Here is a 46578-nt window from a genome sequence, read left to right as displayed (position 1 = left end):
CTAATAATTAATTATCATTAAAATTCAGATTATTAGTTAATTTAAATTTTAATAATTTAAAAGGTTATTGTATTATAATAGGAGCTGTTGACAATTAAAAAAAGGAGTTTGTTGAATTTGATCTCCACAAATCAGAAAAATGGTTTTGGAAAGAGCCATGCAAAAATAATTTTAATCGGAGAACATTCGGTTGTATATGGCCAACCGGCAATTGCTTTGCCACTTTCAGCGGTAAAAACACAAGTAAGGATCACAGCGAATGGAACTAACGAGCAGACTATTGACTGCCGTTATTTTTCAGGCTCACTAACAAACTTACCGCCAAGTATGAAGGGCTTGCAGCATTTAATTGCTTATATTCTGACTAAAGTTATTCAACCAGTAGCTGGCTTTAAAATTACGATCCGCAGCCAACTACCAGAAGAACGGGGCATGGGATCATCAGCGGCAACAGCTGTTGCTACTATTCGAGCCTTGTTTGATTTTTTTAAACTGCCGTTAAGCCATCAGCAATTGCTACATTTAGCTAACATTGAAGAGGTTGACACTCATGGTAATCCTAGCGGTCTTGATGCGGCCACAGCTGCAAGTTCAACTCCAATCTGGATGATTAGAAATAAAGAGTTGCTGCCAATCCCAATTCATCTTAATGCTTGTTTATTGATCTGTGATAGTGGTGTCAAAGGAAAAACGAGTGCCGCAGTCGCGGAAGTCAAAGAACGTTTAAATCTTCAGCCGGTTTCCACCACCCAGGTATTAAATAACTTAGGAAAATTGACCGTTCTAGCTCGCAAACAATTAATCCAAAATGATGCAATTGCACTTGGAAAAACATTTAACCAGGCACAAGCTGATCTAAAATCACTTGGAGTCAGCAGTCCACGCTTAGATTCCTTAATTGCCCAAAGTTTAAAGCTCGGCTCATTGGGCAGTAAATTAACTGGCGGTGGTCGGGGCGGCTGCTTCATCTGTTTAATGCCGAATCGCGTCAGTGCCGAACGGGCTGCCATCAAACTTAAAAAAGCCGGCGTAACCGCTACTTGGATCCAGCCATTATCAGTTGAGGAGGAACTTGGATGACAATCCATCAAGCTAGTGCACGTGCTCATACAAACATTGCTTTGATCAAGTATTGGGGGAAAAAAGATCAACAGCTGATCTTGCCAATGAATGGCAGTCTTTCACTGACACTTGATCATTTCTATACTGACACAACTGTTGTTTTTGATTCGAGTTTAAAAGCTGATCAGTTCTGGCTTGATGATCAACGCCAAAGCGCAACTAAAATCAGTCGCTTTTTAGATTTAGTCCGCCAGCGCAGTGAGCAAAAAACTTTTGCAAAAGTAAAATCGTATAATCATGTGCCAAATGCAGCTGGTTTGGCATCCTCTGCTTCAGCCTTTGCAGCTTTAGCATTAGCTGCTAGTCAGGCTGCTGGCTTAAATTTATCACGTCAAGCCTTATCCCGTTTGGCGCGCCGGGGATCAGGTTCAGCTACCCGCTCGATTTATGGTGGCTTTGCTGAATGGCTGCCAGGAACAACCGATAAAGATTCTTATGCAATTCCTTTGCAAGAAAAAGTTGACTGGGATATCGAAATGATCGCTGTAATCATCAATCGCCAGCAAAAGAAAATTTCTAGTCGTCAAGGCATGGAACGGGTCGTAGAAACCTCGCCATATTACCCGGCCTGGGTCAAAAGTACTCAAGCAGATCTCCTCAAGGCTAAAAAAGCTATCCAAGCTCATGATCTAATCTTGCTTGGAGAACTGGCGGAATCAAATGCCTTGAGAATGCACGCGTTAAATTTAAGCGCCCGACCGCCATTTTCTTACTTTGAGCCCCAAAGCCTAGTTGCAATGCGTTTGGTTGAAAAGTTGCGCACTAGGGGGATTTGCTGTTATTATACATTAGATGCCGGTCCAAATGTTAAGGTGCTTTGCGCTCACAAGGACAGTCAAATCATCAAAGAAACACTTCAATCTGTCTTTGCTCCTGATCAGTTGATTGAAGCATTCCCAGGACCTGGTGTTCAATTAATTAATGAGAAATAAATATTTGTCGAAGGGACATGATTTTTTGATTACGGTCAAAGCTCCGGGGAAACTCTATATTGCTGGTGAATACGCTGTTGTTGAAGCCGGCTATCCCGCTATCTTGGTAGCATTGAACCAATTTGTGACAGTAACTGTCCAAGAAAGTTTTGACTATGGTTCAATTTATTCTAAACAATACCAAGAAAATTCGCTTTATTGGAAGCGGGAAGGAAACAACATGGTCTTTGATAACCGTGATAACCCGTTTCATTATATTTTGTCAGCAATTCGCCTAACAGAAAACTATGCTCAATCACTTGGCAAGCAAATGCGATGCTACCATCTTAGAATTGATAGTGATTTAGATAGCCCAGATGGAAAAAAATACGGTCTTGGCAGCTCAGCAGCAGTCACCGTTGCGACAATCAAGGCTTTATGTCAATTTTATCGTTTGTCCATGGATAAGAATCAATTATTCAAACTGGCTGCAATCGCTCATTTGGATATCCAGGGAAATGGTTCTTTGGGTGACATTGCAGCCAGTGTTTATGGTGGCTGGATCGCCTATCGTTCTTTTGATCGCCAGTGGTTGAAAATGGCGCGTCGTCAACATTCCTTAGCTGAACTAATTGACTTATCTTGGCCAGATTTGCAAATCGAATTGCTCACGCCACCCGCTTCACTGAAATTATTGATTGGTTGGACTGGCTCACCCGCATCGACCTCTCATTTGGTCGATGCGGTTGGTTTGAAAATGTCAAATCAACGCCAAGGCTACCAACATTTTTTAACTGAAAGCAAAGCCTGTATTAAACGAATGATCACCGGATTCCACCAGGGAAGTCTCACTCTGATTCAAAAAGAGATTCGCTATAATCGGAAAATATTGCGAGCTTTAAGTGATTTAAGCGGGGTGCAAATTGAAACCTCACTGCTGCATAAATTATGTGAAACTGCGGAAGCTAATCATGGAGCGTCTAAGACTTCTGGAGCTGGTGGTGGTGATTGTGGAATTGTATTGATTGATCGGCAAATTAATGCCAAAAATTTACTAGCAGCTTGGCAAAAAGCTGGAATCGAGCAGCTCGACCTCCACGTTCATCACGTACTTGATTGATTTTTAGAAAGGATTGGCGTCCGATGGATAAACAACATTCTCATCGTAAAGACGAACATGTTTTTTTAGCTGAAAAATTTTATCAGCCACAAGCTCAAAATGGATTAGCAGATATTCGTCTCCTGCCAACTAACTTACCGGAAATTTCCAAGGATGAAGTTTCGCTGACAACCACTTTGGCTGGGAAAAAAATCAGCGTTCCTTTCTTTATCAATGCCATGTCAGGTGGCAGTTTAGAAACCGCCAAATTAAATGCTCAATTAGCTGAAGTTGCGGCTACTACTGGCATCCCAATGGCAACCGGATCACAAAGTATTGCCATCAAATATCCTGAATTAGCATCAACTTTTTCAATCGTGCGCCAAAAAATTCCCCAAGGGATTGTGATTGGCAACTTAGGTGCCAGTCATGGTTTGGCCGCTGCTCAAAAAGCTGTCACGATGCTGCAAGCTGATATCTTGGAAATCCATTTGAATGCTGCCCAAGAACTGATTATGCCTGAGGGAGATCGTTCATTTTATTGGGAGAAAAATTTACAAGAAATTATCAAGTGGTTAAATGTACCGGTGATCGTCAAAGAGGTTGGCTTTGGTATTCGGCCGACAACTTTTAAACAATTGAAAAAGCTTGGAGTTCGCTATGTTGATTTGTCTGGCCGCGGCGGAACAAATTTTGCACAAATTGAAAATCAGCGTCGCCCAGCTAAAGATTTTGCCTTACTAAATGATTTTGGCTTAACAACAGCTGAAACTTTACTTGCAAGTCAAGCTTATGCTGCTGATTTCTCTTTTACCGCTTCTGGAGGAATCAGAACGGCACTGGACATTGTCAAGTGTCTCATCTTAGGTGCTGATAATGTTGGAATTTCCGGTCTTTTCTTGCATACAATGATCAAAAAGGGCGTTAGTGGCTCAATTGAACTGATTGAGCAGTTTAAATCCCAGTTGCGCTCATTAATGACTTTACTGGGTTGCCGAACAGTTGCTGATTTACGCCAGGTTCCTTATGTCCTATCAGTTGCCTTAGAGAACTTTCGCCAGCAAATTCAAACCAAACCATAATTTAAAAACTTAAAGAGCGACTAGGAAAAACTTTTTCCCAGTCGCTCTTTAAGTAACAAAAATTCCTAGTTAAAGCTGATTACGATTTTACCCGTAGTATGCTTAGTTTCACTTAATTCGTGCGCAGCTATCAAATTGCTCAATGAAAATGGCAAAACTTTGCCAATTTGAGATTTGACGACACCAGTTGACATTAGTTGAACAATTTTTTGCAACTGCTGACCATCAGGACGCAACCAAATTGATTTAAATTCAATTTGCTTTTGAACTGCTCGTTTAGCACTTTGTTCCGCCTCACCCGCAATTGAAATCAACTTACCACCGCTTGTTAACCAATCAAAGGCCATCAACTGATTGTGACCGCCTAAAGTATCAAAAACTAGGTCAAAATCTTTTAGCCGTGCAAGTTCAGCTGGTTGGTGATAATCAATAACTTGATCAGCCCCCAAACTTTTCAACAAATCAGCATGTCGCTGGCTAGCAGTTGTCCAAACTTCTGCACCGCAAACTTTTGCAAATTGAATTGCATAACTGCCAACACCGCCAGCACCAGCTTGAATTAAAACTTTTTGCCCTGCCGTTAATTTACCAGCTTCAAACAAAGCTTGCCAGGCTGTTAAACCTGCCAGTGGTAAGGCAGCAGCTTGATCAAAGGAAATATTTTGCGGTTTGCGAGCTAGTAAATCTTGATCGACGAGAGTGTACTCAGCATATGTTCCGCGCGGCGTTGTTGCAGGTCGTGCCAGGACTTCATCACCAACCTGCCAAGCTGTGACATGCTGACCAACTTCAGTAATAATGCCAGCTGCATCCCAACCAACAACAATTGGAAACTCCCAAGCAAACATTTTTTGCAAGTAACCTTGACGAGTCTTCCAATCAATTGGATTGATCGAAGTGGCTTTGAGCTTTACCACCACTTGATGGTCACCTGGTTGTGGTACTGGCAAATCAATCATTTGCAACTCCTGTGCTGATCCATAATGATTAAATCCAATTGCTTTCATTAAAACATCCTCCATTTATTAAAAGTAAGCATATTATTTAAGATAACATATTTCAATAATAATTACTAAAAATAATAACTTGCTTGATGAGCTTTTAGTTATCTCAATTCTAGTCAAAAAAGTTTGATTTTCCTCCTAAAAATTTTCGAATAATTACCGTTGACCATAACGCAAACGCAAACCCTTAGGAAAATAATTTTTCAAAACCTGATTGGCAACTTTGCCAAAACTAAAAGCTTTCTGCTGACAGGTCAGCAAGTACCAGCCATTTGGTTGCTTGTTTGAGGATAATTGCAATGGTTGACCTTGAACATATTGATTCCACTGATCAAGAGATAATTCAATCACCCGCTGGCAAAAAGCCGGATTTAAACTCAAAGCAAATCCATAAGCTGGCTCAAAACGTTTCTTTTTAAAGACCCCTAATTCTAAACCAGGACGAACAACTCGTAACCCCGTCAATTCTGGCCAATTATGATTTACATAATAAAGCTTATCATTTAAAACTCGCAAATCCACGGACTTGAATAATTGTCGGCCAAATTGCAATTGACAAAATTCCCGCCAATAGCCCTGCTCATTTGGACTTAAAGCACGGAAAATCTGATTCGATCTCTTCTTAGCCCTTTTTAATCTGCGCCCTGGCTGTGGTTGAGTATCTTGAAACTTGGCAATAAAATGTCCCTCTCCTTGAAAATGATGAGGAAACAGCCGCACTGCCCTAGTTAGTTCAGCTCGACCGTCAGCAAATTCAGGTCGACCGTTATCCATACCAGAATATTTTTTCAAAGGTAACAGCTTCAAAGTCGGATATTCAGCTAATAACCAAGCGGCAATCTGTTCATCTTCTTCGGGGGCAAAAGTACAAGTTGAATAAATCAACTGACCACCTGGTTTCAGTAATTGCCAAGCACTCTTTAAAATCTCGCGCTGTCGGTTAGCACATTCACGCGGATAGTCGACTGACCAATAAGTAATCGCAGCTGGATCCTTGCGAAACATTCCCTCACCTGAACAAGGAGCATCAACTAAAACTTTATCGAAAAAGCCTTTAAATTTCTTAATTAACTTAGCTGGCTGTTCGTTAAGAATTTGCACATTAGTTGCACCCGTTCGCTCAAGATTCTCTGCTAGAACTCTCGCCCGCTTGGCATCAATCTCATTGGCAACCAACAATCCTTGTCCCTGCAGCTTGCCAGCTAATTGCGTCGACTTGCCACCTGGAGCAGCGCAGAGGTCTAAGATACATTCGCCTGGCTGAACCGCGGCCGCTTCTGCGACGTACATGGCACTCGGCTCTTGACTGTAGAGATAACCAGTTTGATGTTCCAGTGAACGGCCAGTTATAGCTCCTAAATAACCGGTTGCCACATAGTTTAATGGCCGGCTTAAATCAGTTCTAACCTGTTTAAAATTAGGCTTGAGTGGATTTAAGCGAAACCCCTTTTGCACCTTCCCTGATTGTAAACTCGTTAAAAAAGCAGTTGCTTCTTCACCAAGCAGCTGCTGATATTTTTCAATAAACTTTACTGGTAAATTCAAGAGTGGTCCTCCTTGGTCAATGATTTTTTCAAACTAAAAATCAAATAGATGTTGCTCAATAAAAATCCAAACAATTCATAAATCAGTAAGCCCAAATAACTATTACTCTTGAACAAGACTAATCCGAACCAAGAGCCAAAAATCAACCCCAGTCCAGCCAATAAAGCAAAATTTTCCCACTCTTCAAAGATAAAAACCGAAAGTCCTTTTTGTAAGAAACGGGCCTGACGGTAACGGTGGGCGGCAAAAAAACGCCAAAATACTGCTGCCAAGATAAAGCTGATCATCACTAAAACTAAACCAAACAATTCAATCCCATGTGAAGCAATCCAAGTCTTTTGAGAAATAAAAATTTGCTTAGTATGCAGACGTTTGACTTGCACATTTCCTAAAATTGTTGTTAGTGTCTTAGCTTTTAAATTTCTTTTTCCATCAACAATCACCCGAAAATGGCTAACTAGCATTTTTTCCCTTTGTTGTAAACTAGGTATCATAAAAATCTGTTGGTCAAGGCTCGAACTAAATTTATCACCCATCACTCCTAAAACTGGGTAATAATGACCTTCATAATGCAAATAGCTTTGATCTTTAGGTTTATATAATTTTTTTTGCCAATCTTTGCCAACCACTGCCACTGGCAAGTCAGATTTTAAATCCTTAGTCGAAAAAAAACTACCTTTCAAGATGGGAGGGACCGCATAATCACCCTTCCCCCAAAAATAAGTAATTTTTTTATTACGGACTTGAAAATGAACCTGTAAATTTGTCAGTTTTGAGCTATTGCTAAGTTTGTTTTCAAACGCTGCAATTGTTAATTTATCTCTAAATTTAATTTGATAGGCATCTTGTGATAAATTATGGTTATTTAATTGAATAATCAAATCTCTTTCCTGAATTTTGAAAAAGATAAATACACTCAGAAAAGCCAGTAAAGCAGTATATACCATTAACCAGATGCGATTTTTCAAAGCCGATCTACCCGATTTCTATAATTTAATGAATTCCCAAAGCCATTTTGGCATATCTCGTCATTCGATCAATTGTCCATGCCGGTTCCCAAACAAATTTAACATCCACCTGTTTGATTTCTGGAATTGGCTGCAGGGCTCTTTCCACCATCTCTGCTAAAATATCTGTCAGTGGACAGCCAATTGTCGTCAAAGTCATCTTGATTTTGCATAAACCAGCTTGATCCAAATCAACTTCATAAACCAAGCCTAAGTTAACAATATCGATCCCTAATTCGGGATCAACCACATCTTCTAATTTATCAAGGATCTCATCTTTAATTTCTTCTGCCGTTCTTTTTTCAGCCATGATCCTTCTCTCCTTCAATTACTTAAAATATTTCTGAAATTTTTGAGCCATTTCAACGGTTGTTGCATAGGATACTTTATGTTTAGCATTTTGAGTTGTCGTAAAAGTGACCTTTGTTGCATAAGAATGATCTTTGATTCGTTCATAAAAATCCTTAGTTGGCTGATAAGGGACCATTTCATCAGCTGTACCATGCCAAAAATGAACTGGTCGACCAGCAATTTTTTGTGGTTCACGTGATAAATCAATAATTGCTAATTGCTCCAGCTGCGCATCAACATATTTTGGATCTAACTGATCCATTCCAGGCAACTTAGCAATCAGTTGACGTGCAAAAGCTACTGGGCACGGAGATCCCATTAAACAGACAGCTGCAGTAATTTGCGGATAGACCTTCAACAATGCACAAGTTGTAATGCCACCCATTGAGAGGCCACTTACACCAATTTGCTGCCGAGCAATTCCAACTTGGTCTTGATAAGCCTTAACTAAAATTGGAAATTCTTTGACTGAATTGGCAACGATTTGCCAAAATTCAAGAAAATGGCCGTCAGCTGGACCATTAACTTGTCTTTGCCCATGATAAAGGGCATCAGGCAAAATGACCCGAAAGTTTTTCTTAGCCAATTCATAGCCCTGGGTCAAAACTTTTTCCTTGCAACCAGTCCACCCATGATAAAAGAAAACTAACGGCAAGGATTCATTAGCAAGTTCAGCCCTGGTTAATTCCAAGAGAGGAATGCCCTTAACGGCTTTTTGCACAACATTAATCATCTTGTAACCTCCAATTTATGATGTTTACATTATACAACGAAAAACCAAGTAATCTCTAGTAAATAACTAGTTTTTGTGTTATCTTAAAATTCATAAGTTAACGTTTAAATTTAGTGAGGTAAATGTCATGCAACCCAAATTGATTGCTCTTGATCTTGATGGAACAACTCTTAATCCACAAGCTCAAATCACCAGCAAAACCAAAATCGTTCTCAAAAAAGCTCAGGCAGCCGGTCATCTAGTTACAATCGTGACGGGCCGACCATATCGACTATCAGCAAATTATTATGATGAATTAAAATTGAAGACTCCCATGATCAATTTCAATGGTGCACTTGGTCATATTCCACATTTCCATTGGAAAAAAGAATACCAAAAAACTTTTCCGCGCGAAATTATCAGTGAGTTACTTGATCAAAAACAAAAAATTGGCATCAAGGTAATTGCTGCAGAAGCAAAAGAGTCATTACTGATCGACCAACCGCAAAACTTAAAATCAAACTTTTTCCCAGCCCAGGTCAGTGAACAACAGATTTTAAAAAAATCTAGTTTAAAGTCTGATCCTGCCGCAGTGACTTTATTAGTTGAAAAGGCTCAAGAAACTAAAATTGCTCACTGGTTAAAAGCTAGTTTTGGTAGCTATGTTAATGTCGGCGTCTGGGGTGGTGATTCACCAATCATCGAATTAGAACCACATGGAATCGATAAAGCTTTTGGGCTAGCTTATTTAGCTAAGAATTTAGGTATCAAGCGACAAAATATTCTGGCCTTTGGCGACGAACATAATGATCAAGAAATGATTGAATATGCTGGTCTCGGGGTTGTAATGCAAAATGGCACCAGCGCTTTAAAAAAAGCTGCTGATGAGATTACCCCGCTTGACAATGCTCACGATGGCTTAGCAAATTTTTTACAGGAAAAACTCCAATTAGATTGATCAGTTGAAATATTTGGTTTGCCTGAGCGTGATAATAACTTGGGTTAATTTCCTTTTTAAAAAAAGCTCGCTGCTGGCTGATATTGGTGAAATGCAAAACCAATATCAGTTTTTTTATATATTAAAGGACCTGAAATTTAAGCATCTAAACCCAACTGATTTGGGACTTAATACGAGTTTAAAACTTAAATACGCTTATGAAGTAACATAGTAAGTTCAAGAATCATATAAAAAAAGCTCAGCTGAGTCTTATAATTATCAAAAATAGCAATCTCCAATGAATACAATTACAACCCTGAAGAAGATTTAAAAGCTGTTTCAAACAACTGTGAATCAGTGTTTTTTCTTGGAGCGAGCGAAGGAGTCAATCGCAAAATTAAAGCACTTAAACGTAGCTATTACGGATTCAAAAATATCAACCATTTTTATGCCAGAATTTTTTAATTGTAAAATAAAGAAGTCCACTATTCAGAGGACTTCATGGCTCGACCAAGATTGAGGGGAACGCTAAAAAATAATTTTAACCTTTTTACTTAACGACATCACAGTTGAGCATATCCGCATAAGTCTCTCTTCGAATTACTAATTTGGCTTGACCATTTTCACAAAAAACAACTGCTGGACGTGGATTGCGATTGTAATTGCTGGCCATCGTGTAACCATAAGCACCAGTCGAAGGGATCGCCAAAATATCTCCTGGATGCGTATTTGGCAAAGCAGCATCACGAACTAAAACATCTCCGGACTCACAATATTTCCCGACCACAGTCACAACCTGTTCATCCAAAGCTCGGGGTTTAGCAGCCAAAAAAGCTTCATATTTAGCCTGATAAAGCGCAGGGCGAATATTATCACCCATTCCACCGTCAACAGCTAAAAAGTGACAGACGCCTTCAACATCTTTCCGAGAGCCAATTGTATAAAGCGTCGTTGCTGCTTCTCCAGCTAAAGCGCGTCCTGGTTCAATCCAAATTTCAGGGAGTGGTAGCTTAACCGCCTGAATTCTTTTTTTCACTTCTTGAATAATTTTAGTTGTGAATTCTTCTGGTGGCAATGGCTGATCCTCATTGGTATAACGAGTCCCAAATCCACCGCCTAAATTTAAAATCTCCGCTTCAAAATTAAAACGGTCATGCCAATTTTTCAGGAGCTCAACCATTTTATCAGCAGCCATCAAAAAACCGTTGACTGCAAAAATTTGTGAACCGATATGACAATGTACGCCCCGGACCTTCATCCGTGGATTAGCCAGCAACTGCTGCAAAGCCTGATCAGCCTGACCGCTTAAAATGTCAAAACCAAACTTGGAATTTTGTTGACCCGTCGAAATATAACGGTGCGTCTCAGCTTCAATTCCTGGGGCAACTCGCAAAACAACTGGAATCTTTGTTTGCTTGCGAGTTAAAATCTCATCTAAAAAATCAATTTCCTGGAAATTATCGATCACAATACAACCAATTTGGGCATCAACTGCCATTTCCAGTTCCGCCGGTAATTTATTGTTGCCGTGAAATTCAATCATTTTAGCTGGCATGCCGCCCTTTAAAGCTGCATACAATTCACCACCCGACACAACATCACACCCTAATCCTTGACTAGCAACTAACCGATACATTGCTAAGGCCGAAAAAGCTTTACTGGCATACGTCACCCGAAAAGGAACCTTTGCAGTTTCAAAAGCCTGTTTGAAGTGTTTGATTTTAGCTTTGATTTGTTTTACATCATAAGCAATTAATGGCGTGCCAAATTGTTTGACTAATTTTAAAGAATCAACTCCACCAATTTCTAAATGACCTGATTGGTTAATTGCTACCGTATCTGCTAATTTTGTCAACTTCAAACATCCTTTCATTAATTAAAAAAACATTACTTAATAAAAAAAGACCAGGTAATTCTTCCCGGTCACATAACATAACTTGTCTATTTTTCATCACTCTTAAGTACTCCGCCAACACTATAGCGGTTCTTTTGCATCTCATTAAGAATAACGTGGACATGTTCAGCCGGCGCTCCTGTATTTTTAGAAACTGCTTTAGTAACATCTTCCACTAAGTGTTTAAGCTGATCCTGTGAACGGCCAGCAATTAAATCAATATGGACAATTGGCATTCCATTTCTCCTTTAACCTTAATAACAAATTTAAAATTCCATTTACTTTTCATTTCTAATTAAAAATCAGTTTTGACTTTTGATTCAAATGATTCATTGGACAAGTATATTAAACCAGATATAAGATTAGAAAGCAATTAAATTCTCAAAAAAATCCCAAATTTCTTTGGGATAAATGAATTTCTAATCGAATGTTAAAACTGCTATACTAAAAACAGCCGCAGAAACAATTTCACGCTACCAGTTGCTGAGTTTTAAACGACTCAAACAATTGCAGCAGTTTCTAATAACACCGCTGACGTAATCGTACCAGCCTTATCACCTGTCAGTTTCAATTGTTGATTTTTCGAATTAACATCAAGTTTCATTTTTTCATCAAGATAGGTTCGACTGTAATCTTTGATCAAAAAGGTCATAAAATTAGCAGATAATGGTAAATTATAATCATGCAGATCCAGACCATCTTCTGCAATCAATACTCGAAATCCAGACGTTAAAGCACAAGTTCCGACCCGTGAAAATTGACCTACACCATCATCAAAGTCTAACAGCAAATGTTGCTGTTTAGTTGGATCAAGCTGTGCCTTGATTTTGGCTTGTGCAGCTGGAGTAACAGTCAAATACATAAAATCAGCTCCTCTCTAGTTGGTTCAAATTAAGTGTGACATTAAAAGTAACTCTTGACAATTTTTTTGCTTATAACAGTGTTTTTGGAAGGTGATCGATTTGAATAAGACTTTTTTAACGGCTGGCGAGTTTTGTCTCCCACTAAAAGCTGGCTGGTTGCAATGTGACATTCGTCAGCAGCTTTTACCTGAAACTACGGATTTGATCATAACTGAATTAAATCCGCACAATTTGCAGATCTTACAGCAACCATTGCCAAGCCAGCTTCAGATCTGGTTAAGCTATGATTTGCTGAATTTATTGCAAAAAATGAAGCGTTTTGAACTATTCACTTATAACTGGAAAAACTTTAAGCTGCTGCCAAATGGCTATCCACAATTTTGGGGTACCACAACGATTACGGCCTACGCTAATGATGATTCTCGCTTTGGTTCATTAGCTCTCCTATTGGAACAAAACCAACAGCGAATTGGCTATTGTCGACATATAGCTTTTGCGGGCTCGCATAAAAAGCGGATTAAACGTTGGCAAAAGGCCTTTCGCCATGCTCAAATTAATTATTTGCTGCTCGATCAAACAATGACAGCTTTACCAACAGTTGATCACTTTACCAGTGAAGCTAGCCTCCTCCATCATTGGGAGAAATATTTGAATCATCACCCTCAGGCCATATTCTTAGCCTTAAGTCCTTGGAATCCCGAACGGATTGGCCGCTATGCTGCTTTATGTCAAGCTCATCAGCGTCAATTATTTCTCCAACCGGCTTTTGGTAAATTGCTTGACTGGTTTGCACCACGCAAGTACCAGTGGCAGCCAGCCAGTTCAGCTAAGCAACAAGATTCGCTGCCACCAGCTGAAGTTTGGCAAATCAGTGACTATCATTCAGCCACTGCCAAGCAAGTTTGGCTTGATCCTGCAATTGATCCAACTTTGTCAGTTAGTAATTGGCAAAATAACGGCTTACGAATGATTACTCCACCGTTGACGTCAACAATCATTGCAGCTTGGCAAAATGAACTGCAAGCTGAAATTGAATTCATTTAAGCAGCTCTTTTAACAATGAAGATTCTTTCAATTTAAACAAGTGACCAAAATTAATCGGCTGAGAAAAAACCTCTCAGCCGATTAACAATCTACTTTAAATATTTAGCAAAAAATGCACCAACTTTTTGCCGATATAAAGTCGGATGTTCATAATAAGACATTGCATGACTGGCATGCGGAACGACCCAGATTTTTTTGGGTCCAGCACTCGCGTGATAGTTTTGATAAACCATTTTGGTTGGAACAAAGGTGTCTTTAGCTCCATGAATGAAAAAGGTTGGCAAATGATTATGCTTTAACTGGTCGACTGCACTGGCATGACGAAAATCAAAACCAGTTTGCTGTTTTGCTACCAATGCAGCGGTTGTAATTAGTGGCTGTGAGGGCAAATTGAACTGTTGCTTTAGTTCATAGCTTAACTCGGCTTGAACACTCGAGTAGCCACAATCTTCGACAATTGCTTTAACCTGTGACGGCAACTTTTGCCCACTGGTCATCATAACTGTTGCGCCTCCCATGCTGACGCCGAATAAACCAATCTGTTGCTGATGGCCTTTCTTTTTGAGCAAGCGCTTGATCCATTTAACATAGTCCAAGCGATCTTCCCAACCAAAGCTAATATACTGGCCCTCACTTCCCACCGAGCCGCGGTCATCAGGTGCCAGCACATTATAGCCTAATTGATGGAACATCCGGATATAACTAGCCATATAAAGATGATTTTCCCGATAGCCATGAGCAACAATAATCGTCTTTTGACTTTTATGCGGAGCTGCCAAATAAATAGCATGCAGCTGCAAATGCTGATTAGCAGCTTGCTGATACCAGTTTTCCTGTAGCTGCTGACCTAACCAGCGCTGATCAATCTTTAATTGCTGTCTTTTTTTGGCCTTAAGACTAGTCAGCGGATTCAGTCGCGGCTGAGGTTCAAATGCGTAATTATATAAATAATAACTAGCTGCTCCAATTATTCCAACTAATAAAACCGCTAAAAAAACTAAACTCCAAATAAGACGACGAAATTTCTTTGACTTCAAAAAATCAACTACCTATCTGTTTTAATTATAAAATTGGTGACAACAGCCGCGAAAAATATTGTTTAAACTTCAACCAGCGTGACGCCGCTTTAAAATCAGCTAAAGTCAGCTTTCTTGAATGTTTAACATCTTCTGCGAAAGTTGCTTGCATTTGTTGACTGAATTCTCGATCGTATAAGAATGCATTTGATTCAAAATTCAATTTAAAACTGCGATAATCCATATTAGCTGAACCAACTGAAGCAATCTTTCCATCTGCAACCATCGTTTTAGAGTGTAAAAATCCCTTTTCATATTGATAGATTTCAACTCCATTTTCCAATAAGGCATGTGCGTAATACTGTGTTGCTCGATATACAAATGGATGATCTGGCATTGATGGAATCATAACTTTAACTTTTACTCCTGAAAAAGCTGCTAGACATAACGCCTCATACAATGAATCATCAGGAATCAAGTAAGGAGTTTGAATTAGGACTTCTTTATGAGCGTCACTAATCATTTTAATATAGCCTAACTTGATTTTTTCAACCTCGCTTTCAGGACCGCTGGAAACAATCTGAATGCTTGCTTGACCTTTAGGAGCACTCAAAGGAAAGTAGCTTTCTTGATAAGTCATTTTTTTCTCTTTGACAGTTGCATTCCAATCCATAAAAAATCGAGACTGCATCGCAATTACGGCATTACCTTCGATCCGAATATGGGTATCCCGCCAATAACCGAATTTAGGATCGCGACTTAAATATTGATCACCAACATTAAAGCCACCAATATATCCAATCTTGCCATCAATGATTACTAATTTGCGGTGATCACGATAATTTAACCGGAAGTTGGGAAAGGAACGATATGAACCAAAGAAAGGCTCCGCAAAGCCACCGAGTTCCTCTAACCGCTTAAAGAATTCATGAGTCGTTCCTCGCGATCCAAAGCTATCATAAATAACGCGAACCTTAACACCCTGGGCAGCTTTTTTCTCCAATAGTTCCCGCAATTGATTGCCAATTTGATCGTTATAAAAAGTATAATATTCGATATGCACATGATCCTTGGCTGCTTCAATATCTTGAAAAAGCTGTTGAAATTTCTGCTTTCCATCAGTTAACAGTTCAACCTGATTATGTTTGGTCAAAATCGCATGATCCGTCTCTAAGAAAAAGTGAACCATTTCGCGCGCTGAATGACTTAGCTCATCTTCTGGCAGAAGATCCTTTTCATGCCATTGCTCTTTTTGTAACTCAACCAGTTGATCAAGTCCCATTTGCTGCTGCGAGCGAATGTCATAAATGTCATCGCGTGATAATTTTTTGCCGACAAACAAATACATAATAAAACCAACAATTGGCAAAAGCAGCAAGACTAATAACCAAGCCCAAGTAGCAGCAATGTCCCTTTTTTCCTTAAATACCGTAATAATAGCTACGAAAATGTTTAAAATAAAGATGATTTTTACTAATAAGGCAATCAAATGCAATTAAAATCCCCCTTAAAAGAAACTCTTAATTGCTAGTTTACTCTTTTAGCTGAAAGTTGTCATTTTCTTAAATCAAGATTAGCTAATTGACTTTTGCCAAACCAGCGCTGATTGATTTTTTCCAGCGTGCCATTTTTAGCTAAAACCTGCAAACCATGATTGATCTTTTTCCTTAACGTGACGTCGTCTTTTCGCATTCCAACTGCGAAATCTTCATGAGGAAAACCAATCACTAATTTACGATAACTAGCCGCATCGGCCTGATGCTTGATATAGTAATCAGCATAAACACTATCAATCAACAATCCTTGAATTCTTCCATCGTTCAAATCCATAAAAGCGTTATTAAATGAATCATACTGAACCGTATGGGCAACATATTGCTTTAACAATTGTGGTGAATTTTCAAATGAATCATATCCAGAAGACCCACTTTGCAAGCCAAGCGTTTGGCCTTTCATTTTAGCTGCTGAAGTGATACCAGCTTTTTTCTTAGTAACTAAAATTTGCTGATTCTTCAGATATGTCCGGCTAAAAGCAACCGTTTTTTCCCGGGCAGCATTTTTGGTATAGCCATTCCAAATCAGATCGATCGTACCATTTCGTAATTCCGTTTCTTTCATTGACCAATCGATCGTTTGAAAATCGACCCTGATTCCGTATAATTTAAAAACAGCTTTGGCCAAGTCAATATCATAACCAACTAAGCGGCCGCTTTTTTGACGAAAGCCCATTGGAACAAAACTATCATCTAATCCAACAATTACTTTCTTACTTTTTTCAATTTTTGGCCAAGTATCAGTTGTATTAGCCCGCTGTTTAACATTCGTGCAACTGGTCAGCAAAAAAATGCTGCCTAATAGCACCAAACTGAACAAGATCCTGATAAATTTTTTTTCTTTCACTTTAGTCGCTCCTTGATTCAATCAAACAGTTCATTGTTTTTGCGGTTCAATTTTAAATGTCTGATCAGCAATTTGTTGCGCAAATTCCCAATCATGGGTAACTACGATCTGGGTCATGCCAGCGGCTTTCAATTGGAGAATGATTGCTTTAACTTTGTCGCGCAGACCTGGATCAAGGGCCGAAGTCGGTTCATCATAGCAAAGAATCTTTGGTTTCATCGCCAATGCCCGCGCAATTGCGACTCGTTGCTTTTGACCACCTGATAATTGATAAGGATAAAGATCAGCTTTATCAGCTAAAGAAAGTTTAGTTAACAACTCCCTGGCGGCTTCAACTGCTGTTTGATTCGACTCTTTCAGTGCTAATTTAGGTGCCAGGGTAATATTTTCCAAAACTGTTAAATGGGGAAAAAGTTGAAAATCTTGAAACACGACGCCAATAACAGCATCATTATTCCGGCTAGCAATTGGATCAAAGGGTTGACCATCAAGTAGCATCTGACCTTTGTCTAATCTTTCTAAGCCGCTGATACAACGCAAAAGGGTTGTTTTGCCACCACCAGATTGACCAACCACACATAAAATCTGACCATCTTGAATTTTGAGACTTAAATTTTTCCAAACGATCCGCTGATTAAATGATTTAGTAATGTTTTTTAATTCAAGCATCTTTTGGTTCCTCCTTATTTCCAATAACTATAATGCTGTTCACATTTGCGCAACACGAATGTTAAAACAGCCGTCATCAATAAGTAAATGATCCCAACCAGAACCAGTGGAACCAAAGTCACATCACGACTTGTTGCAACATTGCCGGCCCGTAGCAAATCGCCCAACCCGATTACATAAACCAGACTGGAATCTTTAACTAAATTTATTACTTCATTTCCAATTGATGGTAAAACGATTTTTACTACTTGCGGTGTCACAATCTTTCTGATCGTTTGCCAATAGGTCAAGCGTAAAACTTTAGCACTCTCATACTGTCCTGGATCAATCGATTGTAATCCCCCGCGAAAAATCTCAGCAAAATAAGCCGTGTAATTTAAAATAAACGCAAATAATGCTGCTGGATAACGCTCTAAGGTAAAACCAATCATTGGTAAACCATAAAAAACAAAAATTAACTGTAACAGCAAAGGTGTTCCTCGCATTAACCAAACATACAAGCGCAAAACAGCTTTAAAAGGTCGAAATCTAGACGTTAATCCCAAGCCAACGATCAAACCAAGTGGCAAGGCTCCAAGTAGTGTCCAAAAAAAGATCGATAAAGTCATTCGGGCTCCACTTAACAGTGATGGTAAAATCTGTAAAATATATTCCATTTCTTCACTCCCCTTAATCTAAAAAAAGCCCTCTTAGATCATCTGATCTAAGAGGGCGAAAATCGCGGTACCACCTCATCTACTCTGACAATTCACACTGTCAGACTTAGCGAGTTTTAAAACTCCAAGATAACGGTTAAACCGGATAAGTCTACTAAAAGTTCAATTTATCAGCCAGCAAATGTGGTTCATTTTAAAATTTTTCAGCTTTGCACCTACCAGCTGATCTCTATCAAGAATTTTAAAACTACTCTTTTGCTCATTGCCTTTAAAACCAATTATATTAAATTCATTATATTACTTTTTCCTAAACCATAAACCAATTTTTTTAAAAAAGTTTGATTTTTTTTCTTCCGTCAGCTCCATCAACGGAATCGTCTCACCTTCCAAGCGCCGAGCAATATCTCGATATCCCTGAGAAGCCTTATTATTTTCACGTAAAACAATTGGTTCTCCTTGATTGGAACTGCTGATAACCTGATCATTGTCGACCACGATTCCTAACAATTTGATTGATAAATGTTCGGTGATCTCATCAACTGTCATTGCCCGGCCATCATCCATTAAGTTAGGCCGTATCCGATTAATAATCAGTTGCGGTGACTCACTCAAATCATACTTTTCCAATAACCCGATTACACGATCTGCATCGCGAACCGCTGAAATTTCAGGTGTTGAAACGACAATCGCCATATCAGCTCCAGCAACCGCATTAATAAAGCCTTGTTCGATGCCCGCCGGACAATCAAGTAAAACATAATCAAAATCTGGTTTTAATTCATCAACCAGCGCTTTAACTTCTTCAGGTTTCAAAACACTTTTATCAGCATTTTGAGCAGCCGGAAGCAGGTAGAGTTTATCCTCAAATCGCTTATCTTTAATCAAAGCTTGGTGCAACTTAGCTCTACCTTCAACTACATCAACAATATCGTAAATAATTCGATTATCAAGCCCGAGAATAACATCCAGGTTTCTTAAACCGATATCTAAGTCAACTAAACAAACTTTCTTACCTAAAAGTGCCAAGGCAGTTCCTAAGTTAGCGCTAGTTGTGGTTTTACCGACTCCACCTTTACCAGAAGTAATCACGATTGCTTTTCCCATTGTTATTGTCCCCCCAATTTTGAAAACAGCTTGGGTCTGATTTGCTTAATTTGTGACCTCTTCGTATAATCCAAAACATGCAGGTCATTAACATAGGCTACTGTTTCCTGATCAGCAACTAATTTTTCTTGCGAAATAATTGCAATAGCATCTGAAATCCTAATTTGCTGTGACTGATGAAAGTCTCCAGCAATAATTGCTTCTGGATCATTAGGAAAACCAGCATGAACGATTCCCGCACTTTTCCCCATTAAAAAGACACTACCACTGACTTGCAAGATTCCACCTTGATGAAGATCACCAATAAATAAAACATCACCCATAATCACTTTTGTTTGACCATTGCGAATAACACTGCCATCAAGATGCAAACTTTTTTTATTAACCATTTCATAAGCTTCAAGCTTAGAAATAACATTTGCTGCAAACTTGTGAATCGAAAAAAGTGGATATTTTTCAACAATCGCTTCGATTGCCTTTTTTTCAGTTGCACTTAATAAACGATCACCAGTCAAAATGTCAAATGATACTGGTTGGTCAACTGCTGACAATTGCCCACTTTTTAAGCCAGCGAAAAGTTCCTGCAATTCTGTTAAAATGTTAGCAAAACTGCTAGTTGTTTTTAATGTGATCTCATACCCTTCATTATGCCCCTTTAACACCACATTCTGCATTATTAGACACTCCTATTCCCAGAAAATTCTTCAAAGAATTTCTTTAATGGCCAATATAGGATTACTAAAGCTGCTAAGTTATAAGCTAAAGTAGGTCCCAGAGTTTCACCGATAAATTCAGATAAGGAAACGCTGGTATAGGAAATAGCAAAAAAGATTCCATAAAACAACGTTGTAATAACTGTGATATCGATTAAACATATTAATAATACCACAATAAAGGACGGGGTTAAAAAACGATACATCAGGTTTGTCAAATAAACAATCAACGGTAAGATCATGAACATCGGACCGATAATTCCAGTGTAATAAATATCAAAAATCAAACCAGCAATTACTGCCCATAAATATGGATGATCAATTTCACCAAAACAAAGCGCCATCACAAGCCAAACAACAAATAATCGGCTTTCAATCATTGAGTTTGGGCGAAAAAACTCAGCGGCAAATAAATTGCTGAAAATCCCGTCAAGTAAAAGTGTCAGTAATAATCCAAGCGGAAAAAAGTACCGCATTTTTGAGATTCTCATACTTGTCACCCTCTAATCAATTCTTTTGGCAACCGATACAATCTGCAAATCAGATAGATCTGCTGCCGGTTTGATCAAGACTGTTGAAGATAAGCCATACTCATCCTTTTTAACTTTAACAACTTTGCCAACTAACAAACCTTCAGGAGAATTACCACCCAGTCCTGAAGTAACTACTTCGTCACCCTTGTTAATTTTTCTTTGGGATGTAATTTGTCCCATCGTTAACAAATTAGTTTTTTTACTATAGCCAGTGATCAGTCCATTGACTGCTCCAGATTTTGCTAAAACTTGAGTTGCAAATTGATCAGCACTGCTGTTATTGTTGCTGATCAATTCAACTTTACTAGTTGAAGCATTGACTTCCGTGACTCGGCCAATCAAACCATGTTGCGATACTACTGCTTGATTCTTCTTAATTCCGGCTAATGAACCTTTACTAATGATAATTTGGTTTTGCCAAGACGAAGGCGTTCTAGCTGTTACTGCAGCTGTCGTTAGTTTAAAATCAGTTAAGCTATTTTTTAAATTTAATTCACGCTTTAACTTTTTATTCTCACGTTTTAAGACCTGATTTTGAACTTCATGCGCTGCCAAACTATCAACTTTCTTTTTTAGAGTTTGGTTTTCACGATAAGTATTCAACAATTCTGACACTGAATTACCAGTATCTTTTAAGCCATTAATTGGAACTCCTACTACTCGATCAACTAAATTAACTGCACCATTCCCCACTTGTTGGATAAACGTCGGAGTTGATCGATTATTTCTGACAACAATCGAAAAAGCAATCAACGTAAAGCCAATAATAATTGTAACTAAAATGATTATTAATCGTTTGTTGAAAAAAAACCTTTGCATAGTCTCCTCCATTTGATGAAAACGCATCAAAAATTAAGAGGCTGGTGACGAACCCCAACCTCCCAATTAATCCTGCCAGCAAATACTGACATTATTTTTTCTTCATAACATTGATACTCTTCAAAGATTCCCCTGTCCCAACTGCTACACAATCTAACGGCTCAGATGCAATAAAGACTGGTACTTTGGTAGCATCAGAAATGACTTCTGGCAAATGCCGTAATTGGGCACCGCCACCAGTCAAAACAATACCATGATCAATGACGTCAGCTGCAATTTCTGGAGAAGTTTCCTCTAAAGTTTCTTTAATTGCACTGATAATTTCCTGAATAACTTCCTGAATTGCCTTAGCAACATCAACTGCGTCAATTTCAATCGTTTTAGGCAAGCCAGTTACCAAATCACGTCCGCGAATCGTTTGTTTGTCAATTTCCGAAGCTTTGCTAATTGAAGCTGAAGCCGCATCAATCTTTAATTGTTCAGCCGTCCTTTCACCAATTAATAAATTAAAATGTTGACGAACATATGAAGCAATTGATTCGTCCAGCTTGTCGCCAGCCATTCTGATTGACCGGCTTGAAACGATTCCACCTAATGAAATCGTCGCTACATCAGTTGTACCGCCACCAATATCGACTACCATACTGCCGGTTGGATCCATAACTGGTAAGCCAGCACCGATCGCAGCCGCAAATGGTTCTTCAATGACATAAGCATCCCGCGCTCCAGCTACTCGGGTTGCATCAATTACAGCTCTTTTTTCAACTTCAGTAACCCCACTTGGAACACAAACCATTACATATGGTTTACCCGCTCGATGACCAAGTGCTTTATCAATATAATATTTCATCATTGCGACAGTTGTATCATAATCTGCAATTACGCCATCTTTCATTGGCCGAATTGCAACAATGCTAGCAGGTGTTCTACCAATCATTGCACGTGCTTCTGATCCAACTGAAACGATTTCACCAGTTTTAGTATTTTTCGCTACAACTGAAGGTTCTCTTAATACAATTCCTTTTCCTTCAGCGTAAACGATTGTATTGGCTGTTCCTAAGTCAATTCCAATGTTCTTTGTTCCAAATCCGAACACTATTTTTCATCCCTTCACAAATTGCCTTTTCTATTATTTGGGCATTAATTACAATAAGCTAATTATATCATACCTTGATCAACAGCGTTCAGACAAATTAACTCTACTTTTAAAATACCTGATTTATTTTCAATGTAAACAAAAAAATTTATTCTTAAACATTATTTAAATCATCAACTAAAACATTAACTGCTTGTTGACCATTTTTTCCAGCTGCTATTAAAAATTTCACTTGCTGCCCCGGCTGTAAAGTTTTAAATCCAGTAGTTTGAATTGCCGAGAAATGAACAAAAATGGCAGCAGCTGGGTCATCATCAGGAGTAATAAAGCCATAGCCCCTTGCTTGATTAAAAGAATTAACCTTTCCAGTCAACATAATTTTTCATCCCCATTCACAGGTACTATCAAAAGTCTAACATACTGCTCTTAGTCTCACAAGTTATCCGATGAAAAGAAACGAGTCTCAAGAATGAACTTATTCAGTTATTTAATCTAATAAGCGTTCTTCTTGGAAGCTCAAGTATGTTAATGAACCAACAATCAAATGATCTAAGAGTTGAATTCCCATAAGGTCCCCGCATTTTTTTAAGCGGTTCGTTAAATTCAAATCATTAGTCGAAGGTGTTGGATCACCACTTGGATGATTATGAACAATTATTAAACGAGCAGCAGAATAACGTAAAGCAAAGTTAAAAATCTCACGGGGATGAACAGTCGCACCGTCTAGCGTCCCGCGAAAAATAACTTTTCTTCCTAAAACCTGATTTTTGGTATCTAAAACCAAAACCAGTAAGACTTCCTGTTGAAGCATCCCCAATTCTTCAATTAATTGTTGGCCTAAACACTGACTGCTAGTGACCCGTCCTAAAGTAAACTTAGGACGTTTTTCAATGCGGCTGGCCAATTCACACAAAACCTTGCCCTTCCAAGTAACAGTTTGATCTTTAAAAAGCAACTTCCATTCATGCTCAGAGAAGTATTTCAACTGACGCAAATCAAATTCCTGGTCACATATTTCATTGAGTTGCTGTAAAGAAATCGACAAGTTCAAAATTTTATTTAAAGTTAAATATAAGAGTTCTTGATCCGTTAAAGCTGCTGGTGAAAAGGTTTTAGCCTTATGCAAAATTTTAGGTAGCGATGTTGTTTCATTCATGAAAAATCCCCCTTTAAAATTTAAATACGCAAAATTTTAAAGGAAACGGGCTTTAAGCTTTAATATAAGCACAAACTGCTGATAAATCCGGTAAAATAGCACGCGCTAGCTTTTGAGTCTCATTAGTTGGCCGAAGCAAATCTGGCACCATAATTGCCGGCAGTTGCGCATGATGGGCAGCTTTAATTCCATTGACAGAATCCTCAAGAACCAAAACTTGTTTGCGAGCTGGTGATCCAGCTATTTCCCAAGCTTTTCGAAAAATATCTGGTGCTGGCTTAGAATTTTTTACATCTTCACCAGAAATTAGATGTGCAAAATTATTGTCCAAATTGGAACTATGTAAAAAAAGCTCAATTGCTTGGCGATCATTGCTAGAAGCTAGAACTTGCATAATTCCTTGATTTCGTAAATATTGTGACAGTTCACGAAATCCTTTTTTTAAGGGTAGACCATTTTGCTTAATCATTTTAAAAACATTTTGGTGACTCAATTCAATAAATTTCTCAATTAACTGACGATTGCCATAATCGCGAGTCATTTTATCAATCATTCTCTTAGTTCCTGAACCAATATATTGCCGGTAATAAGCAAATGAAAAATCCATTCCTAACTCTTTGGCAGCTAATTGATTACCCTTAAAATAGACCCTCTCCGAATCAAAAACTAAACCATCCATATCAAAGATCACTAATTTTAATTTCAATTTGCTTGTTTCCTTTCTAATCTGTAAAATAATGACGGACTTCCGAGATAAAATACAACGATCCACAAATCAATAATAGATCATCACTTGACATCAGCCTGATAGTTTTGACTAAAGCCACCCGCCAATCAGACTGAAAACTCATTTCCTTTTTGAAGGCCATGATTGATTGTAAATCGGCAAGCTGACGTGGTGCAACAAAGTTAGTTCCAATGATTTCAACGTTTGGAAGTTTTAATAATTCAGCCAACATGGGCTTAGGCTGCTTATCAGCCAGAATTGAAACAATTACATAAACTTTTTTTCTTTAAAATAAGTCTGTAAAGTTTGTCTAAGTTGAATAAACGCTGCCAAATTGTGAGCGCCATCTAAAACGATTAATGGCTCCTGATTAACTAACTCAAACCTGCCCGGCCATTTAGTTTGAGCTAAAGCCGCTTTGATCTCTTTAATCTGCCATTTTAAATGCAACTGCTTAGCCACAAGTAAAAAAGCGCTGAGACTTAAAGCAGCATTGGCTGGTTGAAAACTACCCAGCAATGACAACTGCAAGTTAGTTAATTTTTCATCAAAACCTTGATAGTTGATTATTTCTCCCCACTTTTGTGATGGGAAAGTTGCAATTGTGAAATCCTTGCCTAACTGATAAAGCGAAGAATCAGTCTGTTGAGCTTTTCGCTTAATAACAGTCAAAGCAGTGGCTGGCAGCTCACCAACCACAACTGGACGATGGGGCTTAATAATCCCTGCTTTGTGATCGGCAATTTCAGCCAATGTTTTGCCTAATAATTTAGCATGATCATGGGCAACCGTTGTAATCACTGAAACTAGCGGATCAATAACATTGGTTGAATCAAATTTGCCACCAATCCCGACTTCGATGATGGCAATGTCTGGTTCCTTGGCAGCAAAGTACAAAAACATTATTGCTGTTATAATTTCAAATTCAGTTGGTCCGCCTTCTTTAGCTGCCAGCTGCGCAACGATCGGTTGAATTTGTCTAACCAGCTCAACTAACTCTTGGTCACTGATCATTTGACCGTCAAAAGTAATTCGGTCATTAAATTTAATCATAAAGGGAGAAGTAAACGTCCCAACATGCAATCCCTGATTCAAAAACAGTTCTCGCAAAAAAGCAACCGTTGAGCCCTTGCCATTAGTCCCAGTTACATGGATCGAACGAAACTTTTGCTCTGGATGGCCTAATTTTTCTGTCAATAAACGCATCCGGTCCAGTTGTGGACTCTTTTTAAATTTTGTCCGACCATGAATGAAATTTAAAGCTTCTTGATAAGTCGTGACTTTTTTGATTTGCAATTCAACTCACCTTTCATCAATTCTCCTTACATTCTATCCTAAACAGTTATTAAAAAAAATAAGTCTGGATAATTTTCCCTGATAATCACAAAAAAAACAAGGGAATGTTTAAATTTTCCCTTGCCTACTTAACTGTTTATTTGGCTGATTGGTTATTTTAGCCAGCTTGTAAATCCTTGATTCGTTGCTTAGCCGCCGCTTCTTTAACTTGATATTCAGTCAATTTGGCTTTTTGCTCAGCAACAACTTTTTCTGGCGCTTTAGCAACAAAGTTTTGATTGGCTAATTTCTTCTTGGCCCGTTCAACTTCACTAGCAAATTTAGCTGCTTCTTTTTGCATTCGCTTGATTTCTTCATCAAGATCAATCAAATCTGCCAGTGGCAAATAAACTTCCGCTCCACTGATTACTGAGGTTAGCGATAGTTTTGGTGCTTTGACATCGGAAGCAATGGTTAATTTACGAGGATGACAGAAGCGATCAATATAATCTTGATTATCTTCAAAAATTTGTTTAGTTGTTGCAGACGTTGTTTTAATCAAGATTTCAATTGCACTCGATAATGGCGCATTAACTTCTGCACGACTATTGCGGACAACTTTAATCAACTCAATCAAATTTTGCATTTGCTTTTCAGCGGTTGGATCAGTATATTCTGGATGAACTACCGGATAAGCTGCTGTTACCAAAGATTTACCCGTATGCGGCATCGTCAGCCAAATCTTTTCTGTAACAAACGGCATAATCGGATGCAACAAGCGTAAAGTCTGATCAAGTACGTAACACAAGATATGTTGCGTCTTATTTTTTAGTGCCTGATCGTTGCCATTTAAATCTTGTTTTGACATTTCAATATACCAATCACAAAAATCATTCCAGATGAAATTGTATAGCGTCCGACCAGCCTCGCCAAATTCGAAACCGTCAAACAAACGAGTTACCTCACTAATCGTCTGATTCAAACGGCTAATGATCCATTTGTCAGCTAGCTTCCAAGTAGTTTTAGCAGGTAAGGTTGCTGTTGTATCATCAGCTAAATTCATAATTACAAAGCGACTGGCATTCCAAATTTTATTAATAAAGTTCCAAGCAGCATCCATCTTTTTATAACTGAAACGCACATCTTGACCAGGTGCCGAACCATTTGACAAGAACCAACGCAAAGCATCAGCACCATATTTATCAATGACATCCATGGGATCAATTCCATTGCCAAGTGATTTGCTCATCTTGCGCCCCTGTTCGTCGCGAATCAAGCCATGAATCAAAACATGTTTAAAGGGACGGCGACCAGTAAATTCCAAACTCTGGAAAATCATTCGAGAGACCCAGAAAAAGATGATATCATAACCGGTTACTAAAGTATCGGTTGGAAAATAGCGTTTATAATCCGCAGCATTTTCATTTGGCCAACCCATTGTAGAAAATGGCCATAAAGCACTCGAGAACCAGGTATCCAAAACATCTGGATCTTGTTTCCAGTTTTCAGGATCTTTGGGAGCTTCTTCGCCAACGTAAACTTCACCAGTTTTTTTATGATACCAAGCTGGAATTTGGTGTCCCCACCAAAGCTGCCGCGAAATTACCCAATCATGAACATTTTCCATCCATTGCGTGAAAGTTCCTTCAAAACGTGGTGGTACAAAATCTACCCGATCAGCCGTTTGTTGGTTTTTTAAGGCTGCTGCTGCCAATGGTTTCATTTTAACAAACCACTGGGTTGAAAGACGAGCTTCAACTTGAACGCCGGTTCGTTCTGAATGACCAACACTATGCACAATTGGCTCAATCCGCAATAAATATCCCTGATCTTTTAAGTCACTGACCATGACCTTACGTGCTGCAAAGCGATCAAGTCCTTGATACTTGCCAGCATTTTCATTCATTGTAGCATCTTCGTTCATTGTATTGATCCGCTCTAAGTTGTGACGATTACCAACCCCAAAATCGTTAGGATCATGGGCTGGGGTAATTTTAACCATTCCCGTTCCAAATTCTGGATCAACATAATCATCAGCAATAATTGGAATATGGCGCCCCTGCAATGGTAAAACCAGCATTTTGCCAACCAGCGACTGGTAACGCTGATCACTTGGATTGACCGCAACTGCCACATCACCCATCATCGTTTCCGGACGCGTGGTAGCAATTTCGATATAATGTTCACCCTGATACGTATCTTTTGGATCCAAAAATGGATATTTAACATGATAAAAGGCACCTTTAACGTCTTTATGAATCACTTCAATATCTGATAAGGCAGTCCGAGCTTTTGGATCCCAATTAATAATATACTCGCCTCGATAAATCAGGCCCTTTTTGTATAGTGCGACGAAAACACGGCGGACTGCTTGCGACAAACCATCATCTAAGGTAAAACGCTCACGATCATAGTCCAGCGAAAGACCTAACTTTGCCCATTGCTGATGAATAATATCAGCATATTCTTTTTTCCATTTCCAGACAGTCTCGACAAATTTATCACGGCCCAAATCATAACGCGAAATTCCCTGTTTGGCCAAGCGGGCTTCCACTTTAGCCTGGGTGGCGATTCCCGCATGATCCATTCCCGGGAGCCATAACGTATCATAACCCTGCATTCTTTTTTGCCGAATAATCATATCTTGCAAAGTTGTATCCCAAGCATGACCCAAATGCAACTTTCCAGTAACATTGGGTGGTGGAATAACCACCGAATAGGGTTTAGCTTGCTGATTACCACTTGGTCGGAAAAGTTTTTCAGCCAACCAACTTTGATAACGACCTGTTTCAACCTGTTTAGGATCATATTTAGTCGACATTTTGCTTTGACTTGTCATCTGATTTTCCCCCTTTGATTCTTTGAGCAATTTCGAGTGCAAAAAAAGCCGTCCTAAATAGGACGACTTAGCCGTGGTACCACCTAAATTGAGTCTTTGACTCCACTTGAAAAGTTAACGAAAACCAAGTTCCGGCCGGGCCTACTAACTTCAATCCGGCGGCTAACGAGCTACAATTAAATACTAACTAGAAAGCCTCACACTAAACGGCTTCTTCTCTGACTAGTTAGCGTATTTAAAACTCTCGATCATTGCCTTTAAACGTAATCATAGCCTGAAACGCCCAGCTCGTCAAGCTATTTTACAATAATTGACTGAAACTCGGATCTTCTTCAGCCAAAAAGGTCTCGCCAACTTTAATTTCACTGATTTTAATACCTGCCAGCGCCCGCTCAAGCAAGCCATTAACATCTAAATGGCTTTCATACTGCCGAGTTCGATCCAATCGCGGTTTAGTTTTAGGTGCTGGTGGAGCAAAAATTGTACAGCAATCTTCAAACGGCATGATCGACAAATCAAAAGTACCAATTTTTTGGGCAATATCAATAATTTCATTTTTATCTAAAGAAACGACTGGTCGCAAAACTGGCAAATTGGTTACGTCATTGATTGCAACCATGCTTTCAAGAGTCTGCGAAGCAACCTGACCAATCGATTCACCATTAAAGATTGCCAAATTCTGGCGTTTCTGTGCAACTAATGCTGCCAAACGCAACATAAAGCGCCGTTGCACGGTCATTAAATAACCTTCAGGCACGTCATGTTTGACTGTTTCTTGGATCTCGGTAAATGGTACCTCAATAAATTTGATACTACCACTAAAGACAGCCAGTTTAGCCGTCAATTCTTTTGCCTTGTTCAACGCTTGCTGACTAGTATACGGCGGACTGAAAAAATGGATCATTTCCAAATCGACACCGCGTTTCATAGCCAAATAGCCAGCAACCGGTGAATCAATCCCACCAGAAATCATTAATAAACCCTTGCCAGCCGTGCCAACCGGCAAACCACCAGCCCCCTCAATTTTCTGACTTGAAAGAAAAATTCCGTTTTTTCTGATTTCAACTCGCAAAATCAAATCAGGTTCTTTCATTTTAACTTTGATTCCAGGAAAACTATCCAAAATTACGCCACCTAAAAGATCGTTCATTTGATTAGTATCGTATTGGAAATCATGATCTGAACGGCGAGTATTGATCTTAAAAGTCATTCCTGGTTTAAATTGTTCCTTGACCATTGCAATGGCTGTTTCTTTGACGGCCTTTAAATCACGTTCAACTCTGATCGAAGGCGAAAAATTTTGAATTCCAAAAACTTTTTGCAAACGTTCGATCACTGGCTTAGCAGCCGTGCCATGCAGCTGAACATGCATCCGATCACGATGAGCTTTGACGATAACCGCTGGAAAATCATGCAAAATTGACCGCGTATTATAAGCCAAACGGTCAATGAAACTCCGGCGATTTTTTCCTTTGGTCGATAGTTCTCCATAACGAACCATGATTTCAGTATATTCCACAATGTACCTCCTAAGAATTGATTTTGGCAAACCGCTGATAAAGCTGGTCGAAAACTTCCATAAATTGTTTAGCTTGTTCCAAGGTATTATTTTCATCAAGACTGACCCGAACAGCAGAAGTCGCAACTTTTTCTGGAATTTTCATGGCATTCAAAGTCCCAGAGATCACGTGTTTTTTCGATGAGCAAGCACTAGTCGTTGAAATATAGATCTGGTGTTCTTCAAAAGCATGAACAATCGTTTCTCCACGTACTCCATCAATTGTAAAACACAAAATATGCGGAGCAAAATTTGGCCCTAATTGAGTAAACATCGTAACTTTCGAATATTTAATTAAATGTTCATATAAATATTGCTTAATAGCTGCTTGCTGCTTAACTTTAGCAGCTTCATTGTTGAGTAATAAGCGCAAAGCTTTGGCCATGGCTGCAATTGCTGGTAAATTTTCGGTACCACTGCGAAGATCCTTTTCTTGACCACCACCACTCATTAATGAAGCAATTTTGCGGCCGCGCCGTTTATACATGATGCCAATTCCACGGGGAGCATGAAATTTGTGACCAGAAAAAGTCACAAAATCGACGCGCTCATTCATAATCAATTGTTGAATTCCCTTGCCAATTCCTTGAACAGCATCAATGTGATAATGAATCTTTGGATATGCTTGCAAGATCTTAGCAATTTCCAAATGAGGTTGAATTGAACCAATTTCATTATTGACTGCCATAATTGAAACCAAGATCGTATCTGGCCGAATTGCTGCCGCAACATCAGCAGGATCAACCTGCCCAGCTTTATCAACCGGCAAATAGGTAACTTCAAAGCCAAGTTTTTCTAGTTGCGCCATCGAATTTAAAACGGCCGGATGTTCAATACTTGAAGTAATAATATGTTTACCATAAATATGCTTTTCAATGGCTGTCCCCTTAACGACCCAATTATCTCCTTCAGTGCCGCCACTCGTGAAGAAGATTTCATCGGCAGCAACTCCCAGTAGATTTGCTATTTGTTGTCGCGACTGTTCAAGCAGTCCAAAGGCTTTTTCGCCAAGAGCATGCAAAGACGAGGGATTACCCCAAATCTGTTGTGAAACCTGATCATAGGTTGCTAAAACAGCAGCCGAGACTTTGGTTGTTGCACTGTTATCAAAATAAATCATTTTATAAATTCCACCGTCCTTTAATTCTAATCAACTGCAATCTAATATAGCACACTTAAATGCTTTAGGAAAAAGCTGCGAAAATTATTTTCAGTTTTAGCCTTCATTAGTAAAATTAATCTCAAAAAAAACAGCCTATCGCTGCTTCTTAATTCTAAAATTAAAAATCTTAGCTTCAATGTTCTTTAACCGGATTTTGTGCATAGTACTGATTTTCTAATTTTTTATAAGCACCTGGTTCAACTCGATCAACCGCAGTGGCAATTTTTTCTAAACTGGCAGCATAATCAAACTTTTGATTAAAAAGCTGATCAGCTTGATTAGCAGCTTGAGCAACTTCAGGATAACGGATCTTATAACGATTAGCATACTGAAGCAGCACTTCCGCTAAAGCCGCACTATCAGAAATATCATTAGTCTTTTCAGTCAATTTGTCAAGATCCGCTTGAATATCTAACAAACTTTTGTTAATTTGATCCAGATCAATCTTAATCTGATTTAAGTCATTCAACAACTGTTCGATCTCATCACTAACGGTCAAGAAGAAATCAAGATACGTTTTAGGTAACCCCGGTAAGTTCTGTTTAGCAAGTTTTCGGTGCAGCTGATGAATTTCAAGATCGAACGTTTGAGCTGCTTGGCGTGCTTCTTGTTCTTCATGCCACAATCCTTGAATACTTTGATTAATTTCTGACTGTTTTTTCTCAATCTGTTGCAGACTAGCGATCTGCGTTTCCTGTTGTAACCAAACCTCTGAATAAACTGGCAACCCTTCACGAATTTGTTGCGAGGTTACTGAAAATTCGTTTTCAATTTTTTTAAGGTCTGTTCCTAAATGACGGCCAGCTTCCATCTCATGATGATTAAAAGAATAATTTTGGCTCAAGCGATCAAGCTCGATCATTAATTCATGCTGCTGCTGACGAGCATGCTGAATGAATTGACTCAGCTGCTGACGTGTCTTTTCCACCTGACGCCGTGCTTTGAACTCTTGCTCTAATTGATCATATAATTGGTCAATTTTCCCAGTAATCTCTTGATCGCGTTTAGTTGCAACCGAAACCTGCAAATCTTTTAAGTCAACCAAATTTTCCCCAATTTGAGCCTGAATCTCCTTAACTTTAACGGCTAAATCTTCTTTAAAACCATACTTTTGAGCTGTTAACTGTTGAAAGCTGCTCAAAATTTCTGCTAATTGGTCGGGATAAACATTCTTTTGACTTCGATACAATTTAGGTATTTGTTTTAATTGATTATCTAAAACATCCGTGTCTTTTTCTAAATGATTCAAGACTTGATCAGCTTGAATGTAATCACCCTGCTGCGCAAAATTAGCGTATTGATCAAAAGTATTCTCCAAATTTCCTAGATTTTCTTCTAATTTATCAATACTTGGTCCGTATGAAAAATTCTTAGCTAATAGCTTCTTTCGCAAATCTTGATACCGTTGTTCGAGTTCGTGTAGCTTTTGCCGATGAAGCTGATTGCTTTTCTTTAGTCCTGTAATTTCCGCCCGCGTCTTGTTTTCTAGTTTGGCGGCAGCCTGTGTTTTAAGCGTAATCACTTTTAATTCACGATAAACCTGAATAAAATGATATTGTTTGCAAACATCCTGCAATTCTAGTAATCTTTCTGAAATTTCTGGTAACCGATGATTGACCGAATAAAGATAACTTTGACGGGTCTCTTCAAATTGCTGACGAGTTTGACCGGATAAATGAATTTCTTTCATATTTGCAAGTTCATCATTAAGAGATGACTCAATGAATGAACTGATCTGTGCTTGCTGTTTTGAAATTTCATGAAGATATTTACGTTGCAAATAGAAAAAAGTAGCATAGCCAATCACTGCCACAATCACAATTACACTTAAAATCGGTGTTATCATCCGATCCACACTCCTATAAAGCCCTTATTTATTAATTGCTTGATTTATCGCGCCAATAAAGTTAAAATCTAATTTCAATTATAACATAAGAAAACGCTAAGATACACGAATAACCTAAAGGAGAATTGGGGCTTAATTCATGGGAGAAAATAATTTATTACTAAAACAATTAAGATCTTTAACACAAGGTGAAACAAATTTGACGGCTAATTTAGCCAATATCAGTGCATTTTTATATGATCAGTTGCCAGATTTAAGCTGGAGTGGATTTTATTTGTTCGATTCAGCTGAGCAAATGTTGATTTTAGGGCCTTTTCAAGGTAAGCCAGCTTGCACTCGAATTGGTATTGGCAAAGGCGTTTGTGGACAAGCCTTCCAAACAAAACAAACGCTTATCGTTGAAAACGTCCACCTTTTTCCTGGTCACATTGCCTGCGACACCGCTACAAATGCTGAAATCGTGGTTCCGCTAATTTCAAGTCAAGGAGCAAGCATCGGGGTCCTTGATCTTGATTCACGCAAGTTTGGACGCTTTAAAGCTAAAGATCAGCAATTCTTTGAACAAGTCGCACAAATTGTTGAAAATTGTTGGAATTAATATTTGACGTTAGGAATTAAATTTAGTATGATTAAATTTGTGTAAAATAATGCAGCAGTCTGCGGTAAGCTCGTCAACATTTTGTTGCCTAACATATGGTTCAATTAGTACCTCTTCGGCTGCAAGAGTGAAAATTGCAAAAGAAAATGCACGAATACTAAGCAGATATTCGCTTATTTTACTCCAAAAAAATTTATTGGAGGATTTTTTATGTCTCGTTATACAGGTCCAAGTTGGAAAGTCTCACGTCGTTTAGGTATCTCTTTAAGTGGTACCGGAAAAGAATTATCACGCCGGCCATATGCTCCGGGTGATCACGGTCAAAACAATCGCCGCAAATTATCTGAATATGGCTTGCAATTGCGTGAAAAACAAAAGCTGCGTTTAATGTATGGTTTGTCAGAACGTCAATTTGCTAATTTATTCGTTCGGGCTGGCAAGATTCGAGAAGGTCGTCATGGTGATAACTTTATGGTCTTGTTGGAACGCCGATTAGATAATATAGTTTACCGGCTTGGTTTGGCAACAACTCGGCGCCAAGCTCGCCAGTTAGTTAACCATGGTCATATAACCGTTAATGGCAAACGAGTTGATATTCCTTCTTTTGAAGTTGCTGTTGGCGATGTAATTTCCTTGCGTGAACGTTCTAAAGAATTACAAGTTGTTAAAGATGCTTTGGAAGCGGCAGTTGGCCGCCCACAATATCTGACATTTGATGACAATAAACTTGAAGGTACATTGACTCGTCTGCCTCAACGTGATGAACTTGAAGCCGATATCGATGAAGCCCTGATCGTTGAATACTACAACAAACTTTAATTCGTCAAAAAAACAGGCTGCTTGCTAGCCTGTTTTTTGATAACATTAATTTGTTAATCAGTTAACCGCTAAGTTTAAAGGAATGATAGCCATGCAACAAAATCCGCCAAGTTTATCATTTGAAGTCTTCCCACCTAAAAACTTAATTGCTAATCACCCGGCTTTTCAACAATTACTGCAACAACTTGCTGATTTCAATCCAGCTTTTATTAGTGTTGCTAATAGCAATCACTGGCTTAATTTTAAGACGTCTACTTTAGCAATTGCTGATACTATTCAAACCGATTTTCAACTACCAGCGATGATTCACCTGACTGCTCGCTATCTTTCTCAAGCACAAGTCTTACAACTTTTACCGGAATTAAAAGCCAATAAAGTCAAAAATATTTTAGTAGTCCGTGGCGATGCAACACCAGGATTGGCTGACCAAGGCGATTTCAACCATGCTAGCGATTTAATTAAATTCATCAAGAAACATGATCACAGCTTTCAAATCTTTGCTGCTTGCTATCCCGAAAAACATCCAGAAGCCCAAAGTTTAGCAACAGATATTGCTCATTTAAGGCAAAAAGTCGCCGCTGGCTGTGATTTTTTAATTAGCCAAACTTTTTTTTCGAATGAACTGTTTTACAATTTCCAGACGGCCTGCAGTCAAGCTGGCATCAAAATTCCAATTCTAGCTGGGATTATGCTGCTGGACAATCGTCAACAAATTATCCGCTTTTTGCAAAAGAGCAACTTAACTTTACCGCCAAAACTCCAAGCAATCCTGGCAACTTTTCGAGTAAATTCTGCTGGCTTCAAGCAAGCCGGTGTTCAATTCACAATTGACCAAATCAATGACTTACTTGACCACCAAGTTGCTGGGATCCATCTTTACACACTCAATCATTCAAAAATAACACGGCGAGTTTGTCAGGCAATCCACGCAAGATTCCTTAAATCAAAGTAATTCATTGTTAACTTAAGTTATCAAAATTTAAAAGAGTGAACAAAATAAATTTGTTCACTCTTTTAATTATTTTTTACTTGCAAACAATTGCTCTAAAAATTAACTTTCCCAGCGGGCGAGCTGGACCAAGCTTGACCTGCTGCAGCAAACTTAAATCAACAGTTTGATGAGCTGACAAAAAATAAAATTGATCAGCAGCTTGTGGTTTAAAGGGACGATAAATATTGGGAATGATGACATCCAGTACCCCACTTTTCATGCCTAACGTTACCGCTAATCGTTTGATAGCAGCTAAATACGATCGATCAACTTCTCGACTGACTTCCAAATACTCTTCACCAGTTTGGCTGCTGCTGTCATAACGCAATAATAACTGAGCACCTCTTGGCAAAATGTCAGTTAACTGATATCCTTGATCGCGAATCGTTTGCTGCTGTAACTTAGCAAATGGAAATGTCCGTTGCTGCTGTTTAAAAAGCAATTGTTTACGTTCAATCAATTGTTCCAATGTTGAACGTCCATCACCCACGATTTGTTGCGGTAAACGTTCAACAATCGTGATTGGCTTTTGCGCAACTAACAAAAATCGATAACAACTACCAGCTTGCAGCTGCTGCAGCAAGCAAGTCCGATCTTGCTGCAAAATCTTTTTGACAAAAGACCACAGCAACTCTTTTCGAAGCGGCAAACGAAAAGCTAAGGCTGAGCGCTGATATCTGCCTTTGATTGCTAAAGCCAAATCAGCAAACTGTGGATAAAGTCGTTCAAAATCTGCTTGATTTTTGATCTGCCATTGCATGGGAACCTGAAAACCAGCTGAAGCGGCCAACTGACTGGCAAGCATACGATCATGCCAGCAGCGCTGAGTTAAGTTGCCGGCTGTATCAACTAAAAAGCCGTCGCCGATCAACTGGCCTTCAATTCTAATCAAATGTTCGGTTGCAGACAAGATCTGATAGCTTTTACCTTCAGCCAAAGCTGCTGCCAAAACTTCCAGCGAATTACCATCAACCAATTCACGCTGCTGCCAACTGGCAGTTAGTTTCCCAAGTGATTTTTGAGCCAGTTGCCAAGTCTTAGCTTCGGTTTTAGAGCTCAGGCGCAACAGCCGACCGCTTTTGGTTTGAGTTCCATCTTTAAACATTTGCCGCCAGGTTTGACATTCAGCTAACAGCTGATCGGCAGTGGTAAATTTAGCCATTTTAATCAGCTCAGTCAACTGGTTCAACAGCTTAAGGGCTGTTTTTGTTTCAATGATCGCTGCAAAAGGATTAGCAGCTGCCTGCTGAGAAGTTCTTTGAAATGACTGCTTCAGTTGAAGCGTTAGCTGGTCGTTAACCAAACCTGGAGTTAACCAGAAATAAGCCGTCAGCAGCTGCAACAAATCTAAAATCGCACCGGTAATGCCAATCGGATTAAAGGGATCAAGCTCTAATGACTGCAGTTCGATTCCGCCAATTACTTTGCGGGGACCATTTTTAACTTTAAGCTCGACAATCAAAGGCCGAAATGGTATGTCTTGCCAATGTTGGTCTGTAAAATTCTGCAGCATAAATTGAAAATCTGCTGGCCACCCCTGAGCAAAATGGTATAGCCAAAAACTGCTTTTAACCATTTTCCCATCAGCTACAGACGTTGATCCAGTTAGATAAGGCAATAACCAAGCATGATTATTCAACTGTTGAATAATCTTTAAATAAACTTGTGCACGATAAGTCAAATAATCTAACCGCAAAGATTTAAATTTTTCTTGATAACTTTGCTGTAATAGGAATTCAGGCAATTGCCAACGCAACTTGATCCCCTGGTCGAACTGGCTGACAGTTGAGAAAGGATTCAAAAAAACCTGGCTGCCTAAATTCTTTTGCAGCAAAAGCGTAGTCAGCTTTAAGCGCTGCAAAACACCTCTTTTTGAAAGCCATCCCGGTGTCTTGAGTAAAACTCCCCCGTCAATTTTTTCGACTGGCTGTAAGTTCTCTCCTTTTGCTTGGGCTAAAAACTCCCCTAAATCTTCAGTTGATTGCAGTGGCTGCTTTTCAAGCTGGCGCTGTAACAAAATTTGCCAGCGTAGATTAGCAGTGGCAGCTAATAATTGATTTTTCTGTAGCCATGTTCCTAAATCATCAAATTGCATTCCAACAGCCTCCATTTATCAATCTCAAAACTATTATACCAAATTTATTTTGGCAAAAATCAAGATTACCTGACAAGTTGCAGTCTAATGCTATAATTAAACTGAGTTAATTTAGGGGTGAATCACTAAATGCTTACCAACTAACATCTAGTGAAAGTTCTATTATTTTAAACTAAATTATTAAAAAATTAGCAATTCTCTAGCTGATTTTCAGTTAAATCAACATACTCAAAAAACTAATTTAACCAATGAAGGAGCATAACTATGAATAAGCCACTTGCTTATCGAATGCGACCACGTTCAATTGATGAAGTAATCGGTCAACAGCATTTGGTCGGCCCGGGAAAAATTATTCGACGGATGGTCACTGCTAAAATGTTATCGTCAATGATTCTTTATGGACCGCCTGGTACCGGCAAAACCAGTATTGCTAGTGCCATTGCTGGTTCAACCAAATATGCTCTGCGAACGGTCAATGCCGCGACTGATTCAAAAAAAGACTTAGAGGCAGTCGCAGCCGAAGCCAAATTGAGTGGGACAGTAATCTTGCTGCTTGATGAAATCCATCGCTTAACGAAACCCAAGCAGGATTTTCTACTGCCACATTTAGAAAACGGGCGAATTATTTTAATTGGCGCCACGACAGAAAATCCTTACATTGCAATCAGCCCAGCTATCCGTAGTCGAACACAAATTTTCGAAGTCAAGCCATTGAATGAAGCTGAAATCAAATTGGCCATTGACCGGGCTTTGGCTGACAAAGAACGCGGCTTAGGCCAATCAAAAATTGAACTTGATCCCTCCGCTAAAAACTTTTTAGCTCAAGCAACTCATGGTGATCTAAGGAGCGTCTTGAATGCCTTAGAACTAGCTACCAAGTCCACGCCTACTAATCAGCAGGGCAAAATCTATTTAACTTTGCAAATTATTGAGGAGTGCTTACAGCATAAGGCTTTAGTCCAGGATAAAGATGGTGATGCACACTATGATGTGGTTTCAGCTTTTCAAAAGTCAATTCGTGGATCAGATACTGATGCTGCTTTGCATTACTTAGCCCGTTTGTTGGCTGCTGGCGATTTGATCAGTGCTAATCGCCGGTTGTTGACAATTGCTTACGAAGATATTGGCCTCGCAAATCCCAGTGCGGCTGCTCACACGGTTGCGGCAGTTACCGCTGCGGAAAAAATTGGTTTGCCTGAAGCTCGAATTCCACTGGCAGCCGCGGTTATTGAATTATGTTTATCACCGAAATCAAATGCAGCTATTTCAGCAATTGATCAGGCACTTACTGAGTTAAAGAAGGGCAATTATGGTGAAATTCCACCCTATTTAAAAGACGCCCATTATCAAGGAGCTAAGCAGTTAGGTCATGGCCTTGATTATAAATACCCGCATGATTTCGAGCATGACTGGGTAGCGCAACAGTATTTACCAAGTAAGTTAAAAAATCATTCATATTTTCGACCCAAGGGCAACAGTCGTTATGAGCTAGCTCTGAAGGAACGGTATCAACGCTTAAAAACTAGTCAGCAACAGCAACTTGCAGCACTTAAGAGCAAAATTGAAAAAAAAGATAATTCATGATAAAATTAATATAAATCTGGAATGTACGCGTTATCTCAACATGTAAGGTTGACCGAACACCTAACATTTTGGTTTCTGGAATAGTTTATTAATAACAGGCCTACCTTGATAGGAAGTTAGCGGTAAATCTACTAGATACCACCTGCTTTGACAGCGGGTTCAACTACAGAGATGATTAACGGCATTAAACGGATGCGGGCTGTAACGAAACTAATTGTTTTGTTGTCAGCCCTTTTGTTTAATAAAATCATAGTATGAAAGGCTGAACATGAATTCTTTAATTTATATTCTAACAATTATTTTAATTATTATTTTATTTATTCTGGGAGGTTATTTATTACGCCATCGAAAAATTAACCTTTTAACACAAAAAAAGGTCAATAATCAATATTCGATCAAACTTTTGAGCTGGATTGGCAGTCTTTTGATTATTTTAGCTGTCATAACTTTGGGAGTTTTGCTGGCCCAGGCAATGATCTTTCTAGTGGCAATGCTAATTATTGATGCTATCTTGGTCACACTGTTACCATTCATTATCCTAGTTTTCTTTCCAAAAAATAACTAGATTTTTAGTTTTGTAAATTTTGGCGAAATAACGTACAATAGAATTGGATAACAGAAAGGGTGATAATTATGCTACAACAATATAACAACATTTTAGTACCAATCGATGGTTCAAAAGAAGCCGAATTAGCTTTTAAAAAAGCCGTGGCAGTAACTCGCCGCAATGGTGATAGTGCTAAACTTCATTTGCTGCATGTTGTTGACACACGAGCTTTTCAAAATATTTCCAGCTTTGACACGGCAATGGTTGAACAGGTTACTGAAACTGCTAAAAAGACACTGGAAAAATATGTTGCAGAAGCTCAAAAAGCTGGTTTAAAAAACGTTGATTATTCAATCGAATATGGCGCTCCTAAAGTAATTATTGCTAAAGAAGTCCCGGCAGACAAAGATATTGACTTAATTATGATCGGGGCAACTGGGTTAAATGCTGTTGAACGTTTATTAATCGGTTCAGTTACTGAATACGTAACACGAACTGCAGCATGTGATGTTTTAGTAGTTAGGACTGACTTAGATAATAAACCCGTCCTAAATGAGAAAAAATCAAAGAAATAGTCATGAATTAGCTTAATTATTTCACTTAAAAAATCTTTAATTGACAAATAAATGGCCAGTTAACCAAAACCTGAGAGCAATTGATTAACTGGCCATATTTTTTAACTTTTTTTGGTGAAAAGACTAATCGTTAACTTTTTTGATTGAATTCGGCAGTTTTTCTTGACCTAACTCAACAAAATCATAATGCAATTTGGCATTGTCATTAAATTCTTCAATTGCTAATTTGATCAATTTATCAAGCAATTCACTATAACCAATGCCACTAACCTTCCACAATTGCGGATACAGCGAAATGTTCGTAAAGCCTGGTAAAGTATTAACTTCACCAAAATAAGGAACATCATTTTGATCGACTAAGAAATCCATTCGAGCTAAACCGCGATTATCCAAAACACGGAAAGCATCTAATGACATTTGAGTAATTTCAGCCGCCAACTTGTCCGGCAAATCAACTGGCAAATCAAAAACAACACCCGAAGCATCCACAAATTTATTATTATAATCATAGAACTTGTCACCAGCTGGCACTTCAATGCCACCAAGTTTAGAAGCTTTAGCCACCCGATTGCCCAAAACCGAGCACTCAATTTCCCGCGGATGATCAATAGCTTCTTCAATCATTACCTTATAATCATACTGGAATGCATCAGCAAGTGCCTGGTCAAAGTCAAGCTGATTGGCAACCTTATGAATACCAACCGATGATCCCTGCCGCGCAGGCTTAATAAATAAGATCTTACCTAATTTTTCACTGCAGCTTTGATAAGTAAATTCTGATTTGGTTTCAGGAGTTGCTACGACATATTTAGTATTCCGAATACCATGAAGGGTCAGCAACTGCTTAGTCAGATCTTTATCAAAAGAAACTCCCGAAGAAGTGATCCCACTGCCGACCCAAGGCTTATTTAATAATCTAAATAACCCTTGGACTGTTCCATCTTCACCCATATTGCCATGAATTACTGGTAAAAAGACATCAATATCTTTGACCTCAGAAATATTCTGAATATTAGCTAATGGATTAGAAAAATCAATTTTTGGCATAATTTCTGCTAATACTTGATCTTCCGGTTCCCCATTAAAAATTCGCATTGAGTCCTGATTACCTAACAAATAACCATTTTTGGCAAACATAAAAACTGAAACGTCGTATTTATTTTTATCTAAACCATCATAAACATTATGAGCAGATCTTTTTGAAACATCATGTTCAGATGAATTACCGCCAAAAAATAGCGCAATGTGCAATTTCTTTTTTTCCATTGTATATTCCATTCCTATCAAAATTTTCTTATTATACGGCTGGATTTATTATACTATAACAAATTACTTAATGTACAGTAAAATAGAATTTACCTTTTGCATCATACCATGAAACTAAGCTCTTTGTCAGTAATTAAGGTATATTTTATAAATTTACAAATTTTTTTCATTCCATCTTCCTTCCACATGTTAGAATTAATTTAAGGAGTTCTTTAATCAGCTAAGTTCATGAGGTGAGGTCAATGGCAAACAAGTTATTCGGTGTAATTTATTTAACACCTAAGCAAATCAAATTATCAATCATCGATTTAAAGACTTTAAAGTTGATTGAAAATGCCAATGGATATTTCTTTCAACCGACTGATGATCATTATCCGCAAAATGCTAGTTTGATTTCCGACAAACTAAAGGGATTTCAGCGCTTGCTAAAAGATTACGGCGTTAAAAATTATCGACTTTGGGGAAATCAGCAATCATTAGATGATGTAAGCGCGCGTTACTTAGGTGAACAAATTTTTGTCCGTAATAATATCCATGTTCATTGGTTAAATACCAGTCAACTAACTTATTACAAGGCAATCGGAATCATTACTCACATTGATAATTTTAAGCAATTAACTGATAACCAAACTTTTCTTTTAAGCTTAGGATCTGAAAAGGTTTCACTTTCCCAATTCAAATTAAAGAAATTCATTTCAACTTGGAATATTGATCTTGGCTCAGCTCATTTGGAAGATTTGGCTAGTATCATCGACTTGAATCCCAATGATCCAATTGAAGTTATCGATGACTATATCGGCAGTAAATTAGAGAACTTACGGCATAATCTTATGCGAAGCGATCAAGCAGCTAATTTGATCTTACAAGATGCCAGTGCTTTGAGCCACAAATTTATCTCCCCTGAAAAGGATACTGCTGTTTTGTCAATTGCTAAATTTCAACAATTGTATGATATGGTAATCCATTCCTCGGAACAATTTTTAATTGATTATTTTGACATTGACGAACACATTGTTAATCGACTAAAACCTTATTTTATCTTGATTGAAAAGATGACCCAGTTATTAGGCGTTAAAAAAATTATTTTAAGCAATATTACAGTTTCTGATGGCTTAGCAATTGAACAAGCCAAAAAAAATCGTTATTTGAAACAAGACTTAAATGAGATTATCATTACGTCAACTGAAAACATGGCTAATCGCTATTTGACGAGTCATTCACATCGAAAAGTTGTAACTGGTTTAGCGTTGCACATGTTTGACCAACTCAAACGGCTTCATCACTTAGGCAAACGCGAACGGTTACTGTTACAAATTGCTGCAACAGTTGATGATGTTGGAAATTATATCAATCAGCAAGGTCATTACCGACATTCAGCCTACATTCTGGAAGCCAACAAAATTATTGGCCTCTCTGATGAAGAAAATCAACTAATTGCTGAAGTTTCCCGTTATCATAGTAGCGAATCTCCAGCCATTGATGAACCGCATTTTCAACGTTTAGCACCAAATGTTCAGATGAAAGTTGCTAAACTTGCTGCTATTTTGCGTCTAGCGGATGCCTTAGATGATTCGCGGGAAGAAAAAATCCAAAAAATCTCAGTTTCTCTACAAACAGAACAACTAATTATCTATGCTTATGCCACGCAAAATATTTCCTTGGAAAAATGGTCTTTTAAAAATAAATCGACCCTTTTCACTGAAGTTTATGGAATCAAACCTGTTTTGAAGCAACGGAGGCGTTTAAATTGATTAAAAAATTTGATAAACATTCATATTTTAAAAATCGCGAACTCAGCTGGCTAGATTTTAATGGCCGAGTACTTGAAGAGGCCCGTGATCCAGAAAATCCATTATTAGAACGCGTAAATTTTTTAGGGATCACTCAAAGCAATGTCGATGAGTTTTTTATGGTCCGAGTAGCTTCGTTAAATAAGATGTATTCTGTTGGTATTAAAACAACTGACGCTTCAGGAATGACGCCCAAACAGCAAATTGATGCCATTAACTTACTAGAACAGCAGATGGTGGTCAAACGCTACAATACTTATAATCGCTCACTGCTGCCACAGCTAGAAAAAGAGAAGATCAAAATTGCTAAAATCAAAAATATCACTGATGAACAGCATCATTCCTTGCACCGCTATTTTAATGACGACCTCTATCCGGTCCTTACTCCACTGGCAGATGATTCATCGCGTCCATTTCCTTTTATCAGCAATAATTCATTAAACTTAGCTATCAGATTGCAAGAAAATAAAAATTCAAAAAATAAACCATTTGCAACGATTCGGATCCCTGAAACTTTTGGTCGCTTAATCAAGTTGCCACGTGAAGAGAATTGCTTTATTTTAGTTGAAGAAATTATCAAAGAGTTTATCGGAACCCTCTTTCCAGGTTTCCAAGTAATTGAATCGGCTACTTACCGGGTAATTCGCGATATGGACTTGGATGTAGCCGAAGAAGATACTTCTAACTTGTTGCGCGAAGTTCAAAAACAGTTAAAGAAGAGAGAGCATGGCAAAGTTATGCGCTTGGAAATTGAAGCCTCGATGAGTCACAATCTCAGTGATCGCCTGATTAAAAATCTTAACGTTGATCAAAGTGCGGTTTACCGGATCAATGGGCCGATTGATTTAACCTTTTTGAAAAAATTACCTGGTAAAGTTACCGGTCATGATGATTTACATTATCAGCCATTTCGAGCATTCGTTGATCCCCAATTAGCACCTGGGCAAAATATTTTTGCTGCTATTCGGCAACATGATTTTTTAATGCAGCATCCCTATGATTCATTTAGCTCAGTCGTTCATTTTATTGAACAAGCAGCTAGCGATCCAAGTGTCCTCGCCATCAAGATGACTCTCTATCGAGTTTCCGGTAATTCACCGATTATTAAGTATTTGGGTTTAGCAGCTCAAAAGGGTAAACAGGTTACCGTGTTAGTTGAAGTCAAAGCTCGCTTTGATGAGGAGAATAACGTTCGTTGGGCTAAGCAATTGGAAAAAATGGGCTGCCATGTAATTTATGGCCTAGTTGGCCTGAAAACTCATTGTAAAATGGCACTAGTTATTCGGAGAGAAGAAGATGGAATTCGGCGTTACTTACATTTAGGAACAGGCAATTATAATGATGTAACAGCTAATTTTTATACTGATATGGGAATCTTTACTGCCAATTTGGATATGGGAATCGATGCCTCAAATATTTTTAATATGCTGTCAGGCTATGCTAAACCACCTTATTTTCACAAACTGCATATTTCACCACATAAGATTCGTGAATTTATCTCTAGAAAAATCGATGATGAAATTAATTATGCTCAAAATGGTCAAACAGCTGAAATTCGGATGAAAATGAACTCACTTTCTGATCAAAAAATTATTGAAAAACTCTATCAAGCCTCGGCAGCTGGCGTCAAAATAAAATTGATTGTCCGGGGAATTTGCTGTCTAAAAAATGATCTGCCTGGAATCAGTGAAAACATTGAAGTTCACTCGATCGTTGGCCGCTTTTTAGAGCACAGTCGAATCTATTATTTCTACAATCAGGGTAATGAAGATGTCTATTTATCAAGCGCTGATATGATGACTCGTAATCTCGATCGCCGTGTTGAATTGCTTTTTCCAGCTCTGCAATCAGAAATCAAGGCTAAAATCATTTCAATTTTCAATTTAATGTGGCAAGATAATCTTAAAGCACGAGTTTTGCATGGTGATCAATTTGAACGAATCGACCGACGCGGACTGGAGCCTTTCAGTTCGCAGGAATACTTCGTCCAAGAGGCAATGAAAAAGAATCAAGTCCTGTTAGAAAGCCGGCAGCAAGCCAAAGCTAATTCTGTTTTCCAGCCAATGATGCATCATGATGATCCTCTGCAATTTCAAATCGATCCTAAGGAGGAAGAATAAAGATGGTCAATTTTGCAGTCATTGACTTAGGTTCAAATTCAATTCGACTAAAAATCTCGCAAATCAATCCAGATGGCAGTTTTATTGTTACCCATCAGTTAAAGGAAATGGTTCGCCTGTCAGAAAATATGGGTGAAGAAAAAGTTCTGCAACCTGAACCGATAGCTCGCACCATTAAAGCACTCGAAAGCTTTAAACAAGTTTACGAACAGCTTCCTGACCTGCATCTGGAAGCAATTGCTACCGCAGCTGTTCGCCAAGCCAAAAATCAAGCTGAATTTTTAAAACTGGTCAAGAAAAAAATTGGCGTGAAATTTGAAGTGATTTCTGGTAATCAAGAAGCTTATTTAGACTTTTTGGGGGTTTCAAAAACTTTAAAAATTGGTAAGAAGTGCCTAATTATGGACACAGGTGGTGCCAGTACTGAATTGATCTATGTAAAAAATCAAAAAATCCAAAATCTGATTAGTTTACCCTTTGGTTCGGTCACCGTTTCGCAAGAGTTTGCTTTGGGTAATCAAGTTTCTCCGGGCAATCTCTTTCGGGCAATGACTGATGTTGAACAAAAATTAACTGATATTGATTGGATACTTGATGCTCACAAATCAAACTTAGTTGCTCTGGGCGGCAGCAATCGAACTTTAGCCAAGATTGCTCGCCACAAGGAAAGTGAAAGTGATGAATTGCCAAGTCTCCATGGCTTTCAACTGTCAGGCAGCCAAGCAGTTGATATTTTTGCTAATTTAGTTAACCTTGATCGCCAACAGCGTGAAGACATCCCTGGCTTAGCTAAAGTTCGAGCTGATGTCATTGTCGGCGGCTTGATCCCTATTTCACTGTTGCTACGAGTTTTACATATCCCCAAAATCTTGTTTTCTAATTGTGGCTTGCGTGATGGTGCCCTTTTTAATTATCTAGCGGCAAATGATTATCCACCAAAAAAATTAAAAAATAACTATTAAACAGCCGTAAATTCAGGAATAATTTGGTTCTATAATATTTGGTACTGATAGAAATTTTTCTATCCTAGTACCAATTTTTGTTTTATGCTGA

The 46578-nt window shown here is 38.6% G+C and carries 43 protein-coding genes, 1 other RNA gene, 1 pseudogene and 2 other annotated features; of the genes and pseudogenes, 17 read left to right on the top strand and 28 right to left on the bottom strand.

Going from position 1 to position 46578, the window contains the following annotated elements; all coding sequences use genetic code 11:
* Positions 1 to 117: 117 nt before the first annotated feature.
* The 4 genes from mvk to fni are packed head-to-tail and all read left to right on the top strand — an operon-like array spanning position 118 to position 4214.
* Positions 118 to 1080, top strand: a complete 963-nt coding sequence (mvk, locus tag ON15_RS07590) for a mevalonate kinase (protein ID WP_010580893.1) — start codon at positions 118 to 120, stop codon at positions 1078 to 1080.
* Entirely contained in the window at positions 1077 to 2054 is a 978-nt protein-coding gene (gene mvaD, locus ON15_RS07585; protein ID WP_010580892.1) for a diphosphomevalonate decarboxylase, read from the top strand. The genes mvk and mvaD overlap by 4 nt, the downstream gene beginning before the upstream one ends.
* A 25-nt stretch (positions 2055 to 2079) precedes the next feature.
* The gene (locus tag ON15_RS07580) at positions 2080 to 3153 is read left to right on the top strand and encodes a phosphomevalonate kinase (RefSeq protein WP_010580891.1); all 1074 of its coding nucleotides are present in this window, start codon (positions 2080 to 2082) and stop codon (positions 3151 to 3153) included.
* A 23-nt stretch (positions 3154 to 3176) separates the two neighbouring features.
* Positions 3177 to 4214 carry a type 2 isopentenyl-diphosphate Delta-isomerase gene (gene fni, locus ON15_RS07575; protein ID WP_010580890.1) on the top strand — a complete coding sequence of 346 codons (1038 nt, stop codon included), beginning with the start codon at positions 3177 to 3179 and terminating at the stop codon, positions 4212 to 4214.
* Positions 4215 to 4279: 65 nt separating this feature from the next.
* Here fni and ON15_RS07570 read toward each other — a convergent pair whose 3' ends face one another.
* The 5 genes from ON15_RS07570 to ON15_RS07550 all read right to left on the bottom strand — a co-directional run bounded on the left by ON15_RS07570 (position 4280) and on the right by ON15_RS07550 (position 8854).
* Positions 4280 to 5221, bottom strand: coding sequence for an NADP-dependent oxidoreductase (locus ON15_RS07570; protein WP_010580889.1), 942 nt, complete (start codon positions 5219 to 5221; stop codon positions 4280 to 4282).
* Positions 5222 to 5374: 153 nt separating this feature from the next.
* Complete coding sequence (locus tag ON15_RS07565) at positions 5375 to 6763, bottom strand: RsmB/NOP family class I SAM-dependent RNA methyltransferase (RefSeq protein WP_010580888.1); 1389 nt, start codon at positions 6761 to 6763, stop codon at positions 5375 to 5377.
* Complete coding sequence (locus tag ON15_RS07560) at positions 6760 to 7731, bottom strand: ABC transporter permease (protein ID WP_010580887.1); 972 nt, start codon at positions 7729 to 7731, stop codon at positions 6760 to 6762. The genes ON15_RS07565 and ON15_RS07560 overlap by 4 nt, the downstream gene beginning before the upstream one ends.
* A gap of 25 nt (positions 7732 to 7756) precedes the next feature.
* Positions 7757 to 8080, bottom strand: a complete 324-nt coding sequence (locus ON15_RS07555; RefSeq protein WP_010580886.1) for a metal-sulfur cluster assembly factor — start codon at positions 8078 to 8080, stop codon at positions 7757 to 7759.
* An 18-nt stretch (positions 8081 to 8098) separates the two neighbouring features.
* Positions 8099 to 8854 (bottom strand): alpha/beta fold hydrolase, encoded by a 756-nt coding sequence (locus tag ON15_RS07550; RefSeq protein WP_010580885.1) that lies wholly within the window; start codon positions 8852 to 8854, stop codon positions 8099 to 8101.
* A gap of 127 nt (positions 8855 to 8981) precedes the next feature.
* Here ON15_RS07550 and ON15_RS07545 point away from each other — a divergent pair, with 127 nt between their 5' ends.
* Positions 8982 to 9791 carry a Cof-type HAD-IIB family hydrolase gene (locus ON15_RS07545; protein ID WP_010580884.1) on the top strand — a complete coding sequence of 270 codons (810 nt, stop codon included), beginning with the start codon at positions 8982 to 8984 and terminating at the stop codon, positions 9789 to 9791.
* 264 nt (positions 9792 to 10055) lie between these two features.
* On the top strand, positions 10056 to 10235 hold the full coding sequence (locus tag ON15_RS12320) for a transposase (RefSeq protein ID WP_081580181.1): 180 nt from the start codon (positions 10056 to 10058) through the stop codon (positions 10233 to 10235).
* An 85-nt stretch (positions 10236 to 10320) separates the two neighbouring features.
* On the opposite strand, the gene lysA is transcribed toward ON15_RS12320, so the two are convergent.
* The 3 genes from lysA to ON15_RS07525 all read right to left on the bottom strand — a co-directional run bounded on the left by lysA (position 10321) and on the right by ON15_RS07525 (position 12526).
* Positions 10321 to 11643 (bottom strand): diaminopimelate decarboxylase, encoded by a 1323-nt coding sequence (lysA, locus tag ON15_RS07535; protein ID WP_050999212.1) that lies wholly within the window; start codon positions 11641 to 11643, stop codon positions 10321 to 10323.
* A 68-nt stretch (positions 11644 to 11711) separates the two neighbouring features.
* A complete protein-coding gene (locus ON15_RS07530; protein WP_010580881.1) occupies positions 11712 to 11900 on the bottom strand; it encodes a 2-hydroxymuconate tautomerase in 189 nt (62 codons plus the stop codon).
* Positions 11901 to 12163: 263 nt separating this feature from the next.
* Positions 12164 to 12526 (bottom strand): iron-sulfur cluster biosynthesis family protein, encoded by a 363-nt coding sequence (locus ON15_RS07525; RefSeq protein WP_010580880.1) that lies wholly within the window; start codon positions 12524 to 12526, stop codon positions 12164 to 12166.
* A gap of 100 nt (positions 12527 to 12626) precedes the next feature.
* On the opposite strand from ON15_RS07525, the gene ON15_RS07520 reads away from it, so the two are divergent.
* Positions 12627 to 13571: a hypothetical protein gene (locus ON15_RS07520; RefSeq protein WP_010580879.1), complete on the top strand. Its 945-nt coding sequence runs from the start codon at positions 12627 to 12629 to the stop codon at positions 13569 to 13571.
* A gap of 89 nt (positions 13572 to 13660) precedes the next feature.
* On the opposite strand, the gene ON15_RS07515 is transcribed toward ON15_RS07520, so the two are convergent.
* The 18 genes and pseudogenes from ON15_RS07515 to ezrA all read right to left on the bottom strand — a co-directional run bounded on the left by ON15_RS07515 (position 13661) and on the right by ezrA (position 33140).
* Positions 13661 to 14608, bottom strand: coding sequence for an alpha/beta hydrolase (locus ON15_RS07515; RefSeq protein WP_010580878.1), 948 nt, complete (start codon positions 14606 to 14608; stop codon positions 13661 to 13663).
* A gap of 25 nt (positions 14609 to 14633) precedes the next feature.
* The gene (cls, locus tag ON15_RS07510; RefSeq protein WP_010580877.1) at positions 14634 to 16082 is read right to left on the bottom strand and encodes a cardiolipin synthase; all 1449 of its coding nucleotides are present in this window, start codon (positions 16080 to 16082) and stop codon (positions 14634 to 14636) included.
* Between the two features lie 59 nt (positions 16083 to 16141).
* Complete coding sequence (locus tag ON15_RS07505) at positions 16142 to 16987, bottom strand: amino acid ABC transporter substrate-binding protein (protein WP_010580876.1); 846 nt, start codon at positions 16985 to 16987, stop codon at positions 16142 to 16144.
* A 30-nt stretch (positions 16988 to 17017) separates the two neighbouring features.
* The gene (locus tag ON15_RS07500) at positions 17018 to 17656 is read right to left on the bottom strand and encodes an amino acid ABC transporter ATP-binding protein (protein WP_010580875.1); all 639 of its coding nucleotides are present in this window, start codon (positions 17654 to 17656) and stop codon (positions 17018 to 17020) included.
* A 14-nt stretch (positions 17657 to 17670) separates the two neighbouring features.
* Positions 17671 to 18312 carry an amino acid ABC transporter permease gene (locus ON15_RS07495; RefSeq protein WP_010580874.1) on the bottom strand — a complete coding sequence of 214 codons (642 nt, stop codon included), beginning with the start codon at positions 18310 to 18312 and terminating at the stop codon, positions 17671 to 17673.
* A 48-nt stretch (positions 18313 to 18360) separates the two neighbouring features.
* Positions 18361 to 18584 (bottom strand) — a binding site (T-box leader).
* Between the two features lie 25 nt (positions 18585 to 18609).
* Complete coding sequence (gene minD / locus ON15_RS07490; protein ID WP_010580873.1) at positions 18610 to 19416, bottom strand: septum site-determining protein MinD; 807 nt, start codon at positions 19414 to 19416, stop codon at positions 18610 to 18612.
* Positions 19417 to 19418: 2 nt separating this feature from the next.
* The gene (locus ON15_RS07485) at positions 19419 to 20090 is read right to left on the bottom strand and encodes a septum site-determining protein MinC (protein ID WP_010580872.1); all 672 of its coding nucleotides are present in this window, start codon (positions 20088 to 20090) and stop codon (positions 19419 to 19421) included.
* 2 nt (positions 20091 to 20092) lie between these two features.
* The gene (mreD, locus tag ON15_RS07480; RefSeq protein WP_010580871.1) at positions 20093 to 20620 is read right to left on the bottom strand and encodes a rod shape-determining protein MreD; all 528 of its coding nucleotides are present in this window, start codon (positions 20618 to 20620) and stop codon (positions 20093 to 20095) included.
* Positions 20621 to 20632: 12 nt separating this feature from the next.
* Complete coding sequence (gene mreC / locus ON15_RS07475) at positions 20633 to 21481, bottom strand: rod shape-determining protein MreC (protein ID WP_010580870.1); 849 nt, start codon at positions 21479 to 21481, stop codon at positions 20633 to 20635.
* A gap of 91 nt (positions 21482 to 21572) precedes the next feature.
* The gene (locus tag ON15_RS07470) at positions 21573 to 22577 is read right to left on the bottom strand and encodes a rod shape-determining protein (RefSeq protein WP_010580869.1); all 1005 of its coding nucleotides are present in this window, start codon (positions 22575 to 22577) and stop codon (positions 21573 to 21575) included.
* A gap of 154 nt (positions 22578 to 22731) precedes the next feature.
* Positions 22732 to 22953, bottom strand: coding sequence for a cold-shock protein (locus tag ON15_RS07465; RefSeq protein WP_010580868.1), 222 nt, complete (start codon positions 22951 to 22953; stop codon positions 22732 to 22734).
* Positions 22954 to 23064: 111 nt separating this feature from the next.
* Positions 23065 to 23733, bottom strand: coding sequence for a RadC family protein (gene radC / locus ON15_RS07460; RefSeq protein ID WP_010580867.1), 669 nt, complete (start codon positions 23731 to 23733; stop codon positions 23065 to 23067).
* A gap of 52 nt (positions 23734 to 23785) precedes the next feature.
* On the bottom strand, positions 23786 to 24439 hold the full coding sequence (locus ON15_RS07455) for an HAD family hydrolase (protein WP_010580866.1): 654 nt from the start codon (positions 24437 to 24439) through the stop codon (positions 23786 to 23788).
* A 16-nt stretch (positions 24440 to 24455) separates the two neighbouring features.
* Positions 24456 to 25750: pseudogene (locus tag ON15_RS07450) on the bottom strand (bifunctional folylpolyglutamate synthase/dihydrofolate synthase).
* Positions 25751 to 25913: 163 nt separating this feature from the next.
* The gene (locus tag ON15_RS07445; protein WP_010580865.1) at positions 25914 to 28574 is read right to left on the bottom strand and encodes a valine--tRNA ligase; all 2661 of its coding nucleotides are present in this window, start codon (positions 28572 to 28574) and stop codon (positions 25914 to 25916) included.
* 55 nt (positions 28575 to 28629) lie between these two features.
* Positions 28630 to 28835: a binding site (T-box leader), on the bottom strand.
* Positions 28836 to 28875: 40 nt separating this feature from the next.
* Entirely contained in the window at positions 28876 to 30093 is a 1218-nt protein-coding gene (gene thiI / locus ON15_RS07440; protein WP_010580864.1) for a tRNA uracil 4-sulfurtransferase ThiI, read from the bottom strand.
* 10 nt (positions 30094 to 30103) lie between these two features.
* Entirely contained in the window at positions 30104 to 31252 is a 1149-nt protein-coding gene (locus ON15_RS07435; protein WP_010580863.1) for a cysteine desulfurase family protein, read from the bottom strand.
* Between the two features lie 175 nt (positions 31253 to 31427).
* Entirely contained in the window at positions 31428 to 33140 is a 1713-nt protein-coding gene (ezrA, locus tag ON15_RS07430) for a septation ring formation regulator EzrA (RefSeq protein ID WP_010580862.1), read from the bottom strand.
* Positions 33141 to 33279: 139 nt separating this feature from the next.
* Between ezrA and ON15_RS07425 the strand changes: the two genes are divergently transcribed.
* The 3 genes from ON15_RS07425 to ON15_RS07415 all read left to right on the top strand — a co-directional run bounded on the left by ON15_RS07425 (position 33280) and on the right by ON15_RS07415 (position 35509).
* Positions 33280 to 33738 carry a GAF domain-containing protein gene (locus ON15_RS07425; protein WP_010580861.1) on the top strand — a complete coding sequence of 153 codons (459 nt, stop codon included), beginning with the start codon at positions 33280 to 33282 and terminating at the stop codon, positions 33736 to 33738.
* A gap of 210 nt (positions 33739 to 33948) precedes the next feature.
* Positions 33949 to 34557 carry a 30S ribosomal protein S4 gene (gene rpsD, locus ON15_RS07420; RefSeq protein ID WP_010580860.1) on the top strand — a complete coding sequence of 203 codons (609 nt, stop codon included), beginning with the start codon at positions 33949 to 33951 and terminating at the stop codon, positions 34555 to 34557.
* Between the two features lie 91 nt (positions 34558 to 34648).
* Positions 34649 to 35509 (top strand): methylenetetrahydrofolate reductase, encoded by an 861-nt coding sequence (locus ON15_RS07415; RefSeq protein ID WP_010580859.1) that lies wholly within the window; start codon positions 34649 to 34651, stop codon positions 35507 to 35509.
* A 73-nt stretch (positions 35510 to 35582) separates the two neighbouring features.
* Here the strand turns inward: ON15_RS07415 and ON15_RS07410 are convergent, their stop codons facing one another.
* Positions 35583 to 37643 (bottom strand): bifunctional glutamate--cysteine ligase/glutathione synthetase, encoded by a 2061-nt coding sequence (locus ON15_RS07410; protein ID WP_010580858.1) that lies wholly within the window; start codon positions 37641 to 37643, stop codon positions 35583 to 35585.
* 264 nt (positions 37644 to 37907) lie between these two features.
* Here ON15_RS07410 and ON15_RS07405 point away from each other — a divergent pair, with 264 nt between their 5' ends.
* From ON15_RS07405 to ON15_RS07395, 4 genes are all read left to right on the top strand, one after another.
* Positions 37908 to 39227, top strand: a complete 1320-nt coding sequence (locus tag ON15_RS07405) for a replication-associated recombination protein A (protein WP_010580857.1) — start codon at positions 37908 to 37910, stop codon at positions 39225 to 39227.
* Positions 39228 to 39237: 10 nt separating this feature from the next.
* Positions 39238 to 39426, top strand: a non-coding RNA gene (gene ssrS, locus ON15_RS11480) — 6S RNA.
* Between the two features lie 69 nt (positions 39427 to 39495).
* Positions 39496 to 39792 (top strand): hypothetical protein, encoded by a 297-nt coding sequence (locus ON15_RS07400; protein WP_010580856.1) that lies wholly within the window; start codon positions 39496 to 39498, stop codon positions 39790 to 39792.
* A 68-nt stretch (positions 39793 to 39860) separates the two neighbouring features.
* The gene (locus ON15_RS07395; RefSeq protein WP_010580855.1) at positions 39861 to 40349 is read left to right on the top strand and encodes a universal stress protein; all 489 of its coding nucleotides are present in this window, start codon (positions 39861 to 39863) and stop codon (positions 40347 to 40349) included.
* 123 nt (positions 40350 to 40472) lie between these two features.
* Here the strand turns inward: ON15_RS07395 and ON15_RS07390 are convergent, their stop codons facing one another.
* Positions 40473 to 41615, bottom strand: a complete 1143-nt coding sequence (locus tag ON15_RS07390) for a D-alanine--D-alanine ligase family protein (RefSeq protein WP_010580854.1) — start codon at positions 41613 to 41615, stop codon at positions 40473 to 40475.
* A 242-nt stretch (positions 41616 to 41857) separates the two neighbouring features.
* On the opposite strand from ON15_RS07390, the gene ON15_RS07385 reads away from it, so the two are divergent.
* From ON15_RS07385 to ON15_RS07375, 3 genes are read left to right on the top strand one after another with little or no spacing between them, the layout of a single operon-like run.
* Positions 41858 to 43366: a hypothetical protein gene (locus ON15_RS07385; RefSeq protein ID WP_010580853.1), complete on the top strand. Its 1509-nt coding sequence runs from the start codon at positions 41858 to 41860 to the stop codon at positions 43364 to 43366.
* Positions 43363 to 45525, top strand: a complete 2163-nt coding sequence (locus ON15_RS07380) for an RNA degradosome polyphosphate kinase (RefSeq protein WP_010580852.1) — start codon at positions 43363 to 43365, stop codon at positions 45523 to 45525. Before ON15_RS07385 ends, ON15_RS07380 begins: the two co-directional genes overlap by 4 nt.
* A gap of 2 nt (positions 45526 to 45527) precedes the next feature.
* Positions 45528 to 46487: a Ppx/GppA family phosphatase gene (locus ON15_RS07375; protein ID WP_010580851.1), complete on the top strand. Its 960-nt coding sequence runs from the start codon at positions 45528 to 45530 to the stop codon at positions 46485 to 46487.
* The last annotated feature ends 91 nt before the right edge of the window (positions 46488 to 46578 follow it).

Origin of the sequence: Liquorilactobacillus vini DSM 20605 (assembly GCF_000255495.1) — a bacterium.
GTDB classification, from domain to species: Bacteria; Bacillota; Bacilli; order Lactobacillales; family Lactobacillaceae; genus Liquorilactobacillus; species Liquorilactobacillus vini.
The sequence above is the reverse complement of the archived record's forward strand: the minus strand, read 5'-3'. Positions and strand labels throughout refer to the sequence as shown.

What these genes read in the sequence shown, in the direction of transcription:
- mvaD (WP_010580892.1), top strand. Translation starts at nt 1,077, where the DNA reads ATGACAATCCATCAAGCTAGTGCACGTGCTCATACAAACATTGCTTTG.
- fni (WP_010580890.1), top strand. Translation starts at nt 3,177, where the DNA reads ATGGATAAACAACATTCTCATCGTAAAGACGAACATGTTTTTTTAGCT.
- ON15_RS07570 (WP_010580889.1), bottom strand. Translation starts at nt 5,221, where the DNA reads ATGAAAGCAATTGGATTTAATCATTATGGATCAGCACAGGAGTTGCAA.
- ON15_RS07555 (WP_010580886.1), bottom strand. Translation starts at nt 8,080, where the DNA reads ATGGCTGAAAAAAGAACGGCAGAAGAAATTAAAGATGAGATCCTTGAT.
- ON15_RS07550 (WP_010580885.1), bottom strand. Translation starts at nt 8,854, where the DNA reads ATGATTAATGTTGTGCAAAAAGCCGTTAAGGGCATTCCTCTCTTGGAA.
- ON15_RS07545 (WP_010580884.1), top strand. Translation starts at nt 8,982, where the DNA reads ATGCAACCCAAATTGATTGCTCTTGATCTTGATGGAACAACTCTTAAT.
- lysA (WP_050999212.1), bottom strand. Translation starts at nt 11,643, where the DNA reads ATGAAAGGATGTTTGAAGTTGACAAAATTAGCAGATACGGTAGCAATT.
- ON15_RS07530 (WP_010580881.1), bottom strand. Translation starts at nt 11,900, where the DNA reads ATGCCAATTGTCCATATTGATTTAATTGCTGGCCGTTCACAGGATCAG.
- ON15_RS07525 (WP_010580880.1), bottom strand. Translation starts at nt 12,526, where the DNA reads ATGTATTTGACTGTTACTCCAGCTGCACAAGCCAAAATCAAGGCACAG.
- ON15_RS07500 (WP_010580875.1), bottom strand. Translation starts at nt 17,656, where the DNA reads ATGCTTGAATTAAAAAACATTACTAAATCATTTAATCAGCGGATCGTT.
- ON15_RS07495 (WP_010580874.1), bottom strand. Translation starts at nt 18,312, where the DNA reads ATGGAATATATTTTACAGATTTTACCATCACTGTTAAGTGGAGCCCGA.
- minD (WP_010580873.1), bottom strand. Translation starts at nt 19,416, where the DNA reads ATGGGAAAAGCAATCGTGATTACTTCTGGTAAAGGTGGAGTCGGTAAA.
- ON15_RS07485 (WP_010580872.1), bottom strand. Translation starts at nt 20,090, where the DNA reads ATGCAGAATGTGGTGTTAAAGGGGCATAATGAAGGGTATGAGATCACA.
- mreD (WP_010580871.1), bottom strand. Translation starts at nt 20,620, where the DNA reads ATGAGAATCTCAAAAATGCGGTACTTTTTTCCGCTTGGATTATTACTG.
- mreC (WP_010580870.1), bottom strand. Translation starts at nt 21,481, where the DNA reads ATGCAAAGGTTTTTTTTCAACAAACGATTAATAATCATTTTAGTTACA.
- ON15_RS07465 (WP_010580868.1), bottom strand. Translation starts at nt 22,953, where the DNA reads ATGTTGACTGGAAAGGTTAATTCTTTTAATCAAGCAAGGGGCTATGGC.
- radC (WP_010580867.1), bottom strand. Translation starts at nt 23,733, where the DNA reads ATGAATGAAACAACATCGCTACCTAAAATTTTGCATAAGGCTAAAACC.
- ON15_RS07445 (WP_010580865.1), bottom strand. Translation starts at nt 28,574, where the DNA reads ATGACAAGTCAAAGCAAAATGTCGACTAAATATGATCCTAAACAGGTT.
- ON15_RS07435 (WP_010580863.1), bottom strand. Translation starts at nt 31,252, where the DNA reads ATGATTTATTTTGATAACAGTGCAACAACCAAAGTCTCGGCTGCTGTT.
- ezrA (WP_010580862.1), bottom strand. Translation starts at nt 33,140, where the DNA reads ATGATAACACCGATTTTAAGTGTAATTGTGATTGTGGCAGTGATTGGC.
- ON15_RS07425 (WP_010580861.1), top strand. Translation starts at nt 33,280, where the DNA reads ATGGGAGAAAATAATTTATTACTAAAACAATTAAGATCTTTAACACAA.
- rpsD (WP_010580860.1), top strand. Translation starts at nt 33,949, where the DNA reads ATGTCTCGTTATACAGGTCCAAGTTGGAAAGTCTCACGTCGTTTAGGT.
- ON15_RS07415 (WP_010580859.1), top strand. Translation starts at nt 34,649, where the DNA reads ATGCAACAAAATCCGCCAAGTTTATCATTTGAAGTCTTCCCACCTAAA.
- ON15_RS07410 (WP_010580858.1), bottom strand. Translation starts at nt 37,643, where the DNA reads ATGCAATTTGATGATTTAGGAACATGGCTACAGAAAAATCAATTATTA.
- ON15_RS07405 (WP_010580857.1), top strand. Translation starts at nt 37,908, where the DNA reads ATGAATAAGCCACTTGCTTATCGAATGCGACCACGTTCAATTGATGAA.
- ON15_RS07400 (WP_010580856.1), top strand. Translation starts at nt 39,496, where the DNA reads ATGAATTCTTTAATTTATATTCTAACAATTATTTTAATTATTATTTTA.
- ON15_RS07395 (WP_010580855.1), top strand. Translation starts at nt 39,861, where the DNA reads ATGCTACAACAATATAACAACATTTTAGTACCAATCGATGGTTCAAAA.
- ON15_RS07390 (WP_010580854.1), bottom strand. Translation starts at nt 41,615, where the DNA reads ATGGAAAAAAAGAAATTGCACATTGCGCTATTTTTTGGCGGTAATTCA.
- ON15_RS07385 (WP_010580853.1), top strand. Translation starts at nt 41,858, where the DNA reads ATGGCAAACAAGTTATTCGGTGTAATTTATTTAACACCTAAGCAAATC.
- ON15_RS07375 (WP_010580851.1), top strand. Translation starts at nt 45,528, where the DNA reads ATGGTCAATTTTGCAGTCATTGACTTAGGTTCAAATTCAATTCGACTA.